Origin of the sequence: Flavobacterium laiguense (genome assembly GCF_003097655.1) — a bacterium.
GTDB lineage: Bacteria > Bacteroidota > Bacteroidia > Flavobacteriales > Flavobacteriaceae > Flavobacterium > Flavobacterium laiguense.
Genome location: NZ_QCZH01000007.1, coordinates 57,672 through 115,342 on the forward strand (window position 1 = coordinate 57,672; position 57,671 = coordinate 115,342).

Annotated in this window: 46 protein-coding genes and 1 pseudogene (1 of these 47 only partly in view); 20 read left to right on the forward strand and 27 right to left on the reverse strand. The window is 33.4% G+C overall.

Going from position 1 to position 57,671, the window contains the following annotated elements; genetic code table 11:
• The 10 genes from DB891_RS08475 to DB891_RS17760 form a co-directional block, all read left to right on the forward strand.
• On the forward strand, positions 1-583 hold the 3' portion of the coding sequence (locus DB891_RS08475; RefSeq protein WP_116762504.1) for a glycoside hydrolase family 78 protein. It extends 104 nt beyond the left edge of the window; the window shows 583 of its 687 coding nt (coding positions 105-687); its start codon lies off the left edge, out of view; its stop codon occupies positions 581-583.
• A 256-nt stretch (positions 584-839) separates the two neighbouring features.
• The gene (locus DB891_RS08480) at positions 840-3,641 is read left to right on the forward strand and encodes a triple tyrosine motif-containing protein (protein WP_223256073.1); all 2,802 of its coding nucleotides are present in this window, start codon (positions 840-842) and stop codon (positions 3,639-3,641) included.
• Between the two features lie 243 nt (positions 3,642-3,884).
• Complete coding sequence (locus DB891_RS08485; RefSeq protein WP_116762508.1) at positions 3,885-6,929, forward strand: SusC/RagA family TonB-linked outer membrane protein; 3,045 nt, start codon at positions 3,885-3,887, stop codon at positions 6,927-6,929.
• A 10-nt stretch (positions 6,930-6,939) separates the two neighbouring features.
• A complete protein-coding gene (locus DB891_RS08490; RefSeq protein ID WP_116762510.1) occupies positions 6,940-8,418 on the forward strand; it encodes a RagB/SusD family nutrient uptake outer membrane protein in 1,479 nt (492 codons plus the stop codon).
• A 102-nt stretch (positions 8,419-8,520) separates the two neighbouring features.
• The gene (locus DB891_RS08495) at positions 8,521-10,149 is read left to right on the forward strand and encodes a hypothetical protein (RefSeq protein WP_116762701.1); all 1,629 of its coding nucleotides are present in this window, start codon (positions 8,521-8,523) and stop codon (positions 10,147-10,149) included.
• Positions 10,150-10,161: 12 nt separating this feature from the next.
• Positions 10,162-11,826: a family 16 glycosylhydrolase gene (locus DB891_RS08500; RefSeq protein ID WP_116762512.1), complete on the forward strand. Its 1,665-nt coding sequence runs from the start codon at positions 10,162-10,164 to the stop codon at positions 11,824-11,826.
• 73 nt (positions 11,827-11,899) lie between these two features.
• The gene (gene bglX / locus DB891_RS08505; protein ID WP_116762514.1) at positions 11,900-14,188 is read left to right on the forward strand and encodes a beta-glucosidase BglX; all 2,289 of its coding nucleotides are present in this window, start codon (positions 11,900-11,902) and stop codon (positions 14,186-14,188) included.
• A gap of 6 nt (positions 14,189-14,194) precedes the next feature.
• A complete protein-coding gene (locus DB891_RS08510; RefSeq protein ID WP_116762516.1) occupies positions 14,195-14,950 on the forward strand; it encodes a glycoside hydrolase family 16 protein in 756 nt (251 codons plus the stop codon).
• 368 nt (positions 14,951-15,318) lie between these two features.
• A complete protein-coding gene (locus DB891_RS08515) occupies positions 15,319-15,903 on the forward strand; it encodes an RNA polymerase sigma factor (RefSeq protein ID WP_116762518.1) in 585 nt (194 codons plus the stop codon).
• 52 nt (positions 15,904-15,955) lie between these two features.
• Positions 15,956-16,099, forward strand: coding sequence for a hypothetical protein (locus DB891_RS17760; RefSeq protein ID WP_223256074.1), 144 nt, complete (start codon positions 15,956-15,958; stop codon positions 16,097-16,099).
• A gap of 113 nt (positions 16,100-16,212) precedes the next feature.
• Here DB891_RS17760 and DB891_RS08520 read toward each other — a convergent pair whose 3' ends face one another.
• Positions 16,213-16,863, reverse strand: coding sequence for an endonuclease III domain-containing protein (locus DB891_RS08520; protein ID WP_116762703.1), 651 nt, complete (start codon positions 16,861-16,863; stop codon positions 16,213-16,215).
• 173 nt (positions 16,864-17,036) lie between these two features.
• On the opposite strand from DB891_RS08520, the gene bcp reads away from it, so the two are divergent.
• Positions 17,037-17,489 carry a thioredoxin-dependent thiol peroxidase gene (bcp, locus tag DB891_RS08525; protein WP_116762520.1) on the forward strand — a complete coding sequence of 151 codons (453 nt, stop codon included), beginning with the start codon at positions 17,037-17,039 and terminating at the stop codon, positions 17,487-17,489.
• A gap of 258 nt (positions 17,490-17,747) precedes the next feature.
• Here the strand turns inward: bcp and DB891_RS08530 are convergent, their stop codons facing one another.
• Complete coding sequence (locus tag DB891_RS08530) at positions 17,748-19,208, reverse strand: TonB-dependent receptor (protein WP_116762522.1); 1,461 nt, start codon at positions 19,206-19,208, stop codon at positions 17,748-17,750.
• Between the two features lie 99 nt (positions 19,209-19,307).
• Between DB891_RS08530 and DB891_RS08535 the strand changes: the two genes are divergently transcribed.
• Positions 19,308-20,072 carry an MBL fold metallo-hydrolase gene (locus DB891_RS08535; RefSeq protein WP_116762524.1) on the forward strand — a complete coding sequence of 255 codons (765 nt, stop codon included), beginning with the start codon at positions 19,308-19,310 and terminating at the stop codon, positions 20,070-20,072.
• Positions 20,073-20,195: 123 nt separating this feature from the next.
• On the forward strand, positions 20,196-20,696 hold the full coding sequence (locus tag DB891_RS08540) for a hypothetical protein (RefSeq protein WP_116762526.1): 501 nt from the start codon (positions 20,196-20,198) through the stop codon (positions 20,694-20,696).
• A gap of 368 nt (positions 20,697-21,064) precedes the next feature.
• On the opposite strand, the gene DB891_RS08545 is transcribed toward DB891_RS08540, so the two are convergent.
• From DB891_RS08545 to DB891_RS08560, 4 genes are all read right to left on the reverse strand, one after another.
• The gene (locus DB891_RS08545) at positions 21,065-21,706 is read right to left on the reverse strand and encodes an alpha/beta hydrolase (RefSeq protein WP_116762528.1); all 642 of its coding nucleotides are present in this window, start codon (positions 21,704-21,706) and stop codon (positions 21,065-21,067) included.
• 74 nt (positions 21,707-21,780) lie between these two features.
• Positions 21,781-22,107, reverse strand: a complete 327-nt coding sequence (locus DB891_RS08550) for a hypothetical protein (RefSeq protein ID WP_116762530.1) — start codon at positions 22,105-22,107, stop codon at positions 21,781-21,783.
• Positions 22,108-22,116: 9 nt separating this feature from the next.
• Positions 22,117-23,370, reverse strand: a complete 1,254-nt coding sequence (locus DB891_RS08555) for a dihydroorotase (protein WP_116762705.1) — start codon at positions 23,368-23,370, stop codon at positions 22,117-22,119.
• A 219-nt stretch (positions 23,371-23,589) separates the two neighbouring features.
• Positions 23,590-25,518 (reverse strand): BatA domain-containing protein, encoded by a 1,929-nt coding sequence (locus DB891_RS08560; protein ID WP_116762532.1) that lies wholly within the window; start codon positions 25,516-25,518, stop codon positions 23,590-23,592.
• Positions 25,519-25,699: 181 nt separating this feature from the next.
• On the opposite strand from DB891_RS08560, the gene DB891_RS08565 reads away from it, so the two are divergent.
• Positions 25,700-26,818 carry a lactonase family protein gene (locus tag DB891_RS08565; RefSeq protein ID WP_116762534.1) on the forward strand — a complete coding sequence of 373 codons (1,119 nt, stop codon included), beginning with the start codon at positions 25,700-25,702 and terminating at the stop codon, positions 26,816-26,818.
• A 109-nt stretch (positions 26,819-26,927) separates the two neighbouring features.
• On the opposite strand, the gene DB891_RS08570 is transcribed toward DB891_RS08565, so the two are convergent.
• From DB891_RS08570 to DB891_RS08625, 12 genes and pseudogenes are all read right to left on the reverse strand, one after another.
• On the reverse strand, positions 26,928-28,280 hold the full coding sequence (locus DB891_RS08570) for a DEAD/DEAH box helicase (protein WP_116762536.1): 1,353 nt from the start codon (positions 28,278-28,280) through the stop codon (positions 26,928-26,930).
• A 101-nt stretch (positions 28,281-28,381) separates the two neighbouring features.
• On the reverse strand, positions 28,382-28,738 hold the full coding sequence (locus tag DB891_RS08575; protein WP_116762538.1) for a response regulator transcription factor: 357 nt from the start codon (positions 28,736-28,738) through the stop codon (positions 28,382-28,384).
• 447 nt (positions 28,739-29,185) lie between these two features.
• Positions 29,186-29,386, reverse strand: a pseudogene (locus DB891_RS08580) (DUF2400 family protein); the annotation flags it as partial.
• A 137-nt stretch (positions 29,387-29,523) separates the two neighbouring features.
• Entirely contained in the window at positions 29,524-29,934 is a 411-nt protein-coding gene (locus tag DB891_RS08585; RefSeq protein ID WP_116762540.1) for a response regulator transcription factor, read from the reverse strand.
• Between the two features lie 974 nt (positions 29,935-30,908).
• Positions 30,909-31,298 carry a DUF4838 domain-containing protein gene (locus tag DB891_RS08590; protein WP_116762542.1) on the reverse strand — a complete coding sequence of 130 codons (390 nt, stop codon included), beginning with the start codon at positions 31,296-31,298 and terminating at the stop codon, positions 30,909-30,911.
• A 72-nt stretch (positions 31,299-31,370) separates the two neighbouring features.
• The gene (locus DB891_RS08595; protein WP_116762544.1) at positions 31,371-31,775 is read right to left on the reverse strand and encodes a hypothetical protein; all 405 of its coding nucleotides are present in this window, start codon (positions 31,773-31,775) and stop codon (positions 31,371-31,373) included.
• A gap of 68 nt (positions 31,776-31,843) precedes the next feature.
• Positions 31,844-33,115 carry a YaiO family outer membrane beta-barrel protein gene (locus DB891_RS08600; protein WP_116762546.1) on the reverse strand — a complete coding sequence of 424 codons (1,272 nt, stop codon included), beginning with the start codon at positions 33,113-33,115 and terminating at the stop codon, positions 31,844-31,846.
• A 66-nt stretch (positions 33,116-33,181) separates the two neighbouring features.
• Positions 33,182-34,603 carry a glycosyltransferase family 2 protein gene (locus DB891_RS08605; RefSeq protein ID WP_116762548.1) on the reverse strand — a complete coding sequence of 474 codons (1,422 nt, stop codon included), beginning with the start codon at positions 34,601-34,603 and terminating at the stop codon, positions 33,182-33,184.
• A 33-nt stretch (positions 34,604-34,636) separates the two neighbouring features.
• Entirely contained in the window at positions 34,637-36,061 is a 1,425-nt protein-coding gene (locus DB891_RS08610) for a glycosyltransferase family 2 protein (RefSeq protein ID WP_116762550.1), read from the reverse strand.
• Entirely contained in the window at positions 36,061-36,960 is a 900-nt protein-coding gene (locus DB891_RS08615; protein ID WP_124019507.1) for a HEAT repeat domain-containing protein, read from the reverse strand. The genes DB891_RS08610 and DB891_RS08615 overlap by 1 nt, the downstream gene beginning before the upstream one ends.
• A 541-nt stretch (positions 36,961-37,501) precedes the next feature.
• Complete coding sequence (locus DB891_RS08620) at positions 37,502-38,266, reverse strand: TIGR02757 family protein (RefSeq protein WP_116762554.1); 765 nt, start codon at positions 38,264-38,266, stop codon at positions 37,502-37,504.
• A 66-nt stretch (positions 38,267-38,332) separates the two neighbouring features.
• Complete coding sequence (locus DB891_RS08625; protein ID WP_116762556.1) at positions 38,333-39,031, reverse strand: ABC transporter ATP-binding protein; 699 nt, start codon at positions 39,029-39,031, stop codon at positions 38,333-38,335.
• A 446-nt stretch (positions 39,032-39,477) separates the two neighbouring features.
• On the opposite strand from DB891_RS08625, the gene DB891_RS08630 reads away from it, so the two are divergent.
• Entirely contained in the window at positions 39,478-39,831 is a 354-nt protein-coding gene (locus tag DB891_RS08630) for a hypothetical protein (protein ID WP_116762558.1), read from the forward strand.
• 46 nt (positions 39,832-39,877) lie between these two features.
• Here DB891_RS08630 and DB891_RS08635 read toward each other — a convergent pair whose 3' ends face one another.
• From DB891_RS08635 to DB891_RS08660, 6 genes are all read right to left on the reverse strand, one after another.
• On the reverse strand, positions 39,878-40,180 hold the full coding sequence (locus DB891_RS08635) for a DUF6787 family protein (RefSeq protein WP_116762560.1): 303 nt from the start codon (positions 40,178-40,180) through the stop codon (positions 39,878-39,880).
• A gap of 234 nt (positions 40,181-40,414) precedes the next feature.
• Entirely contained in the window at positions 40,415-40,846 is a 432-nt protein-coding gene (locus tag DB891_RS08640; protein WP_116762562.1) for a DUF6146 family protein, read from the reverse strand.
• Positions 40,847-41,058: 212 nt separating this feature from the next.
• The gene (locus tag DB891_RS08645) at positions 41,059-41,616 is read right to left on the reverse strand and encodes a DUF937 domain-containing protein (protein ID WP_116762564.1); all 558 of its coding nucleotides are present in this window, start codon (positions 41,614-41,616) and stop codon (positions 41,059-41,061) included.
• A 104-nt stretch (positions 41,617-41,720) separates the two neighbouring features.
• Positions 41,721-42,671: a D-2-hydroxyacid dehydrogenase gene (locus tag DB891_RS08650; RefSeq protein WP_116762567.1), complete on the reverse strand. Its 951-nt coding sequence runs from the start codon at positions 42,669-42,671 to the stop codon at positions 41,721-41,723.
• Positions 42,672-42,750: 79 nt separating this feature from the next.
• Complete coding sequence (serC, locus tag DB891_RS08655) at positions 42,751-43,842, reverse strand: 3-phosphoserine/phosphohydroxythreonine transaminase (protein ID WP_116762569.1); 1,092 nt, start codon at positions 43,840-43,842, stop codon at positions 42,751-42,753.
• Positions 43,843-44,034: 192 nt separating this feature from the next.
• The gene (locus tag DB891_RS08660) at positions 44,035-45,093 is read right to left on the reverse strand and encodes an acyl-CoA reductase (RefSeq protein ID WP_116762571.1); all 1,059 of its coding nucleotides are present in this window, start codon (positions 45,091-45,093) and stop codon (positions 44,035-44,037) included.
• A 143-nt stretch (positions 45,094-45,236) separates the two neighbouring features.
• Here DB891_RS08660 and DB891_RS08665 point away from each other — a divergent pair, with 143 nt between their 5' ends.
• Positions 45,237-45,587, forward strand: coding sequence for a 4Fe-4S dicluster domain-containing protein (locus tag DB891_RS08665; protein WP_116762573.1), 351 nt, complete (start codon positions 45,237-45,239; stop codon positions 45,585-45,587).
• A 161-nt stretch (positions 45,588-45,748) separates the two neighbouring features.
• Here DB891_RS08665 and DB891_RS08670 read toward each other — a convergent pair whose 3' ends face one another.
• The 3 genes from DB891_RS08670 to DB891_RS08680 all read right to left on the reverse strand — a co-directional run bounded on the left by DB891_RS08670 (position 45,749) and on the right by DB891_RS08680 (position 52,253).
• Positions 45,749-48,385, reverse strand: a complete 2,637-nt coding sequence (locus DB891_RS08670) for a TonB-dependent receptor (protein ID WP_116762575.1) — start codon at positions 48,383-48,385, stop codon at positions 45,749-45,751.
• Between the two features lie 294 nt (positions 48,386-48,679).
• Positions 48,680-49,426 carry a class I SAM-dependent DNA methyltransferase gene (locus DB891_RS08675; protein WP_116762577.1) on the reverse strand — a complete coding sequence of 249 codons (747 nt, stop codon included), beginning with the start codon at positions 49,424-49,426 and terminating at the stop codon, positions 48,680-48,682.
• A gap of 97 nt (positions 49,427-49,523) precedes the next feature.
• A complete protein-coding gene (locus tag DB891_RS08680; RefSeq protein ID WP_116762579.1) occupies positions 49,524-52,253 on the reverse strand; it encodes a TonB-dependent receptor in 2,730 nt (909 codons plus the stop codon).
• Between the two features lie 407 nt (positions 52,254-52,660).
• On the opposite strand from DB891_RS08680, the gene ychF reads away from it, so the two are divergent.
• From ychF to DB891_RS08700, 4 genes are all read left to right on the forward strand, one after another.
• Positions 52,661-53,755 carry a redox-regulated ATPase YchF gene (ychF, locus tag DB891_RS08685; RefSeq protein ID WP_116762709.1) on the forward strand — a complete coding sequence of 365 codons (1,095 nt, stop codon included), beginning with the start codon at positions 52,661-52,663 and terminating at the stop codon, positions 53,753-53,755.
• 470 nt (positions 53,756-54,225) lie between these two features.
• Positions 54,226-54,723 carry a hypothetical protein gene (locus DB891_RS08690; protein ID WP_124019508.1) on the forward strand — a complete coding sequence of 166 codons (498 nt, stop codon included), beginning with the start codon at positions 54,226-54,228 and terminating at the stop codon, positions 54,721-54,723.
• 117 nt (positions 54,724-54,840) lie between these two features.
• Positions 54,841-55,983, forward strand: a complete 1,143-nt coding sequence (locus tag DB891_RS08695; RefSeq protein WP_116762584.1) for an FIST signal transduction protein — start codon at positions 54,841-54,843, stop codon at positions 55,981-55,983.
• A 12-nt stretch (positions 55,984-55,995) separates the two neighbouring features.
• Positions 55,996-57,510: a response regulator gene (locus DB891_RS08700; RefSeq protein WP_116762586.1), complete on the forward strand. Its 1,515-nt coding sequence runs from the start codon at positions 55,996-55,998 to the stop codon at positions 57,508-57,510.
• Positions 57,511-57,671 lie beyond the last annotated feature (161 nt).

The window sequence follows — 57,671 nt, forward strand, 5'->3', positions numbered from 1 at the left end:
ATTAGTTTCTCCTGCAAACAATAAATTGTGTGCCAATAACGCCGTGAGTTTTCAATGGAATTCGGCTATTGATTCTAATAATGATCCAATAATTTATAAAATTCAAGTGTCGAAGGATAAAGATTTTTCGCATATTGTAATGACGGCTGATAATTCTGCAACCTATCAAAATTTTACTTTAGAAAAAGCTACAGCTTACTATTGGAGAGTAAAATCTACGGATAATGAAAATCTGTCTAGTAGTTATTCAACTGTTTTTAGTTTTTATACATCTGGAGATGGTGTGGTCAATTATTTGCCTTTCTCACCAGATCTTGTGTCGCCAGAATTAAATTCTGTTTTGAATGCAACTACTGCAAAACTAGAATGGACTGCAAAAGATGTAGACACAAAAGACAAACTAGTTTATGATGTCTATTTTGGAACAGCCAATCCACCAACAGAAAAAGTAGGTGCAAATCAAGCTACTTCAACTCTTGATGTCAGTATTATTGCTTCTAAAGAATATTTTTGGAAAGTTGTAGTCAAAGATGACAAGGGAGGAGAAACGATTGGTAAGACCTGGAGGTTTAGAACAAATTAAAGATTCTTTTAATTAAAAATCATTGTGTTATAAAGAGCGTCTCGGAAATCCGGGGCGCTTTTTGTTTTTATGAATATTTAAATAGTTTTGCTTTAATAAATACCGAGCATAAGATGCGAAATTTGGTTTTTTAGCCTATTTTTGTTTAGTGATTTGTGTTTTTTAATAATTTAGTTAGTGCCGAATTATTATTATTTAACCTGTACTAATGATTTGTTTTTCATTAGTATCTTCTAATCTAAATACCATATCTTCTTTGAAAACAAAAACTACCTTTCTGTTATTTTTTATATTGTCAATAGCTTTTTCGCAAGAGCTTCCCCCAATAATTAAATATTCTCCAAACCTTTATGGAGCAGGAAATCAAAACTGGATGATATCGCAATCCCCTAATAAATATGTGTTTTTTGCTAATAATGAAGGGTTGTTAGAATTTAATGGGGCACATTGGCAATTGTATCCTTCCCCAAATGAAACTATTATTCGATCTGTAAAAGTGATAAATAACCGTATTTATACTGGTTGCTACATGGAATTTGGTTTTTGGACGCGACAGACCAACGGAAAGCTTAATTACACTTCACTTAGTAAAACCTTAAAAAACAAAATACTCAATGACGAACAGTTTTGGAATATCCTTAATTATGATCAATGGGTTATTTTTCAATCTCTGAACCGTATTTATATTTATGATTCCAAGACCGGAGTTTTCAAAATAATTACGCCCAAAAGTAATATATCCAAATCTTATGGTACTTCGGCTTCTATTTATTTTCAAACTATAAATGAAGGGTTATTTGAATTAGAAAGAGGGAAAGCACATTTAGTTTCGAATAATCCCATTTTAATAAAAAATAGGATTATTAATGTTTTTGCTATAAATGAAGGATTGCTTGTCCAAACTCAATTAAATGGATTCTATAAAGTAGGGGGTAATTCAGTTTCAAAATTCACTACTGAAGCGGATTCTCAAATAGAAACAAGTAGTGTGTACAGTAGTATAATTCTATCGGATGGAAGTTATGTAGTGGGAACAGTTTCAAATGGCGTTTTCATTTTGAGTAAAGAAGGAAAGTTGAAATACCATATTTCTCAAAATAAAGGTTTAAGTAATAATACTGCCTTGTCTCTGTTTGAAGATTTGGATAACAATATATGGGTGGGACTGGACAATGGTGTCAATTGTATTAATTTGCAATCACCAATTCAGAGTTATACGGATGATACTGGAGTTTTGGGTACAGTTTATACATCAATCTTGTTTGATGGGGAACTGTATGTAGGTACTAATCAAGGTTTGTTTTATAAAAATTACAATAGTAAGGAAGGGTTTAAATTTATAAATGGAACCAAAGGGCAAGTATGGTCATTGTTTGAAAACAAAGGAACACTTTTTTGTGGGCATGATTCAGGGACTTTTATAATTGAAAATGCAGTTGCTAGAAATATTTTTTCTAAATCTGGAACTTGGAAATTTGAAAAAGTACCTCAGCACGAAAACCTCTTGATGCAAGGTAATTATTATGGGATTTCTGTTTTAGAGAAAATAAATAATCAGTGGGTTTTTAGAAATAAAATAAAAGGATTTGACTATTCTTCCCGTTATTTTGAAATAACCAATTCATATGAAGTATACGTAAGTCATGAATACAAAGGGGTTTTTCGATTTCAATTAGACAAAGAGTTAACGAAAACAAATAAATTTATTACTTATACCTCTCCAACAAAAGGAAAAAATGCCAGTTTAACACAATTTAATAATGACATTTATTATGCCAATAAAGAGGGGATTTTTAAATTGAATCCTAAAACAAAACAATTTGAAAAAGATAATTTGCTAAGTTCAGTTTTTGAAAAAGACGAATACACCTCGGGTAAATTGATTGTAGATAATTCGAATAAGATTTGGCTATTTTCCAAGAATTATATTCATTATTTTTCTTTGAGTAAAATGAGTAATCAACTCAAAAAAAACATAATACCAATTCCTGCTTCCTTGACGAATTCGATGTTGGGTTTTGAAAATATTACTCAAATTTCCAATTCTACCTATCTAATAGGAACTACAGATGGTTTTTATACTATGAATTTAAACGATTTGAGTTTTAAAAATTATGTTGTTTCAATAACTGCTGTATCTGTTAGCAAACAAAATGAGAAACCAATATATGGAAATTTAATTGAGGAAGGGGCTTTTGATTATGATACTAATAATTTTGCTTTTGGTTATACTGTGCCCGAGTATAATAAATACATTAATGCCGAGTATCAATATTCTTTGAAAGGCTTTCAAGAGGATTGGAGTGAATGGAGTACCAAAACGACAGTGAGTTTTAAAAACCTTTCTCCAGGAGAATATACTTTCAAAGTGAGAGCTAAGTTTGCCAATAACACTTTGCAAAATAGTGCGGTATATCATTTTACAGTGACAAAACCTTGGTATAGTACTAATTTTGCTGTATTTATTTACTTTGTCTTATTTTTGATAATGGCTCATTTTGTCAATAAAGCCTACTTGGATTATTATAGAAATCAGAGAGAAAAACTGATTGAAGAAAATAATTTATTGCTGGAAATACAAGAATTAGAGAATGAACAACAGCTTATGAAATTGAAGAATGCGAAGCTTTCTCTCGATATGGATTCCAAAAATAGGGAGTTGGCTGTTTCAACGATGAGCTTAAATAGTAAGAACGAACTGTTGGCTTTTATAAAAGAAGACTTGAAAAAAACGAATGAAAATGGAAACTCAAATATAAAATCGGTAATAAGTACTATTAATAAAAATATTACCGAGGAGGATTCTTGGAGTGTCTTTAAAGAAGCTTTCGATAATGCAGATAAAGACTTTTTGAAAAGAATAAAACTCGTACATCCAACCCTTACTCCAAACGATTTGCGACTCTGTGCTTATCTAAGATTGAATCTTTCCTCCAAGGAAGTGGCGCCTTTATTTAATATATCAGTCCGTAGTGTAGAGATTAAAAGATATCGTTTGCGTAAAAAAATGGATTTATCACATGATCAAGGGCTTGTAGAGTATATCATGGAAGTATAGGTCACTATTTTTTTAAAAAAATCACCACAACATTACCACAACATTAACATGATAGTTGTGGTTTTTTTATGGGGTAGTGCGAAATAAATATTTTTGTATTCTCTTGTTATAAGGGGGTTGAGTGAGATATTCGTAATAAAGTGCGATTATTTTTTAATTGTATGTTTTTTGTTGAGGTTGTTTTTGTCGATTTCTTAGTCCTTCTTGATAAGTTTGTTATTCACTAACTAAAACATTTGAATTATGAAGTCAAATCATTTATTAATTATCTTTTTGCTTTTTTCTATTTTTGGATTTGCCCAAAAGAAGGATGTCGCAGGAACAGTAAAAGAACGAAGTACAGGCTTACCCTTATATGGTGTAAATATCTCGGACAAGAATTCTGGGAGTACAACTTCTACCGATTTTGATGGTAAATTTTTACTCAAAGGAATTTCGCCAGGAACTACTCTAGTTTTTACTTATGTAGGTTTTAAATCTAAAGAATATAAATTAGCAGCAGAGGATTCGAATATTGTTATCCTATTAGATGACGAAGCTAAAACATTGAATGAAGTTGTTGTAATTGGATACGGAAGTGTAAAGAAAAAACAAGTAACAGGAGCTGTGAGTGTAGTAAGTAGTAAAACTATAGAAACACTTAGACCTGTTAAAATTGAACAAGCTTTACAGGGAACAGTTTCAGGTGTAAATGTAACTACTGTAGGTGGCGCTCCAGGTGCTGATATCAGTGTTCGTATTCGTGGTATTTCTACCAATGGTGAAAACAAACCAATAGCTATTATAGATGGATATCAAGGTGAATTGGGTCTTTTAAGTCCAAATGATATTGAATCACTGACTGTTTTAAAAGATGCACAAGCGGCTATTTATGGAACGATTGGGGCTAATGGAATTATTCTGGTTACAACCAAAACTGGAAAAAGAAATTCTAAGGCTAAAATTTCTTTCAATTCTTCAACCGGAATTCAAGAAACTAGTAGAACCTTACCTATTTTGAGTGCTACTGAATATGCTTTGTTGTTAAACGAAAGCTACGCCAATGGAGGAAAAGTATTGCCTTATCCAAATGTTTCAGGATTAGGGGAAGGTACCAACTGGCAAAAAGAAATTTTTAATCCAGCACCAATCATTAATTATGATTTGTCTATTTCTGGTGGGTCTGAAAAAATTTCCTATGCAGTAAGTGCTTCTCACTTAACTCAAGACGGTATTATTGGTGGTGATAAATCAGGATTTGAAAGAAACACTGCCAGAATTTCATTAGGTGCAGATGTTACGGATAAATTAAAAATGAAAACAAATGCGATTTATACTCTTCAAAAAAGAAAAACCATAAACGATAACGGTTTAGGGTCTGTTTTATTCAACGCTTTGAATGTACCTTCTACTCTAAGTCCTTATGACAGTAATGGGGACTATACTTTGGTGCCAAGTACAGCAGGGTTGGGAATCGAAATCATCAATCCATTAGCGCAAATCGAAAATACGTACAATGAATATGAGCTTAGAAAACTGAATGGAAATTTTGGTCTGGATTATAAGTTTACAGATGCTTTTGTTTTGTCTGGTGCTTTAGGATTTAATACTCAAAACTCACAAGAAAGAATTTTTGCCAAGCAAATTTCTTATGGAGGAAAAGTTTTTGATGTAAACAGAAGTTCTGTCACTCAAAAGTCTACATTCGATAATAATTATTCCTTTGATACCTACGGTACTTACTCTAAGAAAATTGGAGAACATAATGTTGTTGGAACTCTTGGGATGACTGTTTTTAAAGAGTTTGGTAATCAACTTTCGGCTACTGGATTTGATGTCCCTTACAATTCATGGGATTATGCCGATATTAGTTTGGCCAATGGTTTGCCTACTACTGCTCCGAATTCTGCTTACACTTATGACGAAAGAAGATTGTCTTATTTTGCAAGAGCGCAATACGATTACAAAGGAAGATATCTTTTGTCAGCCATGTTAAGACGTGATTCTTCTACAAAATTTGGACCTAATAATAGAATCGCTTACTTTCCGTCGATGACTGCCGGTTGGATTGTTTCGGATGAAAAATTCTTTGGTGGTAATGAAGGAACTGTGAATTTCTTGAAATTAAGAGGAAGTTATGGAATTCTTGGTAACGATCAAATTCCAAACAATGGATACATTTCTCAATTAAATGGAGAAGCAACTTATGTTTTTGATGGTACTATAGTCAATGGTTTGGCTACAGGACAAACTCCGAATCCAAATTTAAAATGGGAACAGGCTCAAAAATTTGATGTAGGTCTTGATATGAAAATGTTTGATAACAAAATCAATATCGTAGCGGATTATTTCATTGATACCAGAGCGGATTTGTTAATTAAAGATATTCCTGTTTCGGGTATATTAGGGGCTGCTGCTCCTGGGGCAAAATCTCCAACCATCAATGCAGGAACCGTGAAGAATTCAGGTGTTGAGTTTGCTATAGATTATAAAAATACTTTTTCTAATAAACTTACTTTGAGTTTAGGGTATAATGTGACTTTCATTCAAAATGAAGTAACAGAAGTAAATAATGGAACTGGATTTATTGAAGGTGGTGCATTTGGTGTAGGACAACCTGCTCCTGCTAGAATGCAAGTCGGAAAACCAATTGGGTATTTCTTTGGGTACAAAACCAATGGTGTTTTTCAAAATCAAGCCGAAGTAGATGCCGCACCTTCTCAAGTAGCATTAGGTGCCGAAGCGCAAGCGGGTGATATTCGTTATGTAGATATCAATGGCGATGGAGTAATCAATACTTCGGATAGAACAGATATTGGTAGTCCAATAGCTGCAACAACTATGGGTTTCAATCTACAATTAGAATATAAAAACTTTGACTTTGTAGCGTATGCATTTGCCTCAGTAGGAAATGATATGGTTCGTAATTATGAAAGAACTTTGTCTGATGTCAATCACTTAGACTATGTTTTGGACAGATGGACAGGTGAGGGGACTAGTAATTCGGTTCCAAGAGTTACTACAAGCGCAACTTCCAATAATGTTTTTTCCGATTATTTTGTAGAAGATGCTTCTTTTGTACGTATTCAAAACATGCAATTAGGGTATAGTATAGATCCTACTTATTTAACAAAAGCGGGTATAACTAAATTTAGAATCTATACAGGGGTAAATAACCTATACACCTTTACAAAATACAAAGGGTATGACCCAGGTGCTTCAAGAGGAGACGCTATTGGAAGTGGAATCGATTATGGTTTCTACCCAATACCAAGAACGTATATGTTAGGTTTAAACGTTAATTTTTAATTAGTAAAAAATGAAAAAGTATATATTTATTACAGTTACAAGTATGGCGCTTTTCTCTGCTATTTTCGTTTCATGCAGCGATGATTTCATTGAGCGCGATATCGAATATTCTATAAATTCTGAGAATTTCTTTAATTCCAAAAGCGATTATGACAAAGCGCTAATTGCTGCTTATGATATGCTTCAATCCAGTTATATCAATGTTTTGATGGGGGAGATAGCTTCAGATAATACATTAGCAGGTGGAGAAAGTCCAACGGATGTTATCGGTTTTCAACAAATTGATGATATGACCCATACACCGGTAAATGATAACCTAAAAAATCTTTGGGATTGGATGTTTGCAGGTGTTCAAAGAGCAAATTATATTTTGGAGTTTAAAGACAAAACTGATTTTGAAGGAAAAACTCAAGTTATTGCCGAAACTCGTTTTTTAAGAGCCTATTATCATTTTGAATTGGTAAAATGGTTTGGTGGAATTCCGATGAATGGAGATAAAAGATTTGTTGCTGGAGACGAAACTGCTGTAAAACGTTCTTCTGTTCAAGAAGTATACGCTTCAATCGAAGCCGATTTGATTTATGCTTCTCAGAATTTATCACCTACAGCTTCGCAAACAGGAAGAGCTACCAAAGGGGCTGCTCTTGCATTATTAGGAAAAGCCTATTTGTTCCAAAATAAATTTCCCGAAGCCGCTGCTGCTTTAGAACAAGTAATTGTTTCTTCTAAATATTCTTTGGTATCAGACTACGCCTCTATTTTTGAAATGGCTGGTGAAAATGGGTCAGAGTCAATTTTTGAAGTTCAATATACAGATGTTGAAGGTGCTGGTTTTGGTTGTTTGCAATGTAGCGAAGGAAACGTAGCAGTAGGATTTAGCGGTGTAAGAAACTATACTGGACCAAAATACACTTCTGGTTTTAGTTTTAATGTACCTACAAAAGCAACCTATAATTCATTTGAAGTAGGGGATACTAGATTGAATGCTTCCTTGTTGGATATTGCAGCTTGGGCTGCTGACAATAATGCTACTTATGGTAAAGGAAATGAAGATACAGGATACTTTAATCAAAAATACTTGCCAAGAGTAAGAAATTCAAATTCGGCTGGGGATTTAAATTTAACCAATCCTAACAATTACAGAGCGATTCGTTATGCTGATGTTTTATTAATGGCAGCTGAAGCACTCAACAGAGGAGGATTAGATGATGCTAAAGCTTTAGGTTATTTAAACAAAGTAAGAGATCGTGGTTTTGGCGATACCAATCATAGATTATCTTCGGCTGGTCCTGCATTGACTGATGCTATTTTGAAAGAAAGAAGATCTGAATTTGTTGGAGAAGGATTTCGTTTCTTCGATTTAGTTCGTACCCAAAAAGCTGCCGCTGCTATTACTGGATTTGTAGCTGGAAAACATGAATTATTCCCTATTCCTTTGCAGGAAATACAATTCTCTAATGGAAATTGGAATCAAAACCCTGGATATTAAAAACTATTATTATGAAATGAGCATATCCTATAAATTGTCGTAAATGCCAATTATTATATGCGAATTACATTTGACCTTAGAAAAAACATTAAATATCAACAAATGAAAAAAATACATTTTATTATAAGTCTTTTTGTTTTAGCAATTACTTTAAGTTGCTCAGACGATAATACTACAGTTGACTTGGAATCTATCACAGCTCCAACCAACATCTCTGCGCTGACAACAGTAACACAGGACAATACTGGAAAAGTGACTTTCTTACCAAAAGGGGAAGGAGTTACTCAATATGAAATTTACTTTGGTGATGGAACAGCAACTCCAGCTATTGTAAACCCAGGTGCTACAGTTACTCATGTTTACAAAGAAGGTGTGTACCAATCCAAAATTGTTGGAATTACACTAGACGGTAAAAGAACTGAAGCGATCCAAGAAGTGATGGTTTCATTCAAAGCGCCTGAAAATTTGGTAGTAACAATTACAAATGATTTGGCAGTGTCCAAAAAAGTAACGGTTACTGCAAAAGCTGATTTTGCATTATTCTATGATGTGTATTTTGGCGAAGCAGGAAAACCAGATCCTATTTCTGCAAACAATGGGGAATCAGTTTCTTATACCTATCAAGCTGCAGGAGTTTATAAAATTCGTGTAGTATCCAAAAGTGCAGCTGTTAAAACAACAGAATATACTGAAGATTTTACAGTAACGCTTGTAAATAAACCATCTACTTCGGCTGCAACGCCACCAAATAGAGTTGCTAAGGATGTAATTTCTATTTATAGTTCAAAATACGCAGATGTTCCTGGGACAAATTATTTCCCAGATTGGGGACAAGGTGGTCAAGGTAGTAGTTGGGCCGAATTTGATTTGAACGGTGACAAAATGCTGAATTATATTAAATTGAGTTACCAAGGGATTGCATTGGCAGATGGTACAAGTGTTGATGTATCTGGAATGGAATTTATTCACATGGATGTTTGGACGGCTGATTTGCAAAAAATAGAAACTTCTTTAATTAGTAAATCAAATGGTGAAAAACCAGTTACTAAAGATCTAGTTGCCAATCAATGGAACAGTATTGATATTCCAATTTCGGCATTTACGAGTCAAGGATTAACAGTTGCTGATATTTTTCAATTGAAATTTGTTGGTACTCCTTGGGCTACAGGGTCTGTATTTATAGATAATATTTATTTCTATAAAGCGCCTTCTGCTGCTCAAACTATTCAATTGCCTCTTGATTTTGAATCCACTACATTGACATATGCTTGGGCCGGTTTTGGAGCTTCTGATTTTGGTCCTATTCCAGTTTCGGTTATCACAAATCCAGACAAGACAGGAGCCAATGTTTCGAACAAAGTAGTCAAAATCGAGAAACCATCAGGTGCTCAAGTATGGGCGGGTGCAAGTTTGAGTTTGGATGCAAAAGTAGATTTTACAAAAGGAACCAAAATTAAAGTGACTGTTTGGTCTCCAAAAGTTGGTGCCAAGATATTATACAAAATGGAAGATTCAAATTCTCCAAAAGACGGGAATGGTAATCCAACTATTAATGTAGAGGTAGAAGCAACTACAACGGTTAAAAATGCATGGGAAGTGTTGACCTTCGATCTTACTAGTGCAGCATCTTTCAATACCGCAAATCCCTATGATAGAGTGATTTTGTTTCCAGATTTTGGAGTAGCAGGAACGGGAACAATCTATTATTTTGATGACATTAAACAATTCTAAAATTAAAGGAACATGAAAAAAATAGTTTTAAATATAATAACCATTTTTAGTTTGCTACTAATGGTGAATTGTCAGGAAGATAATAATTCTTTCGGGGCATTAGACGCACCATCCAATTTTGCAATAACTGTAGATGTAATGGGCAAAACAGATCAAACTCCTTTTGGAGACGGTTCGGGTAAAGTAAAATTTATTACAACCGCAGATAATGCAGTTTCTTTCAAATATGTTTATGGTGATGGAATTGTTGATACTGCTCCAGGTGGAGTAGTTGAACATGCATTTACTTCTGTTGGAGTAAATACCTATACAGTAACCATAATTGCATCTGGAAAAGGTGGAGTAACCAGTAATACAACAGTAGATGTAAAAGTATTTAGTAATTTTAGTGATGCAAAATCAACACAATTACTTACAGGAGGATCTGCTACTGGAAAAAAATGGTATTTGGCTGCAAATGAAGCTGGACATCTTGGAGTTGGGCAAAATGATGGTGATGCTACCAAAAATTATTACCCTAATTATTATCAAGCAGGTCCTTTTGAAAAATCAACTACTTGTTTCTATGATGGCGATTATACTTTTGCTTTAGTAGGTGATAAAATTGAGTACACTCAAGATAATAAAGGAAATACATTCTTTCATAATTCTTACAAAAGTGTTGCTGGTGGAACAAATGGTGGTGATGATGCCTGTTTACCTTACAGCACAGCAGGTAAAAAAACGGTGGCATTAAGTCCTTCAACTTCTGTAGTTTCCAAAAACCCAGAAGCGGCCAAACAGACTGTAGGAACTGTAATAAATTTTTCTGAAGGTGGTTTTATGGGCTATTATGCTGGTGCAACACAATATGAAATTTTGTCTATTACAGAAAATAGAATGGTAGTGCGTTTTGTACAAGCCAATAATGCTGGTTTGGCTTGGTACCAAACATTTACGACTACGCGTCCAGTGAATGTTCCTCAGGATACTACTGAGTATACTACTTTGGATTGGGCAGATGAATTTAAAGTAAATGGTGCTCCAGATCCTACAAAATGGAAATATGATTTAGGAAATGGTAGTACTACACCAGCTGGTGCTGGATGGGGGAATGGTGAGAAACAAGACTATACTAATCTTGCCAAAAATGTATCTGTAGTGGATGGTGATTTCCTTAAAATAACAGCTATAAAAGAAGGTTCTGGTTATACTTCTGCCAGAATTAAAACGCAAGGACTTAAAGAGTTTACTTACGGAACTATCGAAATGAGAGCAAAAATGCCTGTTGGAGATGGAACTTGGGCTGCTTTCTGGTCATTAGGAACTGCGCCTGTAACTTGGCCTGGAAATGGTGAAATTGATTTTATGGAATGGATCGGTAATCGTCCTTTTCAAACTCAAGGAGCTTTACATTACCCTGGAAATTCAGGAGGTAGCGCAAAAGTAGGTGTTTCTTCGCTTCAAGATCCGTCTAGTTTCCATACCTATAAAACGATTTGGTCTCCTAAGACAATTCGTTTCTTTATTGACGGAACGTTGTTCTATACGTTTAGTAATTCAGATACTTCATTGCCGTTTCATAAAGATTTCTATATGATCCTTAATCTAGCAATGGGTGGATCTCTAGGAGGTGAAATTGATCCTGGATTTACAAGCTCATCGATGCTTGTAGATTATATAAAAGTGTATAAATAAATTTTTGAATTAGTAATTGGAAATAAGAAGATTGGATAGTATTCAATCTTCTTATTTTTTTAAAGAGTAAGTTATGATACAGATAATTAGAAAATCCTATTTATTTTTAGCTGCAGGATTATTGGGTGTGGGGTCTGTAAACGCTCAAATTGCTTCTAAAAACACCATTTCTTTAGATAAAAAAGTAGAAACACTTTTAAAAAAAATGACCCTTGAGGAGAAAGTCGGACAGCTTAATCAATACAATGGTTTTTGGGATGTAACAGGTCCAACTCCAAAAGAAGGTCTGGCGGCCAAGAAATATGAAGACCTCAAAAAAGGTTTGGTAGGTTCAATGCTGAATGTAAAAGGGGTAAAAGATGTTAGAGCCTTACAGAAAATAGCCGTCGAACAAACCCGATTGGGAATTCCGCTTATTTTTGGTTTTGATGTCATTCATGGATATAAAACGATTAGCCCTATACCATTAGCAGAATCAGCAAGTTGGGATTTGAACGCTATTCAAAAATCGGCTGCGATGGCTGCCGATGAAGCTTCTTCCGTAGGTATAAACTGGACTTTTGCGCCTATGATTGATGTGTCTCGTGATGCCCGTTGGGGACGTGTGATGGAAGGAGCGGGGGAAGACCCTTATTTAGGAAGCCGAATAGCCGAAGCTCGTGTCAAAGGTTTTCAAGGAGATTTAAGTTCCAATAAAAATATTTTGGCTTGTGCCAAACATTTTGCAGCCTATGCTTTTGCCGAATCGGGTAGAGATTACAATACGGTAGATGTGGGAGAATCAACGTTGCAGAATGTTATCTTCCCTCCTTTTAAAGCAGCTTTGGATGCAGGAGTTCGAACGTTCATGAATTCTTTTAATGAACTCGACGGAGTTCCTGCTACAGGAAATACCTATTTGCAACGACAAATTCTGAAAGGAGATTGGAAATTTCAAGGTTTTGTAGTTTCAGACTGGGGTTCTATTCAAGAAATGAAAGCCCATGGATATGCCAAAGACGACAAACAGGCTGCCGAAATCGCGATCAATGCAGGATCAGACATGGATATGGAATCAAGCGCTTATATTGATTATTTGGCTCAATTGGTTCAAGAAGGTAAAGTAAAAGAAACTACTGTTGATGATGCGGTGAAAAGAGTATTGAAAGTGAAATTTGAATTGGGTTTATTCGATAATCCATACAAATACTGTGATGAAGCTCGAGAGCTGGCAACCGTTGGAAAACCAGAATTTCAAACGGAAGTTTTGGACATGGCCAAGAAATCGATTGTCTTATTGAAAAACAATAAGGAGTTATTGCCCTTGAAAAAATCAGGTCAAAAAATTGCTTTGATCGGTGCGTTGGCAAATGATAAAACAAGTCCACTTGGAAGTTGGAGAATTGCAGCTGACGAGAATACTGCCGTTTCCGTTTTGGAAGGTTTGCAAGCGTATAAAGAAAATCAGTTAACGTATGTCAAAGGTGCCGATGTTGCTCTAGGTTCTCCAAAATTTGTTTTTGAAACAAAAATAAATACTACGGACAAATCAGGTTTTGCAGAAGCTTTGGCTGTCGCCAAAAATGCAGATGTTGTTGTGATGGTTTTAGGGGAATATGGTTTGCAATCAGGTGAAGGTAGGAGTAGAACCGATTTGGGTCTGCCTGGTGTTCAACAAGAATTGTTGGAAGCAGTTTATACAGTAAATAAAAATATTGTTTTGGTTTTGAATAACGGTCGTCCTTTGGCTATTCCTTGGGCAGACGAGTATATTCCTGCTATTGTTGAGGCATGGCAATTGGGTACCCAAAGCGGAAATGCCATCGCTCAAGTGCTTTATGGAGATTACAATCCAAGCGGAAAATTGCCTATGACTTTTCCTCGAAATGTGGCCCAAGTGCCTATTTATTATAACCATAAAAATACAGGTAGACCCGTAATGAATGAGCCGGAAAGTGTTTTTTGGTCGCATTACATTGATGAGAAAAACACCCCATTGTATCCTTTTGGTTATGGTTTGAGCTATTCGAAATTTGAGTATTCAGATTTGAAATTATCCTCTCCGTCTTTTTCAAAAAACGGCAAAATAGAAGTTTCCGTTTTAGTAAAAAATACTGGAAAAGTAGCCGGAAAAGAAGTAGTTCAATTGTATATTAGAGATTTGATCGCCAGTGTTACACGACCTGTTTTGGAATTAAAAGGATTTGAAATGATAGAATTGCAACCAAACGAAACCAAGAAAGTGACTTTTGCGATTAGCGAAAAAACAATTGAATTTTTCACTGCCAACTCGAAGTGGGAAGCCGAAGCAGGAGATTTTAAAGTCTTTATCGGCGGAAGTTCTGCAGAGACATTAAAAGGAGATTTTCAATTTATTAAATAAGATACAATGAATAAATTTATAATAATTCTGTTGTTAAGTGAGGTGGTACTTGGACAACAAACCAAACGTAAATTGGTTTGGGAAGAGAATTTCGACGGTAAAACTTTAAATGATAAAGTTTGGAATATAGAAATTGGAGATGGGTGTCCCAATTGTGGATGGGGAAATAATGAACGCCAATTGTATACCAATCAAAATCATAAATTAGAAGACGGTAATCTAATTATTACAGCCAAAAAGGAAGGTGATAAATATACATCTACTAGAATAAATACAAAAAGTAAAAAAGAGTTTCGATACGGTCGTTTAGAAGCTCGGGCAAAGTTACCCCTAGGTAATGGATTGTGGCCTGCTTTTTGGATGTTGGGTTCCAATTTTTTTGAAGCACGATGGCCAAAATGTGGTGAGATTGATATTTTAGAATACGTTGGACGTGAACCTCATACGGTTTTTACCACTTTGCATACACAAGACAGTTATGGAAATTCTATTAATACCAAGAAAACTCAGATACCCAATATTGAAGAAGGCTATCATCTTTATGCTATAGAATGGACTAAAGATAAAATCGATTTTTTTGTCGATACTGATTTGATTTATACTTTTCAACCAGAGATAAAAAACGAAAATACTTGGCCATATGATAAGCCGTTTTATTTTTTAATCAATCTGGCAATTGGTGGGAATTTCGGTGGCTCGGAGGTAGATGATACTGTTTTACCACAAGATTTTATAGTTGATTTTATCAAAGTATATCAATGAATTATTACAGACTAAGGAATTTTGAGATTTGTATTCCTATAAGTTTTTTCAAAATTTTGTAGGTCTAGTCTGTGTGTTATTTCTATTGATAAGTAATTTTGTAATTGAATATTTTATTAGCTTTTCAGTGTTTTGTTGTGTATAATATTGAAAAACAGTGATTTGTGTTTTTGTTTTTTTAATCTAATTTGTCAAAATATATAGGTTTGAATAGAAAAAATGATATTTATCATGTTTTTTTATTGTGTTATAAGATAAAATTGTGTTAAATTTGTGTCTCGTTTAATATACAAAAAAACTAAAGCCTATACAGCAAAACTACTTTTTAGAAATCCCCCCAAATCAAATTATATCTAAAAAGAAATGTTATGGCTAATATTCAAATATCAGACGCTTTATTGGTAAAGGATTATGTTTCCGGTGACGAAAGAGCATTGGCTACACTAATCAAAAGACATGAGTCTAAAATTTATGGTTTTATATATTCCAAAATTTCAGATAGAGATGTTTCAAATGATATCTTCCAAGATACATTTATTAAAGTGATAAAAACTTTAAAGACCAGTTCGTATAACGAAGAAGGTAAATTCTTGCCGTGGGTAATGCGAATTGCACACAATCTAATTATAGACCACTTTCGAAAAGCAAAAAAAATGCCCTTGTTTAGGGAAACCGAAGAGTTTTCTATTTTTTCAATTATGTCAGATGACTCTCTAACCATTGAAAATAAGATCATTGCAGAACAGGTGGAAATGGATATTAGAAAACTAATAGAAGGACTTCCTGCAGATCAAAAAGAGGTACTGACAATGCGAATGTATCAGGATATAAGTTTTAAAGAAATCTCTGAGTTAACTGGAGTGAGTATTAATACCGCTTTAGGTAGAATGCGATATGCATTGATGAATTTGAGAAAAATAATTGAGAAAAATCAAATTGTTTTGACGAATTGATAATAAATAGAGATTTCTTCCGTTGTAATATAAAATAAACATTTTTATACTTATGGAAAAGAATTACTCTAAAAAGTCAAAAATTACAAAAAAAATGAAACCAGATGCAGCAGTAGTTTCTTTTTTATTAAATTATTCTAAGGCATTAAAAATTGTCAAAATAGAAGGGCAGTTTTTTGAAATTATAGTCAATTAATTTTTCTTTCAGATTCTAAAGAAAGAATTTCAAGTTTTAGAAATGCTAGACTTGAATAATGAATTTCACTAATTTTTTTAAAAGATTAGTGAAATTTTTTATTTATACGAGACTCATTTTTTTGTATATTCATTCAAAACCGATTTTCTTCCAATCGTTTTGGTGATAATATCTTTCTCCAAATCCCAACCTCGCGCAGGCGAATACTCACGCCCGTACCAAATAATTTGCAGGTGTAAATCATTCCATATTTCCTCGGGAAAAATGCGTTTGGCATCTTTTTCGGTTTGTACCACGTTTTTTCCATTGGTTAAATTCCAGCGGTACATCAATCGGTGAATATGAGTATCTACCGGAAATGCAGGAACTCCAAAAGCTTGTGACATGACTACACTGGCAGTTTTGTGTCCCACCGCAGGCAATTCTTCCAAGTATTCAAAACTTTGAGGTACTTCGCCGTTGTGTTTGTCAATCAAAATATGAGACAATCCATATATTCCTTTCGATTTCATAGGCGATAATCCACATGGGCGAATAATTTCCTTAATCTCCTCCACCGACATTTTGACCATATCATACGGATTATCCGCTTTGGCAAAAAGGATAGGTGTGATTTGATTTACCCGTACATCCGTACATTGAGCCGAAAGCAAAACGGCAATCAGCAAAGTATAAGGATCTTTATGGTCTAGCGGAATAGGAATCGTAGGGTATAATTCTTTTAAGGTATTGATAACAAATGTTACACGTTCCTGTTTGGTCATTTTCATTAGATTTGAGATGTAAAGAAAAACTATTTCAATGGCAATTGCAATATCAAAATTCAATTGCAATATCAATTACAATGTTAATGGTGAATTTTTAATTCTAAAATCTTTACTCTATTCTCTATTTTCTGTTTTCTAAAATCTAAATTTACAATCTAAAATCTAAAATTATGACCACATTAAAAAAAGGAGATCAAGCGCCAAATTTTTCGTGCTTAGATCAAGATGGGAAATTACATCAACTGGCGGATTATGCAGGTAAAAAATTAGTGGTTTTCTTTTATCCAAAAGCTTCTACACCGGGCTGTACGGCAGAAGCGTGTGATTTAAGAGATAATTTCGGACGTTTTCAAACCAATAATTACGCTATTTTAGGAGTAAGTGGAGATAGCGCCAAAGCACAAGCCAAGTTCAAAGACAAATATGAATTTCCATTCCCGTTGCTTGCAGATGAAGATAAGTCGGTTATCAATGCCTTTGGCGTATGGGGACCCAAAAAGTTTATGGGAAGAGAATATGATGGTATTCATAGAACGACATTTGTAATTGACGAAAATGGAATTATAGACGAAGTAATTTCAGAAGTTAAGACCAAAGCCCACGCTGATCAGATATTGAAATAAGTGTTCAGTGATCAGTCCCGATTCCTCAATATTGTCATCCTGACGGAGGAAGGATCTTCGCAAGTAACTCGACAATATAATCTTTGCCGTTATGTTATGAGTAAAAGAGATGATTTTATCTGGATTGTCGAGCTACTTGCGGAAATTCCTCGTTCCTCGGAATCACAATTTTGAGGTGGAATCTTTCATAAAAAAAATCCAAGAAAAACAGTTTGTCTTTCTTGGATTTTTATGTTTATACGAACAGGCTATTATTACTTAATTATTAGCATTTAAAAGCGTATTGGGATGATACCCAAAAAGATGTTGCTCTTTGATAATTTCCGAAACCCCAGCTGGCAACATTGATTCCCAACCTGGTTTTCCTTCACTAATCATTTTTAATACTTCACGAGAGAATACCTGTAGAATCTCTGGATTGTAATCGTCAATATCGACTACTTTTCCGTTGAATTTAAAGAATTTATACAGTTCTTTCATTCTAGGATGCACTTTTAAATTTTCGGAGGTAATTATTTCTCCATCTTCTCCCAGCATTGGATATAAAAATACTTTCATATCACGATAGAATAATTTTCCGAAAGCTTCTAGTATTCCACCGCTTAAGTGGCGATAGTATTTCTCATCAAAAATATCAATCAAGTTGTTTACTCCCATAGCAAGACCCATTCTGGCCTTGGTATAATTAGAGAAATATTCGACTACTTTGTAATATTCTTGGAAATTCGAAATCATTACGGTTTGTCCTAATGAACAAAGTAATTCGGCACGATCCATAAAATCTCTTTCGTCAATTTCTCCATCAGAACGAAGATTTGATAGTGTAATTTCGAAAATTACCAGCGTGTTTTCTTTTTCGACTTTATTTTCTTTCAAGAACATTTTTAGAGATTGCTTATACATATCCATGTTTACATTGGTAACAGGACGGAAGCTACCTCTAAAAGCAAGGATGTTTTTCTTGTATAAAATTGCGGCTGGAAGTATGTTTTTGCCTTCGGGATTGAATATCACCGCATCGGTCATGCCATTTTTTACCAATTGTAAACTCATCAATCGGTTGTCAACATCAGCAAAACGGGGGCCTGAGAAATTGATGGTGTCAATCTCCAGTTGGTCTTTGTCTAAGTGATCGTATAAGTAGCGTAATAGTTTTTTGGGATCATTGTATTTGTAAAAGGCACCATAAATTAGATTTACTCCAAGGACTCCAAGTGTTTCTTGTTGTAATCTTGAATCTGTTTCTTTGAAACGAATGTGAATAATGATCTCATTGTAGGCTTCATTTGGATCGAGTTGGTATCTAATTCCGACCCATCCATGTCCTTTAAATTGTTTGGCAAAATCTATAGTTGCAACTGTATTTGCATAGCTAAAAAACATTTTGTTAGGATGTTTTGTTCTGCTTAATCGTTCTTCAATTAATTGACCTTCAAAAGTAAGCATCTTTTTAAGTCTGCTTTCAGTTACATAACGACCGTCTTCTTCAATTCCATAAACGGCATCACTAAAGTCTTTATCATAAGCAGACATAGCTTTTGCGATTGTTCCAGAAGATCCACCTGATCTAAAAAAATGTCTTACTGTTTCTTGACCAGCCCCAATTTCGGCAAAAGTTCCATATATGTTTTCATTTAGATTGATACGAAGTGCTTTGTCCTTTAAAGAAGGGATTTGCTCAATAAATTTATCTCCTTTTAGTTTTATTTTGGCTTCCATTTTTTTTTGTTTAAATTCGGCAATTATGTTACAAAGTTAATGAAATAGGCAGCTAATGAAAGAGAATTAATCCTATTTTTGTAAAAAAAAGAAAGTCAATTGAAGGTATATTTTTTAGGAACAGGTACATCACAAGGAATTCCTATTATTGGAAGTGACCATGAAGTATGTAAAAGTGCTGACAGTAAGGATAAAAGGCTTAGAGTTTCAGTTTGGGTCACTTGGGATAATCACTCTTACGTTATCGATTGCGGCCCTGATTTTAGACAACAAATGTTGACTAGCAATTGTAAAAAAGTAGACGGAATCTTATTTACTCATGAACATGCCGATCATACTGCAGGTTTAGATGATATTCGCCCCTTTAATTTTAGGCAAGGCGTAATGCCAATTTATGCCCATAAAAGAGTTATTGAGAACCTGAAAAAACGTTTTGATTATATTTTTGAAACCAAAAATAGATACCCAGGAGCACCTTCCGTAAAAACGATTGAAGTAGAAAATGACCAACCGTTTTTAATTGGAGATAAAATGGCATTTCCTGTCAATGTTATGCATGGGGATCTTCAGGTATTTGGGTATCGAATTGATGATTTTGCCTATTTAACCGATGTTAAAACGATAGAAGAAATCGAAGTTGATAAATTGAAAAATTTGAAAGTTTTGGTGGTCAATGCTTTACGGGAAGAGCTTCACGATAGCCATTTCAACTTGCAGGAAGCATTAGATTTTATTGCTTTGGTCAAGCCTCAAAAGGCCTATATTACACACATCAGCCATATCTTGGGTTTTCATGAAGTGGTACAAAAAGAACTTCCCGAAAATGTTTTCCTAGCTTATGATAATTTAGAAATTACAATTTAATCAATAAATACATGAAATCGCCATGATTCAAAAATACAAACAATCATGAAGAATGGCGATTCCTCCCGTCCCGATAATTATTGGTAGCTTCGGGATCTATTAAAAAACAAATACTATATACACATGAAAAATTCATTACTCCTTTACGCTTTAATTTTGTCTTTAGTTTTTAATGTTTATACCTATATGTTTTTAAGTAAAGAGGTCACTTTTGAACAAGAAAAGTATAAAAAAACGACAACCAGATTAAAAGACAGTTTGCAATCTGTTAGCAATAAATTGTCTGATGCGAATTATTTTTCTTTAGAAAAAAATGAAAACGCCCAAAATTATTTTGAATCGGCTAAGTCAGATAAAATTAGAAATCATACTACTTTGGTTCCTTATGTTACAGCACAATTATTAGATTTAAACGCCAATCCAAAAGGGAATCCTTATACTGGACAGGAACAATTGGGAGCTAATAAATTTGTGATCAACAAAGTAAAAGTGTTGAACCACCGTTGGATAATTGCTGATTATAGCGATGGAGAATATTGGGGAGAAGTGTTGCTGAAATATTTTATCAACGAAGATGAAAGTGTTTCTTTTGAAGTAAATCAGTCTTTTATATACCAAAAGTAGAAGTGTTCAGTAAAGAAAGTGATCAGTGGTCAGTTAATTAGTATTCAGTTTAGTTACTGACTTAATAAACTGAATACTTTTTAAAAAAATTCTACAGAACTGATCACTAAAAAACTGCCACTGATCACTTTTTTTATAAGTTTCTACAGAACGGATTACTAATTAACTGACCACTGATCACTTTTTTTATAAGTTTCTACAGAACGGATTACTAATTAACTGACCACTGATCACTTTTTTTTATAAGTTTCTACAGAACTGATCACTAACAAACTGATCACTGATCACTTTTTTTTATAAGTTTCTACAGAACTGACCACTAAAAAACTGACCACTGATCACTTTTCTAAAGGACTGACCACTGACCACTATTCTCCAATTAGCCAGTTCTTTAGATCATAAAAATTTTGTGGAGCCACTCCATGGCCAACTGGGTATTCTTTGTAGGTAATCTCAACTCCTAATTTTTCTAGAGTTCCAGGGGTTTTTCTAGCCCAATCTACAGGAATTACCTGATCTACCGTTCCGTGTGAAGCAAATATTTTAAGTTGACTCAAGTCATTTTTTAAGTAATCTTCGGCTACAATTTCTAAATTGAGGTAACCACTCATAGCAACTACTTTATTTATTTTTTCAGGATACGAAAGCGCCACAGCATAACTCAAAATTGATCCTTGGCTAAAACCAAAAAGTGTTACATCATTAGAATCAATTGGGTATTTGCTCGTTAGTTCATCAATAAAACCGGCTATTGTATCTCTGGATATTCGAGCTTGATCATTATCTGAAAACTTGTTTTGATCGGCATCAAAATTGATCGCATACCAAGCGTAACTTCCATATTGTAGATCATAAGGCGCGCGGGCTGAAATAATATAATATTCATCGGGTAATTCTGGGGCAAATGAAAATAAATCAGCTTCGTTACTTCCGTAACCGTGAAGCATGAGTATAAGTGGGTTTTTGTCTAAAATTACTTTGGGTTCTCTTATTTTATATTCTAATGACATTTTTTTTGTTTGTTTTTTTTAAAATCTGCAATCATAAATCGTTATTCTGCTCCCGATAATTATCGGGACTAAAATCAAGAAATGTTTTTAAGCCACTTTTGGAAATAAATTCCCAACAATGGAACGGGTTTTGTTTCGCCTTTTATGGCACTGAAAATTCCATAAGACCATAAAACAGAAATGAAAACCCACATTGGTGCAGAAATCATCAGACTGTCAAAATTACTAATGATTAATCCCAGGGAAATGAATGTAAGCGTAAGTCCCAATCCTTGACGGATATGAAAAGAAGCAAATTCGTTTTTGTCTTCGCTATTCATTGACATCGCAATAAATACACCAATTCCTAATATGTAACTGGTGATTGCTGCTGTTTTTCCAGCTTCGATAGTGTTGTTCATGCTATTTGGTTATCCTAAAATTAATTTGTCTTGGTTCAAAATTCCATACGCTTTTCCTTTTAGGTTGGTGCCTAGAAAAGCCGAGTTCTTGGATTTTGAAAGTATATTTTCTTTGGAGAAAACACTATTGCCTTCGGGGTTGAATAAAGTAATATTGGCGATTTCGCCTTCGCTAATGCTATGGTTTGGAATGCTGAAAATTGCTTTTCCTGCTGTGAATTTTTCGATTATGGTTTCTAATGGGAGTACAGTCATCAAAGCACCAAAAGCACTTTCCAGTCCAATGGTTCCATTTTTGGCCATATCAAACTCCATTTTTTTGTGTTCTATGTCGATAGGATTATGATCAGATGTAATTAAATCGATGGTTCCGTCCAGTATTCCGTTAAGCAATGCTTGTCTGTCGCTTTCGGTTTTTAAAGGCGGAGTTACTTTGTATCGGGTGTCAAATTCTTCCAGTTTTTCATCGGTTAAAACCAAATGATGTACGGTTGCGCTACAAGTAACATTCAATCCTTTTGCTTTAGCATCTTTAATCAATTGAACCGATTTTGCAGAAGAAATGGTTGGGATATGCATTTTGCCTCCCGTGTATTCCAATAAAAATAAGTTTCTGGCAATTTGCAATTCTTCGGCCAAATCCGGAATCCCTTTCAGTCCCAATCGGGTAGAAACAACACCTTCGTTGGCAACACCATTTCCTTTTATTTTGTCGTCTTGTGCAAAAGCGATAACTAATCCATCAAAATCTTGTACGTATTGCAAGGCTATTTTCAGCAAGTTGGCATTGTCTAAACTTTTGGTATAATCGCCAAAAGCAACTGCACCCGAATTTTTCATATCATACAATTCGGCCATGTCTTTGCCTTCACTTTCCTTAGTTAAAGCGCCTATTGGAGACAATTGTGTGGCAAAACCATTGGCTTTGTTTTTTACGAAATTTACTTGCGCTTGATTGTCTATAATCGGGAAAGAGTTGGGTTGCAATGCGATGGCTGTAAAACCGCTTTTAGCCGCAACATCCAGTCCATTTACAATAGTTTCTCTGTCTTCGAAACCAGGCTCTCCAAGGGAAACACTACTGTCAAACCATCCTTGCGAAAGATGAAGGTTGTCTAGTTTTAGTTCTTCGGCATTATCTGTATTTGGAAGCGCCGTCCCTATTTTTTTTATAAAACCATCTACAATTAAAAGATCTACAGTCTGGTTGTGAAAGGGACTTTTTGAATCGATAATTTTGGCGCCTCGGATGATTATTTTCATATGTAGATAATATTTGTTTTTAATGGAATATGGTATCGCCAGATCTTCATTGGTGTTTGTGACAACTGTTGCCATGGCGATTTCATATGTAGATAATTTACTTCAATTGAAACAATAAAATTATGTTTATAACATTAGAACTTAATTTTCTTGAACCATTAAGTAATTAAGTTAATAAAGGGAAAACTTAATATTCTTAATTTCTTAATGGTGAAAAAATTATTTCACGAATTTGATGATTGCCATTTCCAATGCTAAAAATAACAGTGCAAAGATAATAAACCATTTCCAAATTTGATTGTCGCTTCGGCTGGTTTGTAACGTATCAAAAATGGTTGCGATAGAATCACTTGTTTTATAGTCGGATAGTATACTTTCGTTGACTTGATCCAAATCGCTCTCGGTCCTAGCGTAATTAAAACTGATGTTTTCTATTGGTTTTTTGGAATCATATATCGTGTAATTACCTGCTTTTTCTGGGTAATCATTAAAAAATAATTGAACTTTATTATTCAAAAGTTGTTGTACAGGAATGAATTGCTCTTCCGGATTTTTTACCGTTAGAATTTCATCTTTAGATAATAAAACAGGAACAAGATAAGAGGAATTATTACCAATTGTGTTTGCGTTAATTCCGTTGTTTAGCTTGTTTAAAGCCATTTTATAAAAAACAGGAACAATCAAGGGAGATTGTTGGAAATTGGAATTTAATGTATTTAATGGAGCCGAAAAAACATAAACGGATGAAACGGAATTTCGAAGTCCTATTAAAAATGGGGATTGGTCCTCAAAACTTAAAACGGCTGGACTTGTACTGGAAATTGTATATTCTTTTTTGGTTTTTGGATATTGAAAATTGTTGGTTTTATTTTCGAAAACACCGGCAAATAAGGGATGACTGAAGTTGATTTTGGTGATCAGTTTTTCATTAGACTCTAATAATTTGAATTGAGTGGAGCCAAATAGATTCATTAATGCATTCAAATTGGATATCGGGGCAGTTTCTGATGGAATTACAATCAGGTTTCCTCCTTTGTTTACGAAGGATTTTAAAGTGGTTTGCAAGGCTTGTGGGATTTCGTCTAGTTCATTCAAAACAATGGCGTCTTGCATGTCGATGCTGTTGTAATCTAAAGTGCTTAATGTGAAAGAACTATAATTGAATTCGTCATTTGTATATATTCGACCCAAGAAATTGTTTTTTTCGGGTGCTCCAATACTGATAATATTGGTTTTTTTAGTTTTTGAAATGCTAAAAAACAGTTTGTTGTCATAGCCCAAATCATTGTCTTCAATTGAAACATAGCCATGAAATGCTTGTTTTGGAATAGTGAAATTAATAGTTTCTTTTTTGTTCTTAAAATTGATAATGGTTTTGGCAATCAGTTTGTTTTGATTGTACAAAGCCATTGAAACAGGTTTGAAATCAGTGCTGTAGTTGGAGGTAATAATACCTAATTCGTAAAAATCATCCAGTGTTTGACGAATAAAAACACTGTCGATAGCTACATTGTTTTTTTGTTCAGCCTTCGGAATAATAAAATATGGAATGTTGTCGGTATCCATGTTTTTTAGTTGGTTTGGAGTCAAACCTACGGCATCGGTAATGATTACAATGTCCTTTTTGAATACCGATTTATGTGCTTTTACTTTGGCTATTATATTGTCTAATTGAAAAGGAATTGCACTATATTTTAGGTTTTGCAATTCACTTCGAATGGTTTTGATATCCGTATTCCAGTAATTATCAGTATTGGTAAGCAAAGAAAAATTCGCATTTTCTGGTGTTTCTTCGAGCAGTTCTTGAACGGCACGTTTTAATAGTTCCCCTTTTTTTCCTTTGGCTTGCATACTAAAGGAATTGTCCAGAATAATATACATTTCATTGCTGGCATTCTTGTTGTCTTTGGATTCAAAAAAGGGTTGTGCAAAGGCAAGGATAATACAAGTCAGTAAAAGTAATCTGCAAGCCAAAAGCAACCATTTTTTGATTTTGGAACTTTTTCTAGTTTGAATCGAAAGGGCTTTTAGAAAACGAACATTAGTGAAATATTCTTTTTTGAAACGTCTCAATTGGAATAAATGCACCAAAATTGGAACAATCAACAGGAATAGAAAGTATAGAATTTCGGGTTGTTTAAAGTGCATTCTAAAGTTTTGTTTGCTTCACAGGATTTTAAAACAATGGAGTTCATTGGATTTTATGAGTCAAAAATACAAATTTGTTGACAGTTTAATTATGATGTTGCTATAATTTTTTAAAAGAAGAAACAAATAGGGTAATTCTGAAAGATAATAAGTATTTTAGCTATTCTGAAAATTATAAAGTATGAAAAAAGTTTATCTATTTCTTTTGTTAATTGCAACAATAACTTCGACGCAAGCGCAAAAAAACTTACTCAATCTTATTGTAGGTACCTATACGAATAATTGCTATAGCAAAGGGATTTATGTATATGAATTTGATACCAATAATGCTCAAATGCGATTAAAAAAATCTTCGGATAGTATAGTTAATCCAAGTTATGTATCACTTTCTAATGATAATAAATTTATTTATGCTGTAAATGAAAACGGAGCAGAAAGTACCGTGAGCTCTTTTGCATTTGACTCCGTAAACGGAAAACCCAGTTTTATCAATCAAGAAAGTTCTAAAGGTGCCGACCCTTGTTATCTTATTAATGATGATAAAAATGTGATAGTTGCCAATTATTCAGGAGGAAATATTTCGGTTTTTGGTAAAAATAAGGATGGTGGCATAACCGTAGCCAAGCAGGTTGTACAACATTATGGTAAAGGGGCAAATGCGGACAGGCAAGAAAAGGCTCATGTACACATGGTTTATTTTTCGCCAGACAAAAAGTATGTTTTAAGTAATGATTTAGGAAATGACAAAGTGTATGTGTACAATTATAATCCAACTGCGAATACTGAAGTTTTAACATTAAAAGATAGTATTTCAGTAACAGCGGGAAGCGGTCCAAGACATTTAACGTTTAGCAAGAATGGAAAATACGTTTTTCTATTGCAGGAATTAGATGCTTCATTGACCACCTTTAGTTATGCAGACGGAAAGTTAACTAAAATTAATGAAACCACTATTTTAGCTAAAGATTATAAAGGAAATTTTGGCTCCGCCGATATTCATATTTCGCCTAATGGAAAGTTTTTATATGCCTCGAATAGAGGTGATGCCAATACAATTTCGATTTTTAAAGTTTCAAAAAATGGAAAGCTACAATCAAAAGGGCAAACAAGTACTTTGGGGAAAGGCCCCAGAAATTTTGTGATTGATCCAACGGGTAAATTTCTTTTGGTAGCACATCAATATACTAATGATATTGTTGTTTTTAAGATTCATAAACGAAAAGGAACGCTAACAGATACAGGAAAAAAGATTGATCTGTGTTCACCTGTTTGTTTAGTGTTTAGTAATGTGGAAAAGTGATAAATGACTGTTATCTTTCATGAAAAACAAATAGCCCATGGTTTCAACCATGGGCTATTTGTTTTTAAGAAAACTGAAAACTGATCACTAAAAAACTGACCACTGCCAACTATTTATTCTTGTCTTTTCTCTTTTTGTCTCTGGTTTTCAACATGTTTCTATTTACAGAACCGTGTGTTTTTTTCTTGGTAATACCAGGCCCTCCCAAATTGACTTTCTTATTCTTTTTGCTTTTCTCTTGAAAAGCACCATCGCCATCTAGTTTTTGTTTTTTCATCAAAAACTTAATCGGCTGTCTGTCTTTTTCAGGTTCGATTAGTTTAGCTGAAACTTCAACTTCTTCTGGGAAAGCTTCAACGGTTAATTCGGTATTCATTAATACTTCAATAGCCACTTTTGATTCTTCTTCACGAGGAGCAATAAGGCTTATCGCAGTTCCAGTTGCATCGGCACGACCCGTTCTACCAATACGGTGCATGTATAATTCTGGTAATTCGGGCATCTCGAAGTTGATTACATGTGTAATATTTGATATGTCCAAACCTCTTGCCATAATATCGGTAGTGATCAAACCACGTAAATTTCCTTCTTGAAAGGAAGCCATAGTACTCAAACGATAATTTTGGGATTTATTGGAGTGAATAACACCAAACTGACCTTCAAAATCTTCCTCGATTCGTTCGTGAACCATATCGGATATCTTCTTGTTATTCACAAAAACCAATACGCGACTCATGTCTTCGTTGGTTTGTAATAAGTGTTTTAAAAGATTGATTTTAGTATTGAAATTAGGAGCTTGATAGGTAATTTGTGTAATATTTTCTAGAGGAGTTCCTGATGCTGATAGCGTTACCTCTTCTGGATAATCAAAATAGTCGTTCAAAATAGCATCTACTTCATCGGTCATGGTTGCCGAAAAAAGTATGTTTTGACGTTTCTTTGGCATCATGGCCAAAATAGCTGTCAATTGGGTGCGGAAACCTAAATTCAACATTTCGTCAAACTCATCGATAACCAATTTCTGCATTTCTTCAAAACGAATCACATTGTCCAAAGTTAAATCCATGATTCTTCCAGGAGTCCCCACAAGAATATCACATCCTTGATAAACCGTTGTTTTTTGGGTATTGATGTTTACACCACCAAAAATACCAACTGTACGAACCGACATGTACTTGGTTAATTTCTCGACTTCCTCTACGACCTGAACTACAAGTTCACGAGTTGGAACCAGAATTACTATTTTTGGAGTATGACCTGGAGTAAATTTGTATAATTTTAATAAAGGTAATAAATAGGCAAATGTTTTACCAGTACCCGTTTGTGCAATTCCCATCATATCACGGCCAGACATTATCACAGAAAAAGTTTTTTCCTGAATAGGAGTTGGGGATGTAAAACCTAGATCGTCTATTGCTTTTTGTACCGATTTTGGGAGATTGAATTGTTCGAAAGTACTCATTTGTGTTTTAATTTTGTGCAAAGATACGTTTTTTATAAGGATGCTGAATGCCGTGCTATTATAGTTGCTAATTTTGACTATAAAGCATATAACCACATCTTCTACACAAAACGTTTTATTCTAAAAACTAATTCGGGATAATTAAAAGGTTTTGCTATAAAATCATCTACCCCCAGTTTGAATCCTTCGATCACTCTTAGGTCTTCTTTTCCTAAAACTGAAATCATAATAATAGGTATCGAGGGATAATTTTTTTTGGAATAAGCTGTAATTTGCAACCCTGATTTATAGGGCATCATAATATCTGTAATAATCAAATCAGGCAGTGTCTTTCCTATTTTTTCGATACCATCTTTACCATCATTTGCAATATGAATCTCATAACCTTCTTTCTTTAAAATAAAATCTAGAATCTTGACTATTAAATGATCATCTTCAATTAATAATATTTTTTTCATGTGTAGGTTTTTTAAATTTAAATAAATTTATTCGATTGTTTTTTTTAAGAAAAAACAAAATATTTAGAGCTTTTTTTAAGTGTAGTTTTTTTTTAGACAGTACGGTAAATGATGAATAAAAAATTGAGAACCACAAAACGGAAAAAGGTTTTATGAAACATTTAAGTTGATTAAAAGATGTTCTATTTGAGTTGCTGAAATTAAATATATTGTTTTAAAACCAAAGTGATATTTGGGAATGTTTAATATAGAAACATCCTTAAATACAGTAAGTATTTCCAATCAAAATATCTAATTGATTTATCATATTCTTGTTTAGTTAATTAAAAAAGGACTAAACTCGAATTTATCTAAAAAAATAAATTGGCTTAAGTGGTATGCTAAATTGATCTATCTATAAATGTACGTATAAAATACTGGCAAACAACACATTGATTTTTAATGTATTTAAAAGCCTTCAAATGCCCCTAATCCAAATAAAGCAACACCATATTTTACATGGTCGCTTGGATCGTGTTTACTAAGTTTTAGGTATAATTCAGTAAGTGCTTTTCCGTTATTTTGTTTCCGAATAAGTAAGTCTAGTTTTCTGGATATATTTCCAGAATGAATATCAAGTGGGCAGGAAAGTTTTTCAAGAGAAATAGTTTATCAATTTCTGTTGTAGACATAAAATGATTCTAATGAGTTTGATACAAGGAACGATAAAAAAGCAGCCTATATAAAAGTGTGTTTAATCACTTATAAATAGACTGATTTATGTATTTGAAAAATAGACTATTTTATTAAGCTGATTTTTCGGTGATATTAAATTCTCGATTTTGTTTTACTAATAATCTTTTTACTCTAAGTAATAGCTCATTAGGATTAAAAGGTTTTGAAACAAAATCATCGGCACCAAGATTAAAAGCTTCTACAACTGTTCCTTCTTCTTCTCCTAATGAAGAAACTACAATTACAGGGATTTCTTCATAGTTTTCTTTGGCAAAACCAATGATCTCTAATCCAGAACGAAAAGGAAGCATAATATCTGTAATAATCAAATCAGGGACTAAAACGGGTATTTTTTCTATAGCGCTCAAGCCGTCTTTACAGGATGTTACCTGATAACCTTCTTTTTTAAGAATAAACTCAAGGATTTTGACCATTAATACATCATCCTCTGCAATTAATATTTTTAAGTCTGTATTGTCCATAATTTATTTGTTTTACTATTTGATCACCTTATTAGGATCTATTTTAAAACGATGAAGTGCGTAAAAAAACTATTATAATGAATTAGGTGTTGTGTTATCAACAACTGTGCCAGACTTTATTAGGTTCTTTTGCAAATCATAAAATGTTTATATAAACCTTAATTAGATTGTCAACATGAGATTAAGTTATAGGTTTGGGGTGTTTTAAATTTTGGATATTTTTTTTAGGTTAAAAAATGATAGAATAAGTAATTACTCCAGCAATAAGATGGCATGAAATAAGTAGTACATAGTAATCGCTTCCGGAGTGGACCTTTTGGCCTTTTCTTCGGTTTGTTTTCAATAGTAAAGGATTTTGCTACTTTCTGGAAGTTTTTGTCAAACTCATTAGTAATGCAAAACAATTCAGTGATTTTATCGAAGTAAATCATAAGACGAATTTTAGATTAATTGTTTTTCAATGATTATAAATCATTATTGTGTAAAAAAAATCTAATTGAATATATAATGGCTATGAATGTATTTGCTCTCGCTAATAATCTACTGAACATTTGCAAAGTGGGGGGGCTAATTTTTTTCTATTTGCATTTAATTCTTAAGAAAGTATACTCTTTAGATATTAAATACAGTTAAAAAGAAAGTTAGATTTTTGCAATTTGTCCCGTTGGAACCTTAGTTTTTATCGACGTACGACGTTAATTACCGTTAAATGTATATATTATTATTGTTTTGTACAAATTTATCTATGATAATTTTTGATATTTTTTAAAAATAATAATAATTGAACTCAGGTTAAAAGGTTTTTTAGGAACAAAACCAAGTGTAAAAAGTCCCAAAAGGGAGGACAATATTGCTGTAAATTTTAAGTTGAAAAGACTAAAAGAATTGGTTGTCTTTCAAGATAGGCATGGTCTTTTAGTTCTTGTACAACTCAATTTCATCTATTATGACCATTTGTTTTTTCGCTTTCTCCATTAGGGTAGCTCTGTTAGATTTTCGACTTCAATTTTTAGAATGTCGTATCGGTTATAATTATTGGATTTTAATTCCCAAGATTTAATGCTTACTTCTGTGTTTTCGGTTAATTTGTTATCTTCTAACTGAGTAATAAGTTGCCATTTTTCCTTTTTAAGTCCGTAGGCGCTGATTTTTTTGGGTGTAATAATCCAATGTCTTTGATCGTTTGAAGTGTTGATTCTAATGGTTTTAAGATTTAATTTATTGGTAATGATTTCTACGACAGTATTATTAGTCATACACAACGACTCACTGTTTCTACGGACTTCATAAAGAGCAAAAAATTCTGGATTGGTTTTGAAATATGCTTTAGAACTTAATAATTTGTAAAAAGAATGTCCCCAAATTCAAAAATCATTAATATGCCAATCCAGTTTGTGCCAATCTCTAAAAGCGTCATCGTATCAATCGTGATAGAATCAGGCTCGATATTCGAAAAAAGGTTTGTAGGTTTGATTGGAGTTTTTGGGAAACGCAACTTGTTTTAGGTTTGGTATAAAGTTGTCTTTTGCAGTATATTTTCTAAATCCAAAAGTTTCCAATAAAGTATAAACTGCATATCGTACCGTTTTCTCATCCGAACCAATCAATTCAATGTTTTTTTCATCGCTCTTAATAACAAAAGTATTTTCCTCAATTTTGAGAATTATTTTTGCATTACCATTGTTTTTTTTATTTTCAATTTGAATAAGAAATGGATATTCAAATGCCTGATCCAAATAAGTTTTTAATATCGTTGCAGCATTTTTGGTTCCATCAGTTGTGGAAAGTATAATGACTTCCTGACCTTTTGGATTTGCTAAATTAAGAGAGTTTTGAGCCATAATTTTGCAATTAAAAAAGAACAAAAAAAAACAATAGTTGTTAGATAAAAGTGTTTGGTATGCATTTTTTAAAATTGATATTGAAACATCAAAGCAATTTCGGTTTCGATTTGTTTCAGATCAGGAGCATATTCCTGATTATTAAAGGATAATTGCAAGCCTGTTACATAATGATCTCCAAACAATTGATAATAACCAGCTCCTAGTCTAAAGGAATCAAGTGAAAGACGCTCTTGTATTTGTCCAATCGTTGTTCTTTCGTCTGGAGAAGTTCCGTAACCTGCAATTAAAGTAAGATAATCAAATCGAGTATTGAAATAATAACGGCTGGTTAGCGTAAAAGCGGGATAAACGGTGCTGTTGTCAAATTGAAAATACGATCTTAGATTGAGCCAATAGGAACCTAAATATTTCCCCACTCCAACTACTGCAGTAGCAAAACTGGTTTCATCGGTATCAATGTATCGAACCCCTAAATCAGCTTCCCATCCTTTTTTGAAATTGTAAAAAAAGGAATAACCCAGTCTCAATTTTGGAAATACGGGGTCGTCACTATACCCTGCTCCAATATAAGAGTAACTATTTTTTCCTGTAAAAAGATAAGTTTCTGCTTCATATTGAATGCCATGGATAACGCTTTGACCATCTGCATAGCGATTGGAATAATTGACTCTGGCAATGGCAGATCCCCAATCTCGTTGTCTAATGTATTGTAAACTTCCAAAATGCCAAGGGCCGTAACCGGATCTGTCAAAAGTTGTGAAGTTGTAATTTACCCCAATGCGATCCGATTTGAGTCGGCTGTCCGCAATGAAATAATGCAATTTAAAATCGGAATCCTTAGGATATAAAGCTTGCATTTCTTTTAGGTATCCTTCCCCTTTTTCTGTATTTCCCTGTAGTTCATAAATAGTAAGTTTCTTGTAGCGAAAATCTTTTTTTTTGGGATGTGCTTCAATGGCTTTGTTGACTACAATCTCGGCATCGGTATAATTTTTTTCTTCAATATCCATATTGATGAGATAGGTATACGCCTCTTCATAAACAGGATTTTTACAGATGACAAGATTGTAATAGTAGCGAGCACTGTCTTTTACATTTGTCAATTGATATATTCTACCCGTTAATAAATGAAAATCCAAATAATCAGGAGCCAATTTCATTCCCAATTGGGTTTTCTTTAATGCTGATTCATAGTTTTTATCTTTGGTTACTTCTCGAATGGCGACATTCAAAAGGCTGTCAATATCTATTTTTTGAGCCCAAACTGAATTGCTTTTAGCCATTCCTAATAGTAGAAAAAGAATAAAGAATGTTCTAATGTGGTGTCTATACCTCATACCTATTTTGAATTTTAGAGTTTTGATTTTAAATTTTCTGCAATCTACATTCTGTTTTCTGTATTTTTATTTCAGAGGTGTATTAAAACCTTGCCGTTGCATATTCCCCCAATTTTGTTCTTTTTGTTTTACAAAATGGTAATATCCTTTTAGAGAAGCATACGTATTTACTGGATGATAGAAAAAAGGCTCGATGATTGCCATTAAAATCAAAATTATAATTTCTTTGGCATTGGCATAGTTTTTATAAATCACATCATCCAAAAAGATGGATGTAATTGTGAGAATTAAATAGAATAAATAAACCAATAGGGTAATATAAAAAAAGAACAAATAGTTAATTTCAAAAAATATAAAAAAGAGTAAAGTGGTGACGATGCCTACTAACTCCATGATAGGAATCATAAACTCAAAAGCAAAAAAGTAGGGGAGTATAAAAAATGCGGTTCTTTTATATTTTGGATTAAAAAATAATTTTTTATGTAAAAATAACGTTTGAATCAATCCTCTGGCCCATCGCATGCGTTGCCGTATTAAAATGGTTTTGTTTCCGGGAACTTCGGTCCAACACAAGGATTCCGGGATGTATTGAATCAGAAAAGGAAGTTTGTTATCGTACATATATTTTCGCATTCGGATCACGAGTTCCATGTCTTCTCCCAATGATTTGTGCCAATAGCCCCCTGCGTTAATTACGATTTCTTTGTCGAACATGCCTAATCCACCAGAGACCAATAACAAGCTGTTGATTTGACTCAAGGCCATTCTTCCAAAAAGGAAAGCTCGTACGTACTCTAATTCTTGAAAACGCGCATACCATCCGGTTGGGAAATGAATTTTGACTAAGAATCCATCTTTTACTTCGCAGGAGTTGGAACTTCGGATTCCAGCTCCTGTGGCAATGATTCTTTTTTTGCTTACTATAAAGGGTTTTGCCAGTTTTATTATCGCATCATTCTTTAAAATACAATCTACATCGGTACATAATATTAGTGGGTATTTTGTTGAATTAATACCCGTATTTGAGGCATCGGCCTTGCTTTTTCTATTTTCTTTATCAACTACCAAAAGTTTTGAATACAGCGGATTAGTCGATTTGTAATGTCCTCGAACTGGACCAGTCGGGATTTTAGCTTCATAGTAAAAATCGACTTTGACCAACTCAAATTCTCGGATGAGTTTTTCAAGGGTATCATCTGCGCTGCCGTCGTTGATTAATACGACTTCAAATTTGGGATAGTTGAGTGACAATAATGATTTGACGTTATATACCACAGTTGCCCCTTCATTGAAGGCCGGTGCAATAACAGATACCCCTGGGATATGATTGGATTTTACCAATACATTGTTGTGTATAAAATGCTTTGTATTAAGGTGTTGTTTTATGGCATAATAGGATAAAAAAGCCAATGTTAAATAAAACAGAATATAAGTTATGGAGAAAATGCCCACGAATATTTCGTAAATATTTAATAGTTCTTTTAGCATAACAAATGTTTTTCTTTTAAATAGTTTTTGATTTTATGGATTTGGAGTGGTTTTAAAACCCTGCCGTTGCATGTTTCCCCAGGATTGTTCTTTTTGTCTAAAAAAATGGTAATATCCTTTTAACGAAGCGTATACATTAACAGGATGGTAGCAAAATGGTTCTATTATTGCCATTAGTACCAGTGTTATGATTTCCTTGGTATTGGCATAATTCTTATAAATAACATCATCTAACAGTATGGAAATAAACGTTATTATGAGATAAAATAGATAAACCGTCAAAGTAAGGTATAGAAAATAAACATAATTTAAGTCCAGTATAAAAAAGCTTATAATTAATACAAGTACTCCAATTAATTCTAAAATAGGAATCAGGAATTCGAATGCGAAAAAATAGGGGAATATCAGAAATCCTGTTTTTTCGTATTTTGGATTGAAAAATAGGTTTCTATGTAAATATAAGGTTTGAATCAATCCTCGTGACCAACGCACGCGTTGCCGAATTAAAACTTCCCTAGTAGCGGGAACTTCTGTCCAACACAATGATTCTGGGATGTATTGTATCAAAAAAGGAAGTTTATGATCGTACATGTATTTTCTCATTCTAGTTACGAGTTCCATATCTTCTCCTAGTGATTTATGCCAATATCCTCCTGCTGCTACAGCAATTTCTTTGTCGAACATGCCGAGTCCTCCAGAGACTAATAATAAGCCGTTTATTTGACTCCAGGCCATTCTGCCAAAAAGAAATGCACGAACATATTCCAGTTCTTGAAATCTAGGGTACCATCCTTTTGGAAAATGAATTTTGACCAGAAAACCTTCTTTTACTTCACAAGAATTTGAAATTCGGATGCCGGCACCGGTAGCGATAACTCTTTTTTTATTTTCTATAAAAGGTTTTGCTAATTTTATAATGGTGTCATTTTTTAAAATACAATCTACATCGGTACATAAAAATAATGGATATTTGGTAGAATTTATACCGGCATTACAAGCATCTGCTTTGCTTTTTCTGTTTTCTTTGTCAACAACTAATAGTTTGTAATATAATGGGTTGGTTGATTTATAATGTCCTCTTATAGGATTTGTTGGTATTTTTTCCTGATAATAAAAGTCTACTTTAATCAATTCAAATTCATCAATTAATTTTTGTAAGGTATCATCTGTGCTACCATCATTAACCAATACGACTTCGAATTTTGGATACGTCAATGACAATAATGATTTTACATTGTGAACCACGGTTGCGCCTTCATTAAAGGCGGGTGCAATGACGGATACTCCCGGAATATGATTGGATTTTATAATGACATTATTGGGTATGAAGTTTTTGTTGTTAAGATATTTTTTTATGGCATAGTAGGACAATATCGCCAATATGCAATAAAAAAGTATGTATAATGTCGAGAATAAACCCACAAATACTTCGTAGCTATATATGAGTTTTTCTAACATTATAGATACGGGGTTTTTACATGTTTGACCATTTTTTGTACATCGAAATCATCTAAGAAATGAGTGTTAAAATACTTAGGATTTATTTTATAGAGGCAATAAACAGCATCGAGTTTGACGTTTTTGGCTGTTTTGTTTTTTAATAATCCAGCTATAAAAATCTCAGAGTCAGTCGTTCCGATTGCAGCTAAAGTATTGAAAATTTCTAATTTGTTTTGCGTTTCTTCTTTGTCAAATTGTCTTATCAATACAGATTCTGCTTCATAAATAAATAAAAATTTTACGGCTGTAATTGCTTCAAATCGAACAGATGGGTCTTTGTGCTTTAATAGTTTTACAATCACTTCATTTTCATTTGTAAAATTGTAAAACATCATTAATTTAAGACCGAGTTTTATAATTGATGTATTTTCAGAATGAATCCATTTACTTAAATTTGTAGGGATTTTAGTTTTTTTCTGATGAAGGATATCCATTATATTGATTTCTTCAGCAATCGTAATTTGATGTGAAAAATTTAATAATGTTTCTAATTTATCGGGTTCTAATGAAATTAAACTTAAAAAAGCACTGGATTGCACACTTCTGTTTCTGTGATTTAAAAAAGGGATAATGTATTTTTTTCCTTTTTCATATTCTAAAGATTCCAACTGGTACATTCCAAGACACTTTAGATAAAATAGATTGCTTTTCAAAAGCTTTTTTGTGTATTCAAATAAATCAAATTTTTCATATAAAAAATGGAAAGTATTGGTGATATCTCCTTTCAAGTTTAGTTTTAAAAAAATAATTTCATTCAGCAATAATTTTTTACACCATCTTTTTTCAAAAGGGATTTCTTTTTTAAATTGTTCAATTTCAATAATGAAATTACCTTCATCGTATGGAGAAAAAATCATGGCTGTTAAAAAACTATCAATTTTGTTTTTTGCGGATTCAAATTTGGGTCTAAACAAGTCATATCTAAATCTATTTAAGATTAGGACGACTATTAATAGCGTGAAAATACCTGTCAATAGAGGTAAAACTATAAGAACAAAATAAGAAATATATACATCCATTAATAACAGGTAAGTTGAGTTTTAGATTTCGATGCAAAACCAAGCCAATGAATATGTTGTAATTATTTTTTTTAACAAAAAAACTTACATAAAGATAGTGATTATTCTAAATGTATTACAAAAAAATAATTTAAAGCTAATCACTAAGGGTTGAAATTGAAGTATTTCGAGTTTTATTTAATGAAAAAGGAAAAAGGATTTTCTTTTTTATGGACTAACAGTAAAAAATGTGTTTTAAAAAGCAGCTAAATAATTAGATATATTTAACTCATAATTGGTATGATTTAATCAGAAGTATCCTTGCCAACCCATATAATCAGTGTGTCATTTTTAGCCGCTGGGTAGCATTGTGGATATGCATTAAAAGTTCAGTTTTTTTCTAAAATCCTTCAAAAACTCCCAATCCAAATAAAGCAAAATCATATTTTACGGGATCGATAGGGTCTAATTCCCGAAGTTTTAAATCCAATTCGGTTAATGCTTTCCCGTCGTTTTGTTTTCGGGTAAGCAAACCCAGTTTCCGTGCCACATTTCCAGAATGTACATCAAGCGGGCAGGAAAGGAGTGCAGGTGAAATGGATTTCCAGATCCCCAAGTCAACTCCTTTGTTGTCTTGTCGGACCATCCATCTCAGGTACATGTTTATCCGCTTGGCAGCCGATCCTTTCAAAGGATCTGAAATGTGTTTTTGGGTTCGATTGAGATGTGGAATTTCAAAAAACAGCTTTTTGAGTTCATGTATGTTTTTTTGTAAATTATCTTCACCTAGGTTGTTACTGAAGACGGTTTCCAATCCACCATGATTTTTGTAAATATGCTGTAAGCCTTTTATAAACCCCATGAAATCCTGCCCGTTGAAGGTACGATGGACAAAGGATTCTAGTCGTTCTAAGTCGGTTTCCTGATGGGACATTACAAAATCATAGGGTGCGTTTCCCATCAACTCCATCATTTTATGCGAATTTTTTATGATCATTTTTCTATTTCCCCAAGAAATGGTTGCGCTCAGGAAACCAGCAATTTCGATATCTTCCTTTTGAGTAAACAAATGCGGAATTTGAACGGGATCACTCTCGATAAAATTCGTATTGTTGTATAGTACGACTTTCTCGTCCAGGAAAGATTTTAGTTCGGGAAATGTCATGATTTGAAAATTGATTGATATTGATTTAATCCAATTTTTATCTGTTTTCTGTCAATTGCAATTGGATTACTGACCGCTAATCTGTCCGTCAATCATGACTAGTTTTCTATCAGCCATATTAGCTAATTCTTCATTATGGGTTACAATGACGAAAGTTTGTCCAAATTTATCTCGAAGTTGAAAAAATAATTGATGTAGATTTTCGGCAGAATGGGTGTCCAGATTCCCGGATGGTTCGTCGGCAAAAATAACATCGGGTTTATTGATTAATGCTCTTGCTACAGCCACCCGTTGTTGTTCTCCTCCAGAAAGTTCATTGGGTTTATGGTGTATTCTGTGGGACAACCCCAAATAATCCAATAGTTTTTTTGCCTCTGTTTCGGTTTCAGCTTTGGATTTATTGGCGATAAAAGCGGGGATGCAAACATTTTCTAAAGCCGTGAATTCGGGCAGTAATTGATGAAATTGAAAAATAAATCCCAAGTTTAAGTTTCTGAATTTGGATAATGATTTGTCATTCATTTTCAAAATATCTTCCTTGTTGATAGTTAAAGAAGTTACATTTTCATCGGTTTTGATTTCCCCTTTTGGGGTTGGGGAGGCACTAGGTTTATCCAATGTTCCCAGAATTTGTAAAAGCGTTGTTTTTCCGGCCCCAGAAGCACCAACAATAGAAACAATTTCACCTTTTTTGATGTGTAAATCGACTCCTTTTAATACTTCAAGTTGGTCGTAATATTTATGGATGTTTTTTGCGTGTATCATTTCAAACTGTTTTTACAAAGAAACAAAGATTCTATCGATAAAGTAAGGCGTCGCTTTTGTTTTTTTTGTAGACCGACGGCTTTTTATTTCTAAATAGCCCGTTGGTTGTAATTCTGTTTAAATAAAAAACAAACCACATAGATACATAGATTTACAACTAATAATTAAAGAAAGAATAGAAAATAGCACTATTTTTCACATAGATTGACTATGTGAAAAGTAAAACATCTATCAAACTTTTTTCAAAAAACTATAAATTCTATGCTTCTATGTGGTAAAAAAACAATTACACCCAACGGATTTCTAAATAGTATCCGTGTTTATTCTAAAGATGTATTCAAATTTTGAGTAAATTCGATTTGAAAAACCAAGCTTTTGTTGAGAATACGGTACTTTTTATTTAAATGACATTGGTAGAGTTTTGAATTAATTTTTTAGCGTTAAATATGAATGAAGATGTACTAAAAGCTCCTGTTTCAAATGATGGTAATTTGAAAACTAAAAAACTAATTCTAGGACTATTATTTGATGGAATTGGAATGCTATCCTTTGCAATTCCTTATATAGGGGAATTTTCGGATGTTGTTTGGGCGCCACTGTCTGGTTTTTTGATGACTAAAATGTATGAAGGACGAGTAGGGAAGACAGCCGGTATTTTAACTTTTCTTGAAGAAATATTGCCGTTTACGGATGTCGTTCCCTCATTTACGTTAACTTGGATTTATACGTATTGGATAAAAAAGGAAGGCAATAGCAATGACAATAGCAATGACAATAGCAATGAAAAAAAAAGAAAATAGAAAATAGAAAAACAGATAGCAGAAAACCAAAAACTAAAAACCAATCTTACTCTTTAATCAAAAATCCCAATCCCATACTTTTAAGCATTTTTTTTTCGAAAGCCCAAAAGAATTTAAATTGTCCGAAGAGGAATCCTATCACCACTAATAAAACTTGGTAGATAGGAAAAATGAGTATTAATCGGATAGGGGTAAACCAGAAGCCTAAGTCCTCTTTGGTTATTCCCAACCACAAACAAAAGGGTTTTGATAACCAAGCCGATGCAGATCCTGTTATTGCAAAAACGATAATAATTAGTGTAAGTTGAAAATTAGAAGTTAATCCCCAACGCTGTTTTAATCCTCCCATTATTGATTTATCATGAATACAAATATACAAGTTTTAATTTGTGATTTTATTTCTATAGATTACTTATTGTTTGGAATGTTTACGGTTGTTTCTAATGTTTTATTTTTTTAATAATTCCTCCACTGTTTTTTTTGTTACCGCTTGGGCATCATCTGCATCGAGTTTTACATATTTTAAAATGGCATCCATAATCTATTATTTACCTGCCTTTAGCAGTAATAACTCTTCTTAAATCTATTTAGTAGGAACGTAACCATACAGTTTTTGATTGTATTTGTTCTGGAAATAAATCATATAATTGTAAATAAGATAGTTTACTTCATAGCCATAATCAATATTTGGGTCGTACTGTATGGTCATTTCGTATAAATTGGGATTGTAAATTTGGGGTTGTAAAACGCGGTTGTTCCATTCGGAAACATATAGGTAATTTTTGTTTTCTAAATAAGTTTGAGAGTGAAACCCTCTAGGGTAGGCAGTTGAATGCAACCAAAAATCAAAGCCGGGTTCAATGATGATGACTTCATAATGCAATTCATCATTTGCTATTTTTATGGTGTCGTTGCTTTCTGTTTTTGGTTTGTCTGTACTGAAAACAGTCGACTTAGTGGTATTACATCCTATAATTACCAAAAGAATGATCGATATACAAATTAAATTTTTCATATTAATGAATGTTTGTGCAGATCATGAAAAAGAACTATTCAAAGGGAAAGAAATAATCAATCGATAAAAAATATTTCGACTATTAAATTGTATTCAAATTTAAGGATTTTACAATAATTAATAGTTGTCTGGACACTTAAATTCAGGTTAAATTCTTGAATTTATCTTGTTGCGAATAGCAAATGGCTTTGTGGTGATTTTGTTTTTCGGGGTTATTTTCCAAATAATTTGCCTAGGAATCCGCTAATTCCTCCACCGCTTTTTGTTACCGCTAAGGCATCTTGCATATCTAGTTTTCCATCTGCATTTTGGTCCAATCCAAATTGGGTTCCATATTTTGAAATGGCATCCATAATACCTGCTGATTGCGCACCTCCACCAGTAATTGCCCCTAGCAAATCGGTAATTTGAAAACTATCATTAGGGTCATTAGTTTTATTTACAAGACCTCCAAGGATTTGTGGAATTAGACTTTCTGCAACACCTGCAGCAGCACTATTATTCAAACCGAATTTCTCTCCCAAACTTCCTGTAAGCTGCTGTGTGATTTGTTGTACAGCGGGATTCGAGGGGTCTTGTGCATTATTACCTTGAAGTAAGCTTGCCAACTTTTCAACACCACCTTCGGAAGCTATTTTTTGTAAACTAGAGAATATAGAATTCCCGGCTTCTTCTATTACAGCCTCATTGTGTTCGTTTGGTATCGCATCGTTTTTTACAACAGCTTCTTGGCCATATTGCTGTACTAATTGTGTTAATTGCTCAAACATGGATTTTTTTGATTAAGATTAGATATCAAATTTAATCAAAAAAAAAGTGGCGATTTATTAAACTATGTTAATAAATCGCCACTAAAGTATTTAAGGTTAGTGAATTAGTTTAATAGTCCAATGATTTGTTGTGCCAATTCTGTACCAATTCTATCTTGAGCTTCTTCTGTAGCCGCACCGATATGTGGAGTTAAAGAAATTTTTGGGTGCATCAAAATAGTAATTTCAGGTTTTGGTTCGCTTTCAAAAACGTCCAATCCAGCAAATAATACTTTTCCGCTATCTAATGCTTTTACTAATGCAACTTCATCAATAACACCTCCACGAGCACAGTTTACAATTCCAACACCTTCTTTCATGATAGCCAATTCTTTTTCTCCAATAATGTATCCGTCTTGTGCCGGAACGTGTAAGGTAATGAAATCCGCTTCTTGAAACAAAGATTCTAAAGATTGTGAAACAATAGTTGTAGTTACCGATTGTCCGTCAAAAAATTCTACTTTAACGTCTACTTTTGGGATAAACATATCAGCAGCAATAACTTTCATACCTAATCCTAAAGCCATTTTTGCAGTAGCCTGACCAATACGGCCTATTCCTACAATACCTAAAGTTTTTCCTCTTAACTCAATACCGTTAGCGTATGCTTTTTTCAATCCATCAAAGTTTGAATCTCCTTCTAGAGGCATGTTTCTGTTGGAATCATGTAAGAAACGAACGCCTGAAAATAAATGGGCAAATACCAATTCCGCAACAGATTCTGAAGAAGATGCTGGGGTGTTGATTACACTGATGCCTTTGCTTTTTGCATAGTCAACATCAATATTATCCATTCCTACGCCACCACGACCAATTATTTTTAATCCTGGACAAGCATCAATTATATCCTTGCGAACTTTGGTAGCACTACGAACTAGAACTACACTTACGTTATTTTCGTTTACAAAATTAGCTACTTGTTCTTGAGCCACTTTTGTAGTTATAACTTCAAATCCACCTTTTTCTAAAGCTAGAATTCCGCTTTTAGAAATTCCATCATTTGCTAATACTTTCATTATTTATGTTATTACGAGGATCGAATTTATCTCAACCTCATAGTTATTTTTTTTTGCGCTATCCCGAAAACTATAGGAACTAATTACTTAATGCTGGAATCTGAATACTCTTCTCAAGTTCTTTCATTACATCTACTAATACTTGCACGCTTTCTAACGGAAGAGCGTTGTACATAGAGGCTCTATAACCACCTACAGAACGATGTCCAGGTAATCCAGAGATTCCGGCAGCTTTCCACATAGCATCAAAAGTTGCAGCATGTACTTCATCATTTAATAAGAAGGTAGCATTCATATTCGAACGATCTTCAACCGCCGCGGCTCCCTTAAATAATGGATTTCTGTCTATTTCTGCATAAAGCAAGGCTGCTTTGGCATTGTTGATTTTTTCTATAGCAGCTATTCCGCCTAGGTTTTTTAACCATTGTAAAGTCAATAATGACGCATATATTGGGAAAACTGGTGGAGTATTGTACATACTTTCAGCTTTAATATGTTTAGCATAATCTAACATACTTGGGATGTTACGACCATTTTTACCTAGAACTTCTTCTTTAATAACCACCAAAGTTGTTCCTGCAGGTCCCATATTTTTTTGAGCTCCAGCATAGATAATATCGAATTTAGAAAAATCCAATTGTCTTGAAAAGATATCAGAACTCATATCACAAACAATTGGCATGTCTAATGATGGAAATTCTTTCATTTGTGTTCCAAAAATGGTATTGTTGCTGGTACAGTGAAAATAATCTGCATCCGCAGGTACTGTATATCCTTTTGGAATGTGGTTGTAATTTTCCTCTTTTGAAGAAGCTACAATTGTAGTGTTTCCAAAAGATTGTGCTTCTTTTATGGCAGCTGCAGCCCAAGTTCCAGTATCTAAATAGGCAGCTTTTCCGCCTTCTTTTAATAAGTTGTAAGGAACCATTAGGAATTCTAAACTTGCCCCTCCTGCTAGAAAAAGTGCTTGATATCCTTTGCCTTCTAATCCTAAAAGTTCAAGAACTATTGCTCTGGCTTCATCCATAACGGCAACAAAATCCTTACTTCGATGTGAGATTTCTAAAAGGGATAATCCTGAATTATTAAAATTTAAAATAGCTTGTGCTGATTTTTCGAATACTTCTTGTGGTAAAATACAAGGTCCTGCGCTGTAGTTGTGTTTTTTCATGTGTAGTTACTATTTGTTTTTTATTGGTCCCGATAATTATCGGGAGATATCGCCATTCTTCGTAAATGGTTGTGATTTTTGAATCATGGCGATTTCATGGTGTAGTTGATATCCGAATTTTAAAAATGCAAATTTCGGGAATTAAGAGTTGGTAAAACGTTAAATTATTCGGAATAATACAGCGTTTTTAACTTATCTTATTAACAAAAACGTTATAGTATCAATGTTATCGGCGTAATCCCATAATTTGGGTTGTTGAGTTTCCCCAAAACCGATACTGTTTTTTACTAAATTGTTACTTGTGATGCATTGTATTTGCTCGTTTTCATTTTCTAAACGTTTTTGCAAATCATCTAAATTGTCGTAATATTCATAAAACACACTCGAAATAGGAGAGCCATAACTCGAATCTTCTTTGATGGTCAAAAATCCATTGTCCAGTAATTTGAAATTACTCATTAAGAAAACAGCTTTGTTATAATCATAATTATTGGCGTATTTTTCATAATGAATCACATCTTGGTATTTGAATATACCTTCAAAAAAAGGAACAAAGGAATAGTCTTTAGGTACAAAAAGTTTGGATATACTTCTGCAACCTAATCCAAAATATCTGAAAATATCTTCGCCCAATGCGGTTAATTGCTCTTTGGTTTCGGATCCGTCTAAAACAGCAACTGAGTTTCTGTTTTTTCTAATGATTGAAGGCTTGTCTTTAAAATAGTACTCAAAATAACGTGCTGTATTGTTGCTGCCAGTTGCAATTACTGTATCAAAATTTTCCAATTTTCCTTCTACAAATTCGATTTTGTTAGCAAATTGAGGTTCAAAGGCAATAAGGTAATTGGCCATAAAAGGCAAAAGATGTTGGTCGTTTGAAGATGTTTTTATCAAAACAGCATGTCCTGTTATTAATACCGATAAGAAATCATGAAAACCAACAAGAGGAATATTACCCGCAAGGATTAATGCCACTTTTTTAGGCTTTACATCACTAAAATCATATTTAGAAAGCCATTGATCCAGGTTCTCTTCGGTTAAGGCTTTGGCCCAGGATTGAATAGAAAAAAAGACTTGTTCCGGAGTAAACCAGCCATTATGGGATTGTGAAAGCTGAATTAAATCGGTAAATTTTTCAAAAAATAAATCATTACCAAACACAGTTTCTTTCTTGATACAATTCCCTTCGTTAAATTGGCTTAAGAATTTTCCTAATTCAATAAATGCATTTTTTTTTGTTTCTAATGTCATAATGTTTGTTTATGAAATGTTTTGATTGTAATTTTGCACAAAAATAAGCTTTTTATAAGCTCTAGGCAAAAGTTGTGTTCGTAATCGTTCAGTTTATAGAACTTTAAACTTTTGAACTTTAAACCTTAAAACTAAAACAAAGGATGGCAATTATAATAACCGACGAATGTATCAATTGTGGGGCTTGTGAACCAGAGTGCCCGAATACGGCAATATACGAAGGAGCTGACGATTGGAGATATAAAGATGGAACAAAACTAACAGGAAAAGTAATTTTGCCTGATGGTACAGAAGTGGATTCGGATGAAGCGCAAACACCAGTTTCTGATGAAATATATTATATTGTTCCAGGTAAGTGTACCGAGTGTAAAGGATTTCACGATGAGCCTCAATGTGCTGCCGTGTGTCCTGTAGATTGTTGCATACCTGATGATAATCATGTTGAAGATGAAGAGACGCTATTGAATAGACAGGCTTTCTTGCATAACGAATAAGATAGTATTAAGATTTTAGTACAAAGTATTAAGATTAAAAATCCTGAGTTTAGCGCTCAGGATTTTTTTTGTGTTTATTTTTTTCGTTCAAAACTAAATAGAAACAAAAAAGGACTGTCATAGTGAGACAGTCCTTTTTTTGAAGTTATGATATGTTGTTTTTAGAATGTAAATCCTAATCTAGTATAATAGTAGGCTCCGTTGAACCCCATTTGTACCGCATCCCAATATCCTCCAGCTTCTGTGTTTCCAGTTTCATCTTGTTTGTCTGGATAAACATTGAATAGGTTATTGCTACCAGCAGTTAATTTTAATTGTTTTGTTATTTGATAGCCAATAGTTAAATCGGTTATGGTTTTAGGACTATAAACATCATTCTCGCCAGAATAATCAATTAAGACTACTTCGCTGAAATGAGTAAATGCTAATCCTGCATCAAATTTATTTCTAGAATAATTAAGGTTTAAACCAAATTTGCTATCTGGAGCAGATGCCAGTAAAAAGGCTTGTTCACGTGCACCGAAAAAAGTTTCGGCATCTAAATTTCCATTATTCACTTTCGTGATTTCCATGTTATTAATGTTTCCTACAAGCGTTGCGCTAAGGTTTGATTCACCAAATCTTTTCTTCCAGGCTAGAACCACGTCTAAACCAAGTGTCTTTGTATCTGCTGCATTAGCAAAAAATTGCGTTTTATCTACACCTAATCCTAAACCAGATGCATCAAAATAGCTTGTCAATACAATTCTGTCTTTTATCTTAATTAGGTATCCGTCTACTGTTGCTGTGAAGTTTCCAAAAGAAGCAGTTGCGCCAAGGGAAGCATTTATAGCAGTTTCTTCTTTTAGTTTTTGAATGCCAAAAGATTTAGTTACTGGGCTGTTGTTAGGAGAAAGTAAAATTTCTGTTGCACCGCTTGAATCGATATTTGTGAAATGTAAACCATAATAGGATTGTGCCAATGAAGGAGCGCGGAATCCAGTACTAACCGAACCTCTTAGGTTAATTTTATCTGTAATTTTAAGTCTTGAGGCTAATTTTCCGTTGATGGTACTACCAAAATCACTGTAGTTTTCATAACGCACAGCTCCACTTACCATGAAACTGTTGGTGACATCCAATTCGGAATCAGCATATAATGAAAGATTGCTACGGTTTTTGTCAACGGCATTGTCTGGACTATATCCAGGGAAACCTTGAGAGCTTCCCGGTCTTGGTTCTCCCGAAATAGGATCTATAGGTGGTGATTGATTAGCTGGATTAGTAATAACTTGTCTGTCGGGATCATAAGTAGAGTACGATGCTTCTTGACCTGCAAAAATGATGAAGTTTTCAGTTCTATATTCAGCTCCAAATGCTAAATTCATTCCTTCTAAAACTTTATCATAATTTTTTGAAAAATCAAAATTGGTTGTATTTTGAGCCAAACTAGTTCCACCAGCATCAAATTCTAAAGGAGAAGCTTCTAATAAGGAAGGATTCATAGTCCCTTTTATTGTATAATGAAACTTATTTATTCCGTACGTATTACTAATGTCGACTTTCCATCCACTTTCGGTTTCTGTTTTAACCCCAGCTGTAACAGAGTTATCCAAAATGATAGAAGTAATTCTTGGAGTGTATCCTCCTGGATAAACAGATTCTACCACATTGGCAGCACCGCTATTTCTTGTAAAAGCATAGGCGTCTGTATCTCTGTAATTTCTTCCGGCAAAAGCATAGATATCAGTTTTTTCAGAAACAGGAACAGAGACATTAGCAGTAAAATTATAACTATCCATTGATGCTTCCCCAAAACCTTTTCGGAAATCATACCCGGGACGCAATACTTTGTCTTTGCTGAAATATTCTGTGGTGAAATTTGCAAAACCACCATTTTTACCAACCGCAACTCCATAATTGGCTCCGATTTTTATGGCATTACCGTCAAAGGTTTTGTTTTTGCCATAAGTATTTCCATTCCCGTTTTCATCTAATCTGAAATCTTTAGTATTAGGTGTTCCTGGTAAAAAATCGCCTTTTGCCTTGGTGTTAAAAGCGCCATAAGTTACAGAACCATTCAATTGGTCAACATTGTCATTTAGAACGATATTGATTACTCCTGCAATGGCATCAGAACCATATTGTGCCGCAGCTCCATCTCTCAAAATTTCAATTCTTTTGATAGCTGAAGCTGGAATGGCATTCAAATCGGTTCCTGTATTTCCTCTACCACGCGTCCCGTAAAGGGTAACAAGTGAGGATTGATGTCTTCTTTTTCCGTTAATTAATACTAACGTTTGGTCAGGCCCCATTCCTCTCAAAGAAGCAGGATCAACGTGATCGGCTCCATCAGAACCTGATTGTTTGTTGGCGTTAAATGACGGTGCAATGTATTGAAGCAATTGATTGATTTCAATTTTTCCGCTTTGGGTCGTAACGTCTTTCATGCTGATTACATCAATAGGTACAGCCGAGTTGACAACGGTTCTTTTGGTATTTCTGGATCCTACAATTTGAACTTCCTGTAGTTCTTGTCCTCCTTCTTGAGATAAGGTTACGTCAATTTTTGCTGCATCAGCTACTCTTGTAGTGTTATTGTAGCCAATATGGCTAAAAATTAATGTAGCGCCTTCTTTGACACTTATTTTATAAGCACCATCCATGTCCGTTGAAACTCCATTCGAAGCTCCTTGTTCGTTAATATTAACTCCTGATAATGCGGCTCCAGATTTGTCTTTTACGACCCCGGATATCTCTTTTTGTGCAAAAAGAAACGTGGCATTTAGTAAAAATAGTAAAAGTGCAATTTTTCTCATGATAAATAGAATTTGGTTTTTTTTATCTTAGTAATATGTCAAATATACCAAAATATTAAGATAAAAAAAGAATTATATTAAATATTATCTTAAAATGGAGTTAAAGCTATTAATGCGCTGATTTTGTTAATTAATTACTTATAAAAAAATGTAGTATGCAGTTTTTAGGGATGTATTTTGTCTATTTATTATTTAGATTAAAAAAAATCGATATTGACTGATTATTGGAATGTTTCAGGAATAACTCCTACAGCTAAAGAGTTGATAATAAATAAAATAAAATAAAGAATTAAATTATAGCATCTTTTTTTTAGCCATAATAACATAAGTGTCGTAAGCGTATGTTTTTCGGTCTATCGTTCTTATAATCTCAAAATTATTGAGATATAAGAAGAGTTCGATTTCATTTAATGTGAAAACTCGAACTGTAGAAAGATCCTCCGTAATGATTTCTTTTTGATCATTCACTATAGTGTAATATTGTGCACTCCATTCGAGCATGAAATTTTCAAGTGACGTAGTTTTCCAATGACTTTCTCGGATGTAATTTATTCCTTCATAAGTAGCTTCATGGAGTATGGCTTGGTTTTGTTTGATGAAAGGTATAAACCGATTGGCATCTATAAAATCAAAAATAATTACGCCTTGTGTATTCAAATTTTTATAGAGTGAGTCAAAAGTGTTATTGATGTCTTCATTGCTAATGAGGTAGCTGGTGGATCGCCCCGTGATTATAATGGCATCTACAGGAGTTGTAAGCTCAAAATCACGCATATCTCCGTGTATAAAGAGGCTTTTTTTGTTCCTTTCCTGTGCAATGGCTATCATGCTTTGGCTGTAATCTAGACCTATGTACTCTTGATCGTTTTCTTTAAAGCGTTTGGCCAGATTTCCAGTTCCACTTCCTATTTCTAGGATGCTTTTGCAATTGTTTTCTTGTATTAATTCATTATAGAAAACATATTCTTGATCATAATCGATGAAGGTTTGGTACATAGCATCAAAAATAGCTGCCATTTTTCCGTCGTATAGATTTGCCATGATATAGGTATTGTTAAGTGTAAATTTAAGGAATTAATGTGAAACGAAAAAAGGACTGTCTTGCGACAGCCCTTTTTAAAATTATTTAGAAATTAATTTAGAATTTATAGTTTAAAGATAAATTCATCATTGTTCCTAATTGACTGAAATGAGATCCGTCGTAAGTCATTTGAGAGTAACGACCATTGAAAGTTAAATCATTGATTTGATTTTTCAATGTTGTTGGGTTGTTCATAATTGCCTCAGCTCCAGCAGAACCGTCTGACTTTAATTCCCATTCTGGTAATACATTAAACAAGTTATTTATATTTAAAGCTAAACTGATTTTATCGGTAGCTCTATAAGAAATACCTAAATCAGTAACCATTTTTGTTAAGAACTCAACAGTAAGATTTTTATCGTATAAATCTGAATTTTTGAATTTTGCAGGTCCAAAAACAGTATTGTTTAGTGAAAATGTGAATTTACTAATTTCGTAGTCTGCTCCAAGAATAACTTTGAACTCAGGGCGAGAAGTAAGTAATAAAGCTTCCGAAGTTTTACCAAATACAGATTGGCCAACTGCTTCTACGCTTGCAATATTACGAACAGCTCCATCTAAAGCATTCTCAATAGTATAGTTTCCAGAAAGATTGATGGCTAATTTACCAGGTCCTAAGTCTATATTTCTATAATTAGCCACAAGATCTAAACCAGACGTTTTAGTGTCAATAGCATTTGTAAAGAATGACTGAATGTTTCCAGGGCTATATGTGATTTTATCTCCTAATACGATACGGTCTTTAACACTGATGTAGTAATAATCTAAAGTAGCACTAAAGTTTCTATTTGGTTTAATTCCTGCTCCAATAGTGTAATTGGTTGAGCTCTCTGCTTTTAAATTTGGAACTCCTCTTAATCTAGCAGCAGATGAAACGTTATTTATAATTCCTTCTAACTGAATCCCCCCCCCACCAAATGAGGATTGAACTTTTTGAGTATAAATTTGGTGTAAAGTAGGCGCTCTAAATCCTGTAGAAACAGAACCTCTCAATGTAACTTTGTCATCCAGGAATTTATATCTTGAACTCAATTTCCAAACTGTTTTATTTCCAAAATCACTATAGTCTTCATAACGTACTGTTCCTTCAAATAGTAAATCTTTTGTTATGTCCAATGATGCACTAGCATAAAAACCAATGTTGTAACGGTTGAATTTACCTGAATTTTCAGGAGTGGTACCTTGGTAAGAATCTGCTCCTACGCCAATATAAGAAGCTTCATCTCCTTCTCTAACTTCAAATGTTTCAGTTCTAAATTCAGAACCAAATGCAATACTGAAGTTGTCAAAAATTCGTTTACTGATGTCAATGTTACCCACATAATGAGTAAAACCTACACCACCTGGGTTAAATCTAATTGGACCAGTGTATACAGTTGGGTTTGTTGGATCTGCATAAATGAAATCATCGGTTGCAGGGTTACCATCGATGTCCGAGCGGTTATGAGAATTAGAAACGGTATAGTTTTGTTGGTTACCACCAGTTGTGAAACTAGCATCGGCATTCCAACCGTCTTTTTCAAATTTATATCCTATGGTTGCGTTATAATCATTTAATTCTCCTTCAAAAGTTGGGCCATAACCTTGGTATGAAGCTAGTGTGCCATCACCGAACAATGATGGTAAATAAGGATAATCATTAGCGGTTCTCCAGTATGGAGTTCTGAAGTTTGCAAATGAATTTACTTTTTTGTAAACATAAGCAGCGTTATAGTATAATTGTGTATGATCGTTTATGTCTTTCCCACCATTAATAAGAAATTTTGCAGCTGCAGTTTCTGGAGCTCCGTTGATATTTCTAGCATCAGGATGTTTTGATAGATAGTTTTTAATGTCTGTTAAAGTATTTACTCCAGCAGCGGTTCCTCCCCAGTAATTAAATTCTCCATCAGCATCTACCGTGCCAGGGCGATTTGACATTTCTGTTTTAGAAAAGTCTAAAGTGTAATTTACAAATCCGCTATCGCCAACAGTTGTTCCATTGTTAATAGTTAGGCCAAACATTTCTCCATCACCTTCACTTGTAACGCCAGTTCTAAGAGTGGCAGAACCAGCATTATTGCTCTTTTTCAAGATAATGTTCATAACCCCTGCAATCGCATCAGATCCATATTGTGCTGAAGCACCATCTCTTAGGATCTCTACTCTTTCGATGGCATCAGTTGGAATAGCAGAAATATCAGCTCCTGTTTCACCACGTCCAGGAGAAGTTTGTACATAGACTAAAGCACTTAAGTTTTTACGTTTTCCGTTAATAAGGATTAAGGTTCTACTTGGTCCCATATTTCTTATTTCATATGGATCAAGTAATGAAGTGGCATCATTTACAGGTGTGTTTACGGTATTAAAAGATGGGATCCTGTATTGTAATGCTTTGTCGAAAGAGGCTTGTCCAGTTGAGGTCAGGTCTTTTGCGGACAGTACATCAATAGGTAATGCAGAGGTTGTGTTAGTCCTTGCGGCTGTTCTAGAACCTGTAACGACTACTTCATCTAGATTTTGACCGCCTTCTTCGGATAAATCTACATTGATGATAGATGAGGTTGCAGGTCTTGTTACCGTAGTGTAACCAATATAACTAAAAATTATAGAGGCTCCTTCTTGTACCGTTAGTTTGTAGGCACCCTCCATGTTTGTCGAAACTCCATTGGTGGTTCCTTTTTCAACAATGTTAACTCCTGGTAGAGGAGCACCTGTTTTGTCTTTTACAACTCCGGTAATTTCTTTTTGCGCCAGCATAAATGTGGCGTTTAGTAAAAAGAATAATAGTAATGCGATTTTCTTCATAATTTGTGAATTGATAGGTTATTGGTTTTGTTTGTGTCCAAATATAGCAAAATATTAACATCATAAAAGAATAATGTTAAATAATATCTAAATTTTGTTGAAGTAATTTTTTTTGTAAAAATTTTACCCAACTGCTTGTTAAGAGCTATGAATGTTCAATTTATAGTGATGGACGTGGTTTGGAATTTGTCTGACCCTAACAAATAGAGTATAGACAATGATGACTAAAGTTCTACCTATATTAAATAGGTTGCAATTCATAAAATCTTCAGAAGTACTAATCGGTCACTGAAAAGGGAAGCTTAAAATTTGCTGAGTTATGGCATTATATCTTATATTTGCAAACTTTAAAAATAGAATTACTAAAAACAGTTAACAGGAAACTGTTATTTGTAAAAAAATATGCCATGAAAGCAGGAATTGTAGGATTACCAAATGTTGGAAAATCAACATTATTCAATTGTCTATCGAATGCAAAAGCGCAAAGTGCGAACTTTCCGTTTTGTACTATCGAACCTAATATAGGTGTTGTAAGCGTTCCGGATTCAAGAATGGAAAAATTGGAAGAATTAGTAAAACCAGAACGCGTGCAAATGGCAACTGTTGATATCGTAGATATCGCAGGATTGGTAAAAGGAGCCAGTAAAGGAGAAGGTTTAGGAAATCAATTTCTTGGAAATATTAGAGAATGTAATGCCATTATTCACGTTTTGCGTTGTTTTGATAATGACAATATAGTTCACGTTGATGGAAATGTAAATCCAATTCGTGATAAAGAAACAATTGATATTGAGTTGCAACTGAAAGATCTTGAAAACGTTGAAAAACGTTTAGAAAAAGTTAATCGTGCTGCCAAAACAGGTAATAAAGAAGCTCAAACCGAAAAAGCGCTCTTAGATAGAATCAGAGAAACACTTTTGCAGGCAAAATCGGCTAGAACAGTTGTTCCTGAAAATAATGATGAGGAAGTATTGTTAGAAAGTTTTCAATTGATTACTGCAAAACCAGTATTATACGTTTGTAATGTAGATGAAAGTTCTGCTGTAAGCGGAAATAAATATGTAGATCAGGTTCGCGAATTAGTCAAAGACGAAGATGCTGAAGTGATTGTGCTTTCTGTAGGTGCTGAAGCAGATATAACCGAATTGGAAAGCTACGAAGAGCGTCAAGTTTTTCTGGAAGATATGGGGTTAAAAGAGCCAGGAGCATCTGTCTTGATTCGTGCAGCCTACAAATTATTGAAACAGCAAACCTATTTTACGGCTGGTGTAAAAGAAGTGCGTGCTTGGACGATCAATATTGGATCAACTGCACCACAAGCAGCAGGAGTGATTCACACTGATTTTGAAAAAGGATTCATCCGTGCCGAAGTGATTGCTTATGAAGATTTCGTTCAATACGGATCAGAAGCCAAATGTAAAGAAGCGGGTAAATTCAAAGTAGAAGGAAAAGAATATATCGTTAAAGATGGGGACGTAATGCACTTTAGATTTAATGTCTAAAAAGTAGTAAGAGAGTAGTATTAAGTATTAAGATATTGGAAACCTGCAAGAGTCATTTTGCAGGTTTTTTTGTTTGGTAAACGATGTGTTTAGATTTTTCTATATTTAATAAAATCCGTTCGGTGTAATTGTTTTTTTACCACATAGAAACATAGAATTTATAGTTTTTGAAAAGAGTTTGATAGATGTTTTACTTTTCACATAGTCAATCTATGTGAAAAATAGTGCTATTTTCTATTCGTCCTTTAATTGTTAATTCTAAATCTATGTATCTATGTGGTTTGTTTTTTATTTAAACAGGATTACATCCAACGGGTTAATAAATTAAAAAACTTATAAGAAAAAAATTATATTTTTTAATAAAGAATGTGTTTCATCGATATTACAGGTGTTTAATCAATATTGAATTTAAAATAGTTTTACCTTTGTGACATGAAACAAAATTACTAGACTTAATAAATATTAAAAAAATGAAAAAATCAATTTTAACTATTGTAATACTACTAACAGGTATGTTATCAGGTGCTCAAAGTTTTAAAGTTCTTAAAGAAGAAAATAAAGAATGGGGATTAACCAGTTATAAATTGGATTGTTCTAAGAGTAGTCCACTTTTGGCCAACAAATTGAATTACACTATAAACAAAGATGTTTTTGAGTCTAAAAGCAAGCAGGATGTTTATCATGTAACTTTACTGTTAAAAGGAGCTTATAAACCTGCTCTAAATAAAGAAATGACAATTTCAACCATTTTTGAAGACGGTACCATAGTAACCAATAAAGAGACTCTTGAAGATGGAGGTCATTTTGATGGGAAATGTACCTTGCACCTTGTTAAAATTGATCAAATTAGAAAGGTTGGAATTAAAGAAATAAAAATAAATGGTGCAACTGACAAACCTTTTATAGTTAATAAAAAAAACAGAGCTGATTTTATAAAAAATCTAAATAATGTAGTTAATGCTGAATAGTTAGCTAAGTATAGTCTATTTAGAAAGCCTACAAAAGTTATTTTGTAGGCTTTTTTTGTTTTTATAGAATTATTTTTGTTTCTTTATGTGCCTTAATATCTTAAATAACAATTTATTATGAAGCTACAACAGATCATTATTAATGATAAAGAAGAGAATCGGATTTTTTTTTCTTCTGATGGTTTTAATCCTAAAAAAGCAAATTTTGTACTAGCTTTTGGCGAAAGAGTTTTTTTAGATGATGTATTGCCTTATGAAAAAATAAGGGGGTTATATCCAGAAGCGCAGATTGTTATTTGTTCTTCATCGGGGCAAATTTCTGATGCTAATTTAATTGAAAACAGTATAGTTGCCACCGCAATAGAGTTTGAAAAAACAACAATAAAAGTTTCTGAAATTGACATTCTAAAAAATTCTAATATTCAAGAATTAGGGGATGTTATAAATGATGCTCTTTTTAATGAGGATTTAAAATCAATACTTATCCTCTCTGAAGGAAGTTTTATCAACGGTACCGAACTTATAAACGAAATGATAAAACAAACAGAAGGAATTGTTCCTATTTTTGGGGGGTTGGCTGGCGATGGATATAAATTCGAGAAAACAATCGTTGGTTTAAATAATGATGCGTCCCAAGGCAAAATAGTCGCAATTGGTTTTTATGGTAATGCGATTCATTTCGGATTTGGCTCTGGTGGAGGATGGAGTGACTTTGGCCCAGAAAGAGAAGTAACGCTTTCAAAAAAGAATGTGTTGTATAAAATTGGAGATCGATTTGCATTAGATTTATACAAAGAATATCTTGGTAAATACGCCAAGGAATTACCGGGATCATCATTGTATTTTCCGTTATCGATGAAAGAGAATAAAGATGCAGCTCCGATAGTAAGAACTATTTTATCGATCGATGAAGAAAATAAATCGATGACTTTTGCCGGGAATATTCCACAAGGTTCCTTTGTTCGATTAATGAAAGGGAATCTCGATAAACTTATTGATGCGGCATCTAATGCAGCATTACAAATTGATAAAAAGCAATCAACTGTGCCTGGCTTAGCTTTAGTGGTGAGTTGTGTGGGGAGAAAAATTGTGTTGGGTAATAGGATAGAAGAAGAACTTGAAGTTGTAAAAGAAGTTTTTGGCGAAAATATTTTGGTCTGCGGTTTCTATTCTTATGGTGAGATTTCTCCAAACTTTAATAAAGTAGCCTGTGAATTGCATAATCAGACAATGACAGTTACAACTATTTGTGAAGTATAAATTACAATTGTAATGGATAAAGTGAACTTACATAGGCAACTTAACAGGCAGCTCAATAAGTATTTGTCGGATAATTTCATTGCTAAAAATGAAAACATTCAACACTTTATAGAAGTTGTAAATCATTCTTATTTTAATTTTGAAAAAGATGTCGAATTATTTGAGCAATCTTCTCGTTTGAATGATATAGAATACAATGAAATAAACAAAAAATTAAAAGATGAATTAGAAAAAAAAGAAAATATACAAACCAAGTTAATTCAATCGATAAAGCAACTAAACAATAATGAAATAAAGCTTGATAAGGATGATAACTTGATCGATTTGTTGAATATTTTAAATAGAGAGATTGATTTTAAGAAAGAGTTTGAAGATAAGTTGTTTGAAGCTAAGTTGAATGCTGAAAAAGCAAACGAAGCCAAGTCTGATTTCTTGTCTATTATGAGCCATGAAATCCGCACCCCTTTAAATGCAATTATTGGGTTGATTTATATAATGGAAAAAGAGAATACTTTAGAAAGTTTTCAGGAAAATCTAGAGGTTTTAAAAAATTCTTCGCAAAATTTATTTCTTCTTATAAACGACATTCTGGATTTTAATAAAATTGAGGCTGGAAAAATTGATATTGAAAAAACGCCATTTAACTTTAAAGATTTAGTTGTACAAATAGGGAAATCTCAAGAAGTAAGAGCTTCAGAGAATCTAAATCGAATTGAAATAATTATCGATGATAATTTTATGCCAAACGTAATTTCCGATCCTTTACGAATTGGTCAAGTCATTACAAATTTAGTTTCGAATGCTGTAAAATTTACCAAAAATGGTTTGGTGCAAATTAGAATTGACCAAATTCAAAAAAATGATTGCAATTCTATTTTTAAAGTACAAGTGATTGACAATGGAATAGGGATTGATTTAGAGGAATTTGATTCTATTTTTCAAAAGTTTACCCAAGCCGAAACAAGGACGTCTAGGCAATTTGGAGGAACTGGTTTGGGTTTGGTAATAACCAAAAAATTACTTAATTTATTAGACTCAGATATTGAATTAAAAAGTGAAATAGGAGTTGGTTCCAATTTTAGTTTCGTTTTGGAATTGCCAATTGTGTCCGAAAAAATTCAGCAAAACAATAACATTTTAAATAACGATTATGAGGAAAAAAACCTAGAAGGATTATACGTTCTTTTGGTTGAGGATAATCTTATTAATGTTAAAATAGCCGATAAGATATTGAAGCAATGGAATGTGAAAATTGATATTGCAGAAAACGGTCTTGTTGCCATCGAGAAATTTAAACTGAATACGTATGACCTTATTTTGATGGATTTGTCAATGCCCGTGATGGATGGGTATGAAGCCACAAAAATTATAAGAAGTATGGGGGCAACAATTCCAATAATAGCACTAACAGCTTCGTCATCCTATGATGATCTTGAGAAAATTATAGTGATTGGTATGAACGAATATGTGATAAAGCCATTCAATCCTAATGAATTATATCTTAAATTAAAAAAATATTGTAAGTGATAATTTGCGGTTAATGAAAGTAGTTGGTTGTTCATTCGTTAAAAACACCTTGTTTTTTCTACCACTAAAAAATGATATTTAATGTATCATTTGTATTTATAAAAGCTTTATAAGTGCAGTCGGCCTTCCAATTTTTATTACTTTTAAAAATAAAATAAATT

Bases quoted from the DNA above. Each gene is read 5' to 3' on its own strand.
- DB891_RS08585 (WP_116762540.1), bottom strand. From the start codon at position 29,934: ATGGACAATACAGACTTAAAAATATTAATTGCAGAGGATGATGTATTA.
- DB891_RS08690 (WP_124019508.1), top strand. From the start codon at position 54,226: ATGAAAAAATCAATTTTAACTATTGTAATACTACTAACAGGTATGTTA.
- DB891_RS08605 (WP_116762548.1), bottom strand. From the start codon at position 34,603: ATGCTAAAAGAACTATTAAATATTTACGAAATATTCGTGGGCATTTTC.
- DB891_RS08530 (WP_116762522.1), bottom strand. From the start codon at position 19,208: ATGGAAGCCAAAATAAAACTAAAAGGAGATAAATTTATTGAGCAAATC.
- DB891_RS08570 (WP_116762536.1), bottom strand. From the start codon at position 28,280: ATGAGTACTTTCGAACAATTCAATCTCCCAAAATCGGTACAAAAAGCA.
- DB891_RS08495 (WP_116762701.1), top strand. From the start codon at position 8,521: ATGAAAAAAATACATTTTATTATAAGTCTTTTTGTTTTAGCAATTACT.
- DB891_RS08675 (WP_116762577.1), bottom strand. From the start codon at position 49,426: ATGGCAAATCTATACGACGGAAAAATGGCAGCTATTTTTGATGCTATG.
- DB891_RS08540 (WP_116762526.1), top strand. From the start codon at position 20,196: ATGAAAAATTCATTACTCCTTTACGCTTTAATTTTGTCTTTAGTTTTT.
- DB891_RS08600 (WP_116762546.1), bottom strand. From the start codon at position 33,115: ATGAGGTATAGACACCACATTAGAACATTCTTTATTCTTTTTCTACTA.
- DB891_RS08635 (WP_116762560.1), bottom strand. From the start codon at position 40,180: ATGGGAGGATTAAAACAGCGTTGGGGATTAACTTCTAATTTTCAACTT.
- DB891_RS08695 (WP_116762584.1), top strand. From the start codon at position 54,841: ATGAAGCTACAACAGATCATTATTAATGATAAAGAAGAGAATCGGATT.
- serC (WP_116762569.1), bottom strand. From the start codon at position 43,842: ATGAAAAAACACAACTACAGCGCAGGACCTTGTATTTTACCACAAGAA.
- DB891_RS08680 (WP_116762579.1), bottom strand. From the start codon at position 52,253: ATGAAGAAAATCGCATTACTATTATTCTTTTTACTAAACGCCACATTT.
- bcp (WP_116762520.1), top strand. From the start codon at position 17,037: ATGACCACATTAAAAAAAGGAGATCAAGCGCCAAATTTTTCGTGCTTA.
- DB891_RS08670 (WP_116762575.1), bottom strand. From the start codon at position 48,385: ATGAGAAAAATTGCACTTTTACTATTTTTACTAAATGCCACGTTTCTT.
- DB891_RS08560 (WP_116762532.1), bottom strand. From the start codon at position 25,518: ATGCACTTTAAACAACCCGAAATTCTATACTTTCTATTCCTGTTGATT.
- DB891_RS08665 (WP_116762573.1), top strand. From the start codon at position 45,237: ATGGCAATTATAATAACCGACGAATGTATCAATTGTGGGGCTTGTGAA.
- DB891_RS08650 (WP_116762567.1), bottom strand. From the start codon at position 42,671: ATGAAAGTATTAGCAAATGATGGAATTTCTAAAAGCGGAATTCTAGCT.
- DB891_RS08700 (WP_116762586.1), top strand. From the start codon at position 55,996: ATGGATAAAGTGAACTTACATAGGCAACTTAACAGGCAGCTCAATAAG.
- DB891_RS08615 (WP_124019507.1), bottom strand. From the start codon at position 36,960: ATGATTTTTTCTCCATACGATGAAGGTAATTTCATTATTGAAATTGAA.
- DB891_RS08610 (WP_116762550.1), bottom strand. From the start codon at position 36,061: ATGTTAGAAAAACTCATATATAGCTACGAAGTATTTGTGGGTTTATTC.
- DB891_RS08555 (WP_116762705.1), bottom strand. From the start codon at position 23,370: ATGAAAATAATCATCCGAGGCGCCAAAATTATCGATTCAAAAAGTCCC.
- DB891_RS08485 (WP_116762508.1), top strand. From the start codon at position 3,885: ATGAAGTCAAATCATTTATTAATTATCTTTTTGCTTTTTTCTATTTTT.
- DB891_RS08515 (WP_116762518.1), top strand. From the start codon at position 15,319: ATGGCTAATATTCAAATATCAGACGCTTTATTGGTAAAGGATTATGTT.
- bglX (WP_116762514.1), top strand. From the start codon at position 11,900: ATGATACAGATAATTAGAAAATCCTATTTATTTTTAGCTGCAGGATTA.
- DB891_RS08500 (WP_116762512.1), top strand. From the start codon at position 10,162: ATGAAAAAAATAGTTTTAAATATAATAACCATTTTTAGTTTGCTACTA.
- DB891_RS08550 (WP_116762530.1), bottom strand. From the start codon at position 22,107: ATGAACAACACTATCGAAGCTGGAAAAACAGCAGCAATCACCAGTTAC.
- DB891_RS08510 (WP_116762516.1), top strand. From the start codon at position 14,195: ATGAATAAATTTATAATAATTCTGTTGTTAAGTGAGGTGGTACTTGGA.
- DB891_RS08595 (WP_116762544.1), bottom strand. From the start codon at position 31,775: ATGGCTCAAAACTCTCTTAATTTAGCAAATCCAAAAGGTCAGGAAGTC.
- DB891_RS08660 (WP_116762571.1), bottom strand. From the start codon at position 45,093: ATGACATTAGAAACAAAAAAAAATGCATTTATTGAATTAGGAAAATTC.
- DB891_RS08565 (WP_116762534.1), top strand. From the start codon at position 25,700: ATGAAAAAAGTTTATCTATTTCTTTTGTTAATTGCAACAATAACTTCG.
- DB891_RS08630 (WP_116762558.1), top strand. From the start codon at position 39,478: ATGAATGAAGATGTACTAAAAGCTCCTGTTTCAAATGATGGTAATTTG.
- ychF (WP_116762709.1), top strand. From the start codon at position 52,661: ATGAAAGCAGGAATTGTAGGATTACCAAATGTTGGAAAATCAACATTA.
- DB891_RS08575 (WP_116762538.1), bottom strand. From the start codon at position 28,738: ATGAAAAAAATATTATTAATTGAAGATGATCATTTAATAGTCAAGATT.
- DB891_RS08620 (WP_116762554.1), bottom strand. From the start codon at position 38,266: ATGACATTTCCCGAACTAAAATCTTTCCTGGACGAGAAAGTCGTACTA.
- DB891_RS08490 (WP_116762510.1), top strand. From the start codon at position 6,940: ATGAAAAAGTATATATTTATTACAGTTACAAGTATGGCGCTTTTCTCT.
- DB891_RS08640 (WP_116762562.1), bottom strand. From the start codon at position 40,846: ATGAAAAATTTAATTTGTATATCGATCATTCTTTTGGTAATTATAGGA.
- DB891_RS08520 (WP_116762703.1), bottom strand. From the start codon at position 16,863: ATGACCAAACAGGAACGTGTAACATTTGTTATCAATACCTTAAAAGAA.
- DB891_RS08545 (WP_116762528.1), bottom strand. From the start codon at position 21,706: ATGTCATTAGAATATAAAATAAGAGAACCCAAAGTAATTTTAGACAAA.
- DB891_RS17760 (WP_223256074.1), top strand. From the start codon at position 15,956: ATGGAAAAGAATTACTCTAAAAAGTCAAAAATTACAAAAAAAATGAAA.
- DB891_RS08625 (WP_116762556.1), bottom strand. From the start codon at position 39,031: ATGATACACGCAAAAAACATCCATAAATATTACGACCAACTTGAAGTA.
- DB891_RS08645 (WP_116762564.1), bottom strand. From the start codon at position 41,616: ATGTTTGAGCAATTAACACAATTAGTACAGCAATATGGCCAAGAAGCT.